Source organism: Bradyrhizobium sp. P3_C3, from assembly GCF_056402655.1.
Genome location: NZ_JBFUGY010000001.1, coordinates 380988 through 434961, shown reverse-complemented (window position 1 = coordinate 434961; position 53974 = coordinate 380988). Strand labels below are relative to the sequence as shown.

57 protein-coding genes, 2 tRNA genes and 1 pseudogene (2 of these 60 only partly in view) are annotated in these 53974 nt (G+C 65.0%); 39 read left to right on the top strand and 21 right to left on the bottom strand.

Going from position 1 to position 53974, the window contains the following annotated elements:
• The 3 genes from AC1DW2_RS02385 to AC1DW2_RS02375 all read right to left on the bottom strand — a co-directional run.
• Positions 1-267 carry the 5' portion of a carboxymuconolactone decarboxylase family protein gene (locus tag AC1DW2_RS02385; RefSeq protein WP_477005142.1) on the bottom strand. Its footprint begins 126 nt before the window's first position, so 267 of the gene's 393 nt are visible here — the first part of the coding sequence; the start codon lies at positions 265-267; the stop codon falls past the left edge of the window.
• Positions 268-280: 13 nt separating this feature from the next.
• Positions 281-1063, bottom strand: a complete 783-nt coding sequence (pcaD, locus tag AC1DW2_RS02380; protein ID WP_354175027.1) for a 3-oxoadipate enol-lactonase — start codon at positions 1061-1063, stop codon at positions 281-283.
• 75 nt (positions 1064-1138) lie between these two features.
• Positions 1139-2494 (bottom strand): 3-carboxy-cis,cis-muconate cycloisomerase, encoded by a 1356-nt coding sequence (locus AC1DW2_RS02375; protein WP_477005141.1) that lies wholly within the window; start codon positions 2492-2494, stop codon positions 1139-1141.
• A 169-nt stretch (positions 2495-2663) separates the two neighbouring features.
• On the opposite strand from AC1DW2_RS02375, the gene AC1DW2_RS02370 reads away from it, so the two are divergent.
• The 9 genes from AC1DW2_RS02370 (at position 2664) to AC1DW2_RS02330 (ending at position 10157) form a co-directional block, all read left to right on the top strand.
• A complete protein-coding gene (locus AC1DW2_RS02370; protein ID WP_247309395.1) occupies positions 2664-3110 on the top strand; it encodes an SRPBCC family protein in 447 nt (148 codons plus the stop codon).
• Positions 3111-3259: 149 nt separating this feature from the next.
• Positions 3260-3745, top strand: coding sequence for a (2Fe-2S)-binding protein (locus AC1DW2_RS02365; RefSeq protein ID WP_014494194.1), 486 nt, complete (start codon positions 3260-3262; stop codon positions 3743-3745).
• A gap of 32 nt (positions 3746-3777) precedes the next feature.
• Positions 3778-4584 (top strand): FAD binding domain-containing protein, encoded by an 807-nt coding sequence (locus AC1DW2_RS02360; RefSeq protein ID WP_014494195.1) that lies wholly within the window; start codon positions 3778-3780, stop codon positions 4582-4584.
• Between the two features lie 62 nt (positions 4585-4646).
• A complete protein-coding gene (locus tag AC1DW2_RS02355; protein WP_028147443.1) occupies positions 4647-5555 on the top strand; it encodes an AAA family ATPase in 909 nt (302 codons plus the stop codon).
• 140 nt (positions 5556-5695) lie between these two features.
• On the top strand, positions 5696-6898 hold the full coding sequence (locus AC1DW2_RS02350) for a vWA domain-containing protein (protein WP_071912469.1): 1203 nt from the start codon (positions 5696-5698) through the stop codon (positions 6896-6898).
• An 11-nt stretch (positions 6899-6909) separates the two neighbouring features.
• A complete protein-coding gene (locus AC1DW2_RS02345; protein WP_007602422.1) occupies positions 6910-7233 on the top strand; it encodes an XdhC family protein in 324 nt (107 codons plus the stop codon).
• Positions 7234-7235: 2 nt separating this feature from the next.
• Positions 7236-7937 carry an XdhC family protein gene (locus AC1DW2_RS02340; RefSeq protein WP_354076312.1) on the top strand — a complete coding sequence of 234 codons (702 nt, stop codon included), beginning with the start codon at positions 7236-7238 and terminating at the stop codon, positions 7935-7937.
• Positions 7934-9538 (top strand): NTP transferase domain-containing protein, encoded by a 1605-nt coding sequence (locus tag AC1DW2_RS02335; RefSeq protein WP_231142270.1) that lies wholly within the window; start codon positions 7934-7936, stop codon positions 9536-9538. Before AC1DW2_RS02340 ends, AC1DW2_RS02335 begins: the two co-directional genes overlap by 4 nt.
• 229 nt (positions 9539-9767) lie before the next feature.
• Positions 9768-10157 (top strand): DUF4189 domain-containing protein, encoded by a 390-nt coding sequence (locus tag AC1DW2_RS02330; RefSeq protein WP_028158473.1) that lies wholly within the window; start codon positions 9768-9770, stop codon positions 10155-10157.
• 130 nt (positions 10158-10287) lie between these two features.
• On the opposite strand, the gene AC1DW2_RS02325 is transcribed toward AC1DW2_RS02330, so the two are convergent.
• From AC1DW2_RS02325 to AC1DW2_RS02315, 3 genes are read right to left on the bottom strand one after another with little or no spacing between them, the layout of a single operon-like run.
• Positions 10288-10701 (bottom strand): GFA family protein, encoded by a 414-nt coding sequence (locus AC1DW2_RS02325; RefSeq protein WP_135215453.1) that lies wholly within the window; start codon positions 10699-10701, stop codon positions 10288-10290.
• A gap of 15 nt (positions 10702-10716) precedes the next feature.
• On the bottom strand, positions 10717-11190 hold the full coding sequence (locus AC1DW2_RS02320; RefSeq protein ID WP_135215454.1) for an SRPBCC family protein: 474 nt from the start codon (positions 11188-11190) through the stop codon (positions 10717-10719).
• Complete coding sequence (locus AC1DW2_RS02315) at positions 11187-11522, bottom strand: ArsR/SmtB family transcription factor (RefSeq protein ID WP_011088398.1); 336 nt, start codon at positions 11520-11522, stop codon at positions 11187-11189. Before AC1DW2_RS02315 ends, AC1DW2_RS02320 begins: the two co-directional genes overlap by 4 nt.
• A gap of 109 nt (positions 11523-11631) precedes the next feature.
• On the opposite strand from AC1DW2_RS02315, the gene AC1DW2_RS02310 reads away from it, so the two are divergent.
• From AC1DW2_RS02310 to AC1DW2_RS02265, 10 genes are all read left to right on the top strand, one after another.
• On the top strand, positions 11632-12321 hold the full coding sequence (locus AC1DW2_RS02310) for a TetR/AcrR family transcriptional regulator (RefSeq protein WP_094184412.1): 690 nt from the start codon (positions 11632-11634) through the stop codon (positions 12319-12321).
• On the top strand, positions 12318-13106 hold the full coding sequence (locus tag AC1DW2_RS02305) for an HlyD family secretion protein (protein WP_135215455.1): 789 nt from the start codon (positions 12318-12320) through the stop codon (positions 13104-13106). The genes AC1DW2_RS02310 and AC1DW2_RS02305 overlap by 4 nt, the downstream gene beginning before the upstream one ends.
• Positions 13103-14041 (top strand): ABC transporter ATP-binding protein, encoded by a 939-nt coding sequence (locus tag AC1DW2_RS02300; RefSeq protein WP_231142268.1) that lies wholly within the window; start codon positions 13103-13105, stop codon positions 14039-14041. Before AC1DW2_RS02305 ends, AC1DW2_RS02300 begins: the two co-directional genes overlap by 4 nt.
• The gene (locus AC1DW2_RS02295; RefSeq protein WP_231142267.1) at positions 14038-15201 is read left to right on the top strand and encodes an ABC transporter permease; all 1164 of its coding nucleotides are present in this window, start codon (positions 14038-14040) and stop codon (positions 15199-15201) included. The genes AC1DW2_RS02300 and AC1DW2_RS02295 overlap by 4 nt, the downstream gene beginning before the upstream one ends.
• Before the next feature lie 29 nt (positions 15202-15230).
• Complete coding sequence (locus tag AC1DW2_RS02290) at positions 15231-16538, top strand: adenylate/guanylate cyclase domain-containing protein (protein ID WP_135215458.1); 1308 nt, start codon at positions 15231-15233, stop codon at positions 16536-16538.
• A gap of 112 nt (positions 16539-16650) precedes the next feature.
• Complete coding sequence (locus AC1DW2_RS02285; RefSeq protein WP_477005140.1) at positions 16651-16848, top strand: hypothetical protein; 198 nt, start codon at positions 16651-16653, stop codon at positions 16846-16848.
• A 119-nt stretch (positions 16849-16967) separates the two neighbouring features.
• Positions 16968-17699, top strand: coding sequence for a GntR family transcriptional regulator (locus AC1DW2_RS02280; RefSeq protein WP_231142265.1), 732 nt, complete (start codon positions 16968-16970; stop codon positions 17697-17699).
• A gap of 49 nt (positions 17700-17748) precedes the next feature.
• The gene (locus AC1DW2_RS02275) at positions 17749-18990 is read left to right on the top strand and encodes an MFS transporter (protein WP_085404342.1); all 1242 of its coding nucleotides are present in this window, start codon (positions 17749-17751) and stop codon (positions 18988-18990) included.
• 22 nt (positions 18991-19012) lie between these two features.
• Positions 19013-19912, top strand: coding sequence for an amidohydrolase family protein (locus AC1DW2_RS02270; RefSeq protein ID WP_477005139.1), 900 nt, complete (start codon positions 19013-19015; stop codon positions 19910-19912).
• A 132-nt stretch (positions 19913-20044) separates the two neighbouring features.
• Positions 20045-20959: a PhzF family phenazine biosynthesis protein gene (locus AC1DW2_RS02265; protein WP_477005138.1), complete on the top strand. Its 915-nt coding sequence runs from the start codon at positions 20045-20047 to the stop codon at positions 20957-20959.
• A gap of 15 nt (positions 20960-20974) precedes the next feature.
• Here the strand turns inward: AC1DW2_RS02265 and AC1DW2_RS02260 are convergent, their stop codons facing one another.
• Positions 20975-21436 (bottom strand): DUF488 domain-containing protein, encoded by a 462-nt coding sequence (locus AC1DW2_RS02260; protein WP_354266163.1) that lies wholly within the window; start codon positions 21434-21436, stop codon positions 20975-20977.
• Between the two features lie 9 nt (positions 21437-21445).
• Positions 21446-22282 carry a DUF72 domain-containing protein gene (locus tag AC1DW2_RS02255; RefSeq protein ID WP_014494217.1) on the bottom strand — a complete coding sequence of 279 codons (837 nt, stop codon included), beginning with the start codon at positions 22280-22282 and terminating at the stop codon, positions 21446-21448.
• Positions 22283-22383: 101 nt separating this feature from the next.
• Between AC1DW2_RS02255 and AC1DW2_RS02250 the strand changes: the two genes are divergently transcribed.
• The 4 genes from AC1DW2_RS02250 (at position 22384) to AC1DW2_RS02235 (ending at position 26037) form a co-directional block, all read left to right on the top strand.
• Positions 22384-22767, top strand: coding sequence for a hypothetical protein (locus AC1DW2_RS02250; protein WP_063982423.1), 384 nt, complete (start codon positions 22384-22386; stop codon positions 22765-22767).
• Between the two features lie 155 nt (positions 22768-22922).
• Positions 22923-23123, top strand: a complete 201-nt coding sequence (locus AC1DW2_RS02245; protein ID WP_063982424.1) for a hypothetical protein — start codon at positions 22923-22925, stop codon at positions 23121-23123.
• 271 nt (positions 23124-23394) lie between these two features.
• A complete protein-coding gene (locus AC1DW2_RS02240) occupies positions 23395-24528 on the top strand; it encodes a glycosyltransferase family 2 protein (protein ID WP_283016969.1) in 1134 nt (377 codons plus the stop codon).
• Positions 24529-24534: 6 nt separating this feature from the next.
• Entirely contained in the window at positions 24535-26037 is a 1503-nt protein-coding gene (locus tag AC1DW2_RS02235) for a glycosyltransferase family 39 protein (protein WP_477005137.1), read from the top strand.
• Between the two features lie 13 nt (positions 26038-26050).
• Here the strand turns inward: AC1DW2_RS02235 and AC1DW2_RS02230 are convergent, their stop codons facing one another.
• Together AC1DW2_RS02230 and AC1DW2_RS02225 are read right to left on the bottom strand one after the other, a co-directional pair.
• Positions 26051-27937: a CHASE2 domain-containing protein gene (locus tag AC1DW2_RS02230; protein ID WP_477005136.1), complete on the bottom strand. Its 1887-nt coding sequence runs from the start codon at positions 27935-27937 to the stop codon at positions 26051-26053.
• A 61-nt stretch (positions 27938-27998) separates the two neighbouring features.
• A complete protein-coding gene (locus AC1DW2_RS02225; protein WP_477005135.1) occupies positions 27999-28523 on the bottom strand; it encodes a FecR domain-containing protein in 525 nt (174 codons plus the stop codon).
• A 657-nt stretch (positions 28524-29180) separates the two neighbouring features.
• Here AC1DW2_RS02225 and AC1DW2_RS02220 point away from each other — a divergent pair.
• Entirely contained in the window at positions 29181-30272 is a 1092-nt protein-coding gene (locus tag AC1DW2_RS02220) for a DUF2778 domain-containing protein (RefSeq protein ID WP_166342460.1), read from the top strand.
• A 60-nt stretch (positions 30273-30332) separates the two neighbouring features.
• Here the strand turns inward: AC1DW2_RS02220 and AC1DW2_RS02215 are convergent, their stop codons facing one another.
• Positions 30333-31154, bottom strand: a complete 822-nt coding sequence (locus tag AC1DW2_RS02215; RefSeq protein ID WP_439035176.1) for an SDR family NAD(P)-dependent oxidoreductase — start codon at positions 31152-31154, stop codon at positions 30333-30335.
• A 22-nt stretch (positions 31155-31176) separates the two neighbouring features.
• Positions 31177-32010, bottom strand: a complete 834-nt coding sequence (locus AC1DW2_RS02210; protein ID WP_071912511.1) for a MurR/RpiR family transcriptional regulator — start codon at positions 32008-32010, stop codon at positions 31177-31179.
• A gap of 136 nt (positions 32011-32146) precedes the next feature.
• Here AC1DW2_RS02210 and AC1DW2_RS02205 point away from each other — a divergent pair, with 136 nt between their 5' ends.
• The 7 genes from AC1DW2_RS02205 to AC1DW2_RS02175 all read left to right on the top strand — a co-directional run bounded on the left by AC1DW2_RS02205 (position 32147) and on the right by AC1DW2_RS02175 (position 39045).
• Positions 32147-33439, top strand: a complete 1293-nt coding sequence (locus tag AC1DW2_RS02205) for an ABC transporter substrate-binding protein (RefSeq protein ID WP_439035174.1) — start codon at positions 32147-32149, stop codon at positions 33437-33439.
• A gap of 103 nt (positions 33440-33542) precedes the next feature.
• Entirely contained in the window at positions 33543-34463 is a 921-nt protein-coding gene (locus AC1DW2_RS02200; RefSeq protein WP_014494228.1) for a branched-chain amino acid ABC transporter permease, read from the top strand.
• Between the two features lie 3 nt (positions 34464-34466).
• Complete coding sequence (locus tag AC1DW2_RS02195) at positions 34467-35510, top strand: branched-chain amino acid ABC transporter permease (RefSeq protein ID WP_439035173.1); 1044 nt, start codon at positions 34467-34469, stop codon at positions 35508-35510.
• The gene (locus AC1DW2_RS02190; protein WP_028158494.1) at positions 35507-36250 is read left to right on the top strand and encodes an ABC transporter ATP-binding protein; all 744 of its coding nucleotides are present in this window, start codon (positions 35507-35509) and stop codon (positions 36248-36250) included. The genes AC1DW2_RS02195 and AC1DW2_RS02190 overlap by 4 nt, the downstream gene beginning before the upstream one ends.
• Positions 36247-36948 (top strand): ABC transporter ATP-binding protein, encoded by a 702-nt coding sequence (locus AC1DW2_RS02185; protein ID WP_283016965.1) that lies wholly within the window; start codon positions 36247-36249, stop codon positions 36946-36948. Before AC1DW2_RS02190 ends, AC1DW2_RS02185 begins: the two co-directional genes overlap by 4 nt.
• Positions 36949-37596: an ATP-binding cassette domain-containing protein gene (locus AC1DW2_RS02180; protein WP_354096197.1), complete on the top strand. Its 648-nt coding sequence runs from the start codon at positions 36949-36951 to the stop codon at positions 37594-37596.
• A gap of 12 nt (positions 37597-37608) precedes the next feature.
• Positions 37609-39045 (top strand): NAD-dependent succinate-semialdehyde dehydrogenase, encoded by a 1437-nt coding sequence (locus AC1DW2_RS02175; protein ID WP_439035171.1) that lies wholly within the window; start codon positions 37609-37611, stop codon positions 39043-39045.
• A gap of 39 nt (positions 39046-39084) precedes the next feature.
• Here the strand turns inward: AC1DW2_RS02175 and AC1DW2_RS02170 are convergent, their stop codons facing one another.
• From AC1DW2_RS02170 to AC1DW2_RS02160, 3 genes are all read right to left on the bottom strand, one after another.
• Positions 39085-40449 carry a caspase family protein gene (locus AC1DW2_RS02170; protein ID WP_439035170.1) on the bottom strand — a complete coding sequence of 455 codons (1365 nt, stop codon included), beginning with the start codon at positions 40447-40449 and terminating at the stop codon, positions 39085-39087.
• Positions 40450-40558: 109 nt separating this feature from the next.
• Positions 40559-41197, bottom strand: coding sequence for a glutathione binding-like protein (locus AC1DW2_RS02165; protein WP_439035169.1), 639 nt, complete (start codon positions 41195-41197; stop codon positions 40559-40561).
• A gap of 12 nt (positions 41198-41209) precedes the next feature.
• A complete protein-coding gene (locus AC1DW2_RS02160; RefSeq protein ID WP_439035168.1) occupies positions 41210-41803 on the bottom strand; it encodes a cysteine hydrolase family protein in 594 nt (197 codons plus the stop codon).
• Positions 41804-41930: 127 nt separating this feature from the next.
• On the opposite strand from AC1DW2_RS02160, the pseudogene AC1DW2_RS02155 reads away from it, so the two are divergent.
• From AC1DW2_RS02155 to lepB, 5 genes and pseudogenes are all read left to right on the top strand, one after another.
• Positions 41931-42763 (top strand): annotated as a pseudogene (locus tag AC1DW2_RS02155) (LysR family transcriptional regulator).
• A 193-nt stretch (positions 42764-42956) separates the two neighbouring features.
• A tRNA-Phe gene (locus tag AC1DW2_RS02150) sits at positions 42957-43026 on the top strand.
• A 4-nt stretch (positions 43027-43030) separates the two neighbouring features.
• Positions 43031-43096, top strand: a tRNA-Asn gene (locus tag AC1DW2_RS02145).
• Between the two features lie 339 nt (positions 43097-43435).
• Positions 43436-44587 carry a slipin family protein gene (locus AC1DW2_RS02140; protein ID WP_477005134.1) on the top strand — a complete coding sequence of 384 codons (1152 nt, stop codon included), beginning with the start codon at positions 43436-43438 and terminating at the stop codon, positions 44585-44587.
• 162 nt (positions 44588-44749) lie between these two features.
• Positions 44750-45496, top strand: coding sequence for a signal peptidase I (gene lepB, locus AC1DW2_RS02135; RefSeq protein ID WP_063982443.1), 747 nt, complete (start codon positions 44750-44752; stop codon positions 45494-45496).
• 96 nt (positions 45497-45592) lie between these two features.
• Here the strand turns inward: lepB and AC1DW2_RS02130 are convergent, their stop codons facing one another.
• From AC1DW2_RS02130 to AC1DW2_RS02120, 3 genes are all read right to left on the bottom strand, one after another.
• Entirely contained in the window at positions 45593-46210 is a 618-nt protein-coding gene (locus AC1DW2_RS02130) for an SEL1-like repeat protein (RefSeq protein WP_439035165.1), read from the bottom strand.
• 180 nt (positions 46211-46390) lie between these two features.
• On the bottom strand, positions 46391-48031 hold the full coding sequence (gene groL / locus AC1DW2_RS02125; protein WP_071912538.1) for a chaperonin GroEL: 1641 nt from the start codon (positions 48029-48031) through the stop codon (positions 46391-46393).
• Positions 48032-48075: 44 nt separating this feature from the next.
• Entirely contained in the window at positions 48076-48390 is a 315-nt protein-coding gene (locus AC1DW2_RS02120) for a co-chaperone GroES (protein WP_008139213.1), read from the bottom strand.
• Between the two features lie 378 nt (positions 48391-48768).
• On the opposite strand from AC1DW2_RS02120, the gene AC1DW2_RS02115 reads away from it, so the two are divergent.
• Positions 48769-49056, top strand: coding sequence for an usg protein (locus AC1DW2_RS02115; protein ID WP_014494242.1), 288 nt, complete (start codon positions 48769-48771; stop codon positions 49054-49056).
• Between the two features lie 160 nt (positions 49057-49216).
• Positions 49217-49756 (top strand): cupin domain-containing protein, encoded by a 540-nt coding sequence (locus AC1DW2_RS02110; protein ID WP_166091685.1) that lies wholly within the window; start codon positions 49217-49219, stop codon positions 49754-49756.
• 143 nt (positions 49757-49899) lie between these two features.
• On the opposite strand, the gene AC1DW2_RS02105 is transcribed toward AC1DW2_RS02110, so the two are convergent.
• Positions 49900-51150, bottom strand: coding sequence for a NupC/NupG family nucleoside CNT transporter (locus tag AC1DW2_RS02105; protein ID WP_477005133.1), 1251 nt, complete (start codon positions 51148-51150; stop codon positions 49900-49902).
• A gap of 159 nt (positions 51151-51309) precedes the next feature.
• On the opposite strand from AC1DW2_RS02105, the gene AC1DW2_RS02100 reads away from it, so the two are divergent.
• A complete protein-coding gene (locus tag AC1DW2_RS02100; RefSeq protein WP_439035164.1) occupies positions 51310-52548 on the top strand; it encodes an MFS transporter in 1239 nt (412 codons plus the stop codon).
• Positions 52549-52620: 72 nt separating this feature from the next.
• Here AC1DW2_RS02100 and AC1DW2_RS02095 read toward each other — a convergent pair whose 3' ends face one another.
• Both AC1DW2_RS02095 and AC1DW2_RS02090 read right to left on the bottom strand, forming a co-directional pair.
• Complete coding sequence (locus tag AC1DW2_RS02095) at positions 52621-53232, bottom strand: hypothetical protein (RefSeq protein WP_166091693.1); 612 nt, start codon at positions 53230-53232, stop codon at positions 52621-52623.
• A gap of 284 nt (positions 53233-53516) precedes the next feature.
• Positions 53517-53974: the 3' portion of an SDR family oxidoreductase gene (locus AC1DW2_RS02090; protein ID WP_028150002.1), read on the bottom strand. The gene runs 301 nt beyond the window's last position; only the last 458 of its 759 coding nucleotides appear in the window; its start codon lies beyond the right edge, outside the window; its stop codon occupies positions 53517-53519.

Genomic DNA, 53974 nt, shown 5'->3' with positions numbered 1-53974 from the left:
GCCGCCCTCGGCGAGCGCCGCGCGCACATGCAGGCGGAATTCGTCCCATTGCCCCAGCGCGACCATGGTGCCGATCACGAGCACGCGCCGCGTGCGCTCGTCGAAATGCGGCCGCGTCCAGATCTCGCCCCAGGCGTAGCGCGTGATCATGTCCTGGAAGTCGGTGTTGAAGGCGTTGCGGCCCGCGATCGACTTGTCGACCCAGGCATTGCCCAAAACCTTCCGGCGCACATTCATGCCGGCATTGCGGCGCTTCTGGTCGTCCATGTTTTTTCTCCGGCTAGCGCTGCGTCAGGAAACCCACCACCGCGTCGGTGAAGGCGTGCGGCTGCTCGACATTGGAAATGTGAGCGGCGTCGATGATGGTCATGCTGGCGCCGGGAATGTTGGAGCGGATCAATTCACCCGCCGAGATCGGCGTCGCCATGTCGTGGCGGCCGGCGATCACCAGCGTCGGGCTCTTGATCTTGGGCAGCAGCTCGCGCTGGTCGAGCGTCGACAGCGCCTCGCAGCAGGCGAGATAGCCCTCGACGGGGGAGGCGAGCAGCATCGACTTCATCTTCGCCGTGATCTGCGGCTCGCGCTCGCGGAAATCCTGGGTCAGCCAGCCCGCGATGACGGCATCGGCCACCGCGGCGATGCCGCCCTTCTTTACCGCGTCGATGCGCTCCAGCCATTTGGTCGGCTCGGCGTAGTAGCAGGAGGTGTTGGCGAGGATAAGCTTGCCGAACCGCTCCGGCGCATTGGCCCCTAGCCACTGCCCGACCATGCCGCCCATCGACAGGCCGCACCAATGCACCTTCTCGATGTTGAGATCGTCGAGGATCGCCAGCACGTCGCGGCCGAAGCGCTCCATCGTGTAGGGGGCGGGCGGAACGTTGGACTTGCCGTGGCCGCGGCGGTCGTAGCGGATGACGCGGAACACCTGCGTCAACGCCTTCATCTGCGGCTCCCACATCTGCAACGTGCAGCCCAGCGAGTTGGACAGCATCAGCGTCGGCCCGCCGTCGCGGCCCTCGACGGAGACGTTGATCAGGCAACCGTCGGCATCGATCATGGGCATGCTGGGCGTCTCCGTTCTGGAGCATGATCCGGAAAAGTGTGGAGCGGTTTTCCGAAAAAGATCATGCTCAAACAATTAATCGCGCTCGAGGCTGTCGAGCAGCCGGTCGATCAGGGCTTGGGAAGCCCCTTGATAGGCCATCGGCTCGAACAATGCCGCAATTTTTTCCGGCGGCAGATGCGCGGTGACCTGCGAATCGGCCGCGAGAACTTCGCGCAAATGCTTCTTTTCGGCGACCGCGCGCTTGCTAGCGGCCTCGATCAAATGATGCGCATCGCTTTTGCCGATCTTGTCGGCCAGCGCAAATGTAACGGCTTCCGCCATGATGAGCCCATGCGTCGCATCGAGATTGCTGCGCATGCGCGCGGCATCGACGTCGAGGCCCTCGGCGATGTCGACGATGGCGGCGAGCGCGCCCGAGGCGACCAGCATCAATTGCGGCAGCGTCGGCCATTCCGCGTGCCAGGGGCCGGCGCTGCGCTCATGGTCCTGCACCTGGGCTGCAAAGATCGTCGCGGCGAGCTGCGGCGCCATGGTCGCGCAGCCCAGCGCGCTCGCGGCCGCGACCGGGTTGCGCTTGTGCGGCATGGTCGAGGAGCCACCGCGGCCTTCGCCGGCAGGCTCGAACGCTTCGCCAACATCGGTCTGCATCATCAGCGAGACGTCGCGCGCGATCTTGCCGCAGCTTCCGGCGAGAATCGCAAAGCATGATGCGGCTTCCGCGATCCGGTCGCGATGGGTGTGCCAGGGCGCTTCCGGCAGCGGCAGGTTGAGCTCCTGCGCCAATCGCTCTGCAACGACGAGCCCCTTGTCGCCGAGGGCCGCGAGCGTGCCGGCCGCGCCGCCGAATTGCAGCGCAAGACCCTCGCGGGAGAGCCGCCGCAGGCGGCAGCGGGCGCGGGCGAGGCTTGATGCGTATTCCGCGGCCTTGAGCCCGAACGGCATCGGCAGGGCGTGCTGGAGCCAGGTCCGCGCCACCATGGCGGTGTTGCGATGGCTCCGTGCCAGGGCGGCAAAGCCCTTGATGGCGCGGCTGAGATCGGCATCGAGCGCATCGATGCCGGCGCGAAGCGTGAGCATGGTCGCGGTGTCGATGACATCCTGGCTCGTCGCACCCCAATGCACGTAGCGCGCGGCCTCCGCATCGGCCTTGCCGACATTGGCCGTGAGCGCCTTGACCAGGGGAATCGCGAGATTGCCGGATCGCGTCGCGGCCTCGCCCAGGGCGGCCATGTCAAAGCTATCAGCCTTGCACGCGGCTTCGATCGGGCCGACCGCGGATGCGGGAATCACATCCGTGGCGGCCTCGGAGCGTGCCAGGGCTGCCTCGAAATCGAGCATGTTCTGGAGGGTCGACCGGTCGTCGCAGACCGCGCGCATGGCTGCGCTCGACAGCATCGGCGCGAGCAGGGGGGAGAGGGCTGTGCTCATGTTGCGCGGGACCTAATCACCATGCCCCGGCTCTGCCAATCCCAAACCATCGGCGGAAAGCTTTTTGCAGTTGCGAATATGCATTGCACGTGGCCGGGGGCTGCCCTTTCCTTTGCGGCCTCCGTGCGTTATTTGAGCACATTATAGCGAAGCATCCGGGAGGTACCCCATGGCCATGACGATGAACGGCGAAGTCCAGCTTGCGGCGCCGCGCGAGGCCGTGTGGGAGAAGCTCAACAATCCCGAGGTGCTGAAGGCCTGCATCCCCGGCTGCGAGGAGCTGGAGAAGACCGACGACGGCGGCTTTCGCGCGACGGCGAAAATGAAGGTCGGGCCGGTGTCGGCGCGCTTCAAGGGCAAGGTGACACTGAGTGATCTCGACCCGCCGAACGGCTACAAGATCTCTGGCGAAGGCGAGGGTGGGGTGGCCGGCTTCGCCAAGGGCGGCGCCGTGGTCAAGCTCGCGGAGAAGGACGGCGGTACGCTGCTCGCCTACGAGGTCGAGGCGCAGATCGGCGGCAAGTTGGCGCAGCTCGGCCAGCGCCTCATCAACGGCGCCGCCAAGAAGCTGGCCGACGAATTTTTCGCGAACTTCGCCAAAGCGGTACAGGGCTAGCGGTACAGGGCTGAAGGCTATCGCCTTTCGGCATGGCGCCTTGCGTCCGGGGCGATGTTGCCCCGGGGCATAATGGCCCATATGATGGGTTGGAATAATTATAAGAACCGCTTCGACGGGACCCGTCGGGGCGCTGATAGAGAGTGCTTATGGCAAAAATCTCCCTCATCGTGAACGGCAATCCTGTCACGGCCAACGTCGATCCCCGCACCCTTCTGGTGCAGTTCCTGCGCGAGAATCTGCGCCTGACCGGCACCCATGTCGGCTGCGATACCTCGCAGTGCGGCGCCTGTGTCGTGCATCTCGACGGCAAGGCCGTGAAGTCCTGCACCACGCTGGCCGTGATGGCCGATGGCCACGAGGTCAAGACGATCGAGGGACTGGCCGCCGACGGCGCTCCGCTGCATCCGATGCAGGAGGCCTTCCGCGAGCACCATGGCCTGCAGTGCGGCTTCTGCACGCCGGGCATGATCATGACCGCGATCGACATCGTCCATCGCAAGGGCCACGAGCTCGACGACCACACCATCCGCGAGGAGCTGGAAGGCAATCTCTGCCGTTGCACCGGCTACCAGAACATCGTCGCTTCGATCTCCGCCGGCGCCAAGGCGATGGCGAAATCCGATCTCGCCTAACCGCGCGCGCATTCTGCGATCAGGACATTCAGATGTACGAATTCAAATACCATCGCCCTGGGACCGTTCGCCAGGCGGCCAACCTCCTGGTGAAGAACGAGGACGCCAAGGTGATCGCCGGCGGCCACACGCTGATTCCCGTCATGAAGCAGCGTCTCGCGAGCCCGCCCCATCTGGTCGACCTCTCCCATATCGAGGGGCTCAACACGATCGAGATGAAGGGCCGCGCGCTCGTGATCGGCGCCACCGCCAGGCATGCCGAGGTCGCAAGCTCCGCGATCGTCGGTGAGGCGATCCCAGCGCTGGCCAATCTTGCCAGCCAGATCGGCGACCCGGCCGTGCGCCACAAGGGCACGATCGGCGGCTCGCTCGCCAACAACGATCCGACCGCGGACTATCCGGCCGCGGTGCTCGCGCTCGGCGCCACCATCGTCACCAACAAGCGCCGCCTCAAGGCGGAAGAGTATTTCCAGGGCCTGTTCACGACGGCGCTCGAAGCCGACGAGATCATCACCAAGGTGATGTTCCCGCTGCCGAAGAAGGCGGCCTACATCAAGTTCCGCAATCAGGCTTCGCGTTATGCGCTGGTCGGCGTGTTCGTGGCGCGGCGTCCTTCGGACGTGCGCGTTGCCGTCACCGGTGCCGGCTCCGAAGGCGTGTTCCGCGTCACCGCGTTCGAGGAAGCCCTGAAGAAGCGCTTCGCCGCGAAGGCGCTCGATGGCATCGAGGTGCCGGCGGAAGGCCTCAACAGCGACATCCACGGCAGCGCCGAATACCGTGCGCATCTCATCGGGGTGCTGACGCGGCGTGCCCTCGATGCCGCCAACGCCAAGGAGTGAGTGAACCTCACGCCTCGGCCCAAACTTGTCCCCGGTGAGGGCGTAGCGAGACTGGCTTTTTCATGACTCTCACGGCCCTGCCGGCATCGGTCGATGCGATGCTCGAACTCTTGACTTCGCGCGGTTATCTCGCGGAGCGGTCGCTGGCGACGGTGACCTATCTGTCGCTGCGTATGGGCCGGCCGCTGTTCCTGGAGGGCGAAGCCGGCGTCGGCAAGACCGAGATCGCCAAGGTGCTCTCGGCGGCGCTGGGGCGGAAGCTGATCCGCCTGCAGTGCTACGAGGGCCTCGACGTCTCCTCCGCCGTCTACGAGTGGAACAGCGCCGCGCAGATGATCGCGATCCGGATGGCGGAAGCCGCCGGCGACACCGACCGCGATCAGCTCTCGTCCGACATCTTCGCCGACCGCTACATGATCAAGCGGCCGTTGCTTCAGGCGCTGGAGCCCGACGTCGCCGGGCCGCCGGTGCTGCTGATCGACGAACTCGACCGCGCCGACGAGGCGTTCGAGGCATACCTGCTCGAAATCCTCAGCGACTTCCAGGTGACCATTCCCGAATTCGGCACCGTGAAGGCGCCGCATCCGCCGATCGTCATCATCACCTCCAACCGCACCCGCGAGATCCACGATGCGCTGAAGCGGCGCTGTCTCTATCACTGGGTCGACTATCCCGAAGCCGAACGCGAACTCGCGATCGTCAAGACGCGCGTGCCCGGCATCTCGGCCAAGCTGTCGCAGCAGGTCGTGCGTTTCGTCCAGGCGCTGCGCAACCAGGATTTCTACAAGTCGCCGGGTGTCGCCGAGACCATCGACTGGGCCACCGCGCTGTCGGAGCTCGACGCCCGCTCGCTGACCCCGCAAGTGGTTGGCGACACGCTGGGCGCGCTGCTCAAGTACCAGGACGATATCACCCGGATGCAGGGCGACGCCCTGCAAAAGGTGCTGAAGGAAGCGACGAGCGAGAATTGATCTTGCGCCACTAGTACTCCGGTCATTCCGGGGCGACGCGCAGCGTCGAGCCCGGAATCCATAACCACGATCGGGAGTATGGATTCCGGGCTCGCGCCAAGTGGCGCGCCCCGGAATGACGAGGGGATGGATACGAGACCATGGCCATCAACCACCTTGCGCCCGACCAGACCGAGCAGTTCGCCGACAACATCGTCGGCTTCGCCCGCGCGTTGCGTGCAGCCAGCATGCCGGTCGGGCCGGGCGCCGTCATCGATGCCATGAGCGCGCTCCAGGTGATCGACATCGGCAACCGCGCCGACGTCTTCACCACGCTGGAGGCGATCTTCGTCAAGCGCCACGAGCATGCGCTGATCTTCAGGCAGGCCTTCAACCTGTTCTTCCGCGCCTCGGAAGAGTGGAAGCACATGCTGGATTCGGTGCCGTTGCCGGAGCAGGCCAAGAAGAAGCCGCAGGCCGGCTCCCGCCGCGTGCAGGAGGCGATGTCGCAGCCGCGGATGACGGAGACGCCGCAGCACCAGGAGCAAGATTTGCGCCTGTCGGTCTCTGACAAGGAGATCCTTCAGAAGAAGGATTTTGCGCAGATGAGCGCGGCTGAGATCACCGAAGCACTCCGCGCCGTCGAGCGGATGCGGTTGCCGCAGGCCGAGCTTCTGACGCGCCGGCACCGGCCGGATCCCCGCGGGCTTCGTCTCGATTTGCGCCGCACGCTGCGCGCGTCCTTGCGCACCGGCGGTGACATCATCGACATCCATCGCCTCGGGCGCATCGAGAAGCCGGCGCCGATCGTAGCCCTGCTCGATATCTCGGGCTCGATGAGCGAGTACACCCGCCTGTTCCTGCATTTCCTGCACGCCATCGGCGACGCCCGCAAGCGCGTCTCGGTGTTCTTGTTCGGCACCCGGCTGACCAACGTCACCCGGGCGCTGCGCCAGCGCGACCCTGATGAGGCGCTGGCGAGCTGCTCGGCCTCGGTCGAGGACTGGGCCGGCGGCACCCGGATTTCGGCCTCGCTGCACAACTTCAACAAATTGTGGGCGCGGCGGGTGCTGAGCCAGGGCGCCATCGTGCTGCTGATCTCCGACGGGCTGGAGCGGGAGGCCGATTCCAGGCTCGCCTTCGAGATGGACCGGCTGCACCGGTCCTGCCGGCGACTGATCTGGCTCAACCCGCTTCTGCGGTTCGGCGGCTTCGAGGCCAAGGCCCAGGGCATCAAAATGATGCTCCCGCACGTTGACGAATTCCGCCCGGTACATAATTTGAGTTCGATCCAGGAGCTGATCACGACGCTCTCCCGGCCGCTGCCGCCGCATCACCGCAGCCTGATCCGTTCCGCAGCTTGAGAGGTTAAGCCATGCTCGATCGCGACGAGGATATTCTGAAGGCGGCGGAGGATTGGCAGAAGGCCGGCCGGGGCGTCGCGCTGGCCACCGTTGTCGAGACCTGGGGCTCGGCGCCGCGCCCGGCGGGCTCGAGCCTCGTCATCAACGATGAGGGCACGTTTCTGGGGTCGGTCTCCGGCGGCTGCGTCGAAGGCGCCGTGGTCACCGAGGCCATGGACGTGATCCAGAGCGGCAAGCCCAGGATGCTGGAGTTCGGCGTTGCCGATGAGACGGCCTGGAATGTCGGGCTGTCCTGCGGCGGCACCATTCGCGTCTTCGTCGAGAAGGTCGGTTAGCCGTGAAGCTCGCAATCCTGCACGAACTCAATGCCGAGCGCGCCGCGCGCCGGCCGGCGATTTTGGTGACCGACACCGAGAGCGGCGAGCAGCGTCTGGTGAAATCCGCGGATTTCGCCAAGGACCCGTTGCGTGCCGAACTGGACAAGCAGCTTCGCATGGGCAAGAGCGCCAGTGTCGAGGCCGGCGGCAAAAAGCTGTTCCTCAACGTCTATGCGCCGACCGCAAAGCTCGTCATCGTCGGCGCGGTCCATATCAGCCAAGCCCTGGCGCCGCTGGCGCGCTCGCTCGGCTACGACGTCACCGTGGTCGATCCCCGCACGGCGTTTGCGAGCGCGGAGCGCTTCCCTGACATTCCCCTGGTCGCCGAATGGCCCGACACGGCGCTGCCGCCGCTCAATGTCGATGCCTACACGGCTTTCGTCGCGGTGACGCACGATCCGAAGATCGACGATCCCGCGCTGCTGCACGCCTTCGAGCGCAACTGCTTCTATATCGGCGCGCTCGGCTCGCGAAAGACGCATGCCAAGCGCGGCGACCGGCTGCGCGCGCAGGGCGCCAAGGACAGCGACATCGCGCGCATCCACGCGCCCATTGGGCTGGCGATCGGCGCTGTCTCGCCGTCCGAGATCGCGGTGTCGATCATGGCCGAGATCACGGCGGTGCTGCGCCTGCCTCCAAAAGAAAAAGAAGAAGCGGCATGAAATTCGGACCGGCGAGCCCCAAGGATGCGATCGGCGGGGTGACCGTCCACACCCTGCGCCAGGGTCCGCTGGTGCTCAAGAAAGGCACGACGATCGGCCCGGCCGAGGTCGAGGCGCTGGAGCGCGCCGGCATCAAGGACGTCGTGGTGGTGCGCATGGAGGAGGGCGACGTCTCCGAGGATGTCGCCGCCGCCAGCATCGCGCTGGCCGTCGGCGGCGAGGGCATTCATGTCGAGCGCGCCTTCACCGGCCGCGCCAATCTGTTCGCCGCGCGCCCGGGCGTGCTGGTGATCGACCGCGCCGCGGTCGACCGCATCAACAATATCGACGAGGCCATCACCTTTGCGACGCTCACCGCCTACAAGCCGGTGGTCGAGGGCGAGATGGTCGGCACCGTCAAGATCATCCCGTTCGGCGTCGAAGGCAATTTGCGCGATGCCGCGGTGAAGGCGGCGGGCAGGGACGTGCTGAAGATCGCGCCCTACGTCATCAAGCGCGTCGGCGTGGTCTCGACGCTGCTGCCGGGCCTCTCGTCGAAGGTGATCGACAAGACGCTGCGCGTCACCGCCGAGCGGCTCGCTCCGGCCGGCGCCAGCATCATTGCCGAGCGGCGCGTGCAGCATGAGGAACGGGCGCTGTCGGCCGCGATCAAGGAATTGCTCGGGCTTGGTGCGGAGCTCGTCATCGTGTTCGGGGCGTCCGCGATCGCCGACCGCCGCGACGTGATTCCGGCGGCCGTCACCGGGATCGGCGGCGAGATCGAGCATTTCGGTATGCCGGTCGATCCCGGCAATTTGCTGCTGATCGCGCGGGCCGGCGGGGTGCCGGTGCTGGGCGCACCTGGCTGCGCACGCTCGCCGGTCGAGAACGGTTTCGACTGGGTGCTGATGCGGCTGCTCGCCGGCATCAAGGTGACGCGGTCCGAGTTGATGGGCATGGGCGTCGGCGGCCTCCTGATGGAGATCGTCACGCGGCCGCAGCCGCGCGCAGAACCCGCGATCGAGGGCAACAGCCAGATCGCGGCCATCGTGCTCGCGGCGGGCCGCTCGACCCGGATGGGCGGACCGAACAAGCTGCTCGCCGAGCTCGACGGCAAGAAGCTGGTGCGGATCGCGACCGAGCAGGCGCTGGCCTCCAAGGCCTCCGAGGTGATCGTCGTCACCGGGCATCAGACAGAGCTGGTCGAGCAGGCGCTGCAAGGCTTGAAGGTGAAGTTCGTCCGCAACCCGGATTTCGCCGGCGGCATCGCGAGCTCGGTCAAGGCCGGCATCGCGGCCGTGCCGGAAAGTTGCGACGGCGCCGTGGTCTGTTTGGGCGACATGCCGCTGATCGATGCCGGCCTGATCGACCGTCTCATCGACGGCTTTGCGCCGGACCGCGGCAACCTCATCGTCGTGCCCGTCAGTGACGGGCGCCGCGGCAATCCCGTGCTGTGGTCGCGCCGCTTCTTTAAGGAGCTGATGACGCTCGACGGCGACGTCGGCGCGCGCCATCTGATCGCCAAGCACACCGAAGCGGTGGCCGAAGTCCCCGTGGATGGCGAGAGCGCCTTCCTCGACATCGACACGCCGCAGGCGCTGGAAGCGGCACGACGCGGATGACGGTGCCGTAGGGTGGGCAAAGCGACTTGTCCGCCGTAGCTCGTAGAGCGAAGGCGGAAGCGTGCCCACCAATTTTGAATGATGGTGTGGATGGATGGTGGGCACGGCGCTTTGCCCCTTTGCCCACCCTACGGCACTCTCATTCGTTCGATTTCACCCCTCGTTCACCATCTGGAAACGTCCACCGCCTAGAGTCCTCTCCACCTGCCTTGGGGGGAGGGGTTTTTCCATGGCTTCGAATGTCGTCGCGCGCCGTTGCGCGATGTTTTTCTTTGCGCTGTCGGTTTGTGTCGCCGGCGCTCGCTACATCACGGATGCGCACGCTGCCGGTGCGTTTGCGGTCGGCAAGTGCGGGGCCTATGGCCAGGCTTTTGATTACGGCGCCGAGCGCGAGGCGCGTGCCGCGGCACAGAAGCAGTGCAAGGGCGACTGCACGACCGTGACCATGAAGCGTGCCTGCGCGGCGATGTCGGTCGATATGGCCAACCCGTGCGGCGCGTATGGCTATGCCGTCAAGCCGAAGATCTCGGCCTCGCTCAATGCCGCCACGCGCGAATGCTACAAATACGGCGGCAAGGAATGCGTGATCCGCGCCTGGGCCTGCGACGCCAAGGGATAATCCTCCTGCTGCCATTGACGATGCAACGGGTACCGCGCGATGCGCGGACCGGAGCATTGCGTCAGGAATGACATTCGGGACAGTCCGGCCATGACGATGCCGAGACTTCGACACTCCAAATACGGCCGCCTCACCCCGGCGGCATGCCTGCAAACTTCGGCAGGTCGGGATCGAGACGATCCCAATCATGTCCACGTGCTGCGTAGGTCACCACCTGCGGCTTGTAGCGGGCGGGCTCGTCGAGGCTTGCGGCGCGGATGGTGAAGATGTCGGGCATTGCGGCGAAGGTCATGTAGACCGGCAAGCCGCACTGCGTGCAGAAACCGCGCGTCTTCACGTTGCCGCTGTCGCCGACCATGTCCCAGTGCTTCGCCTCGCCCGTCACCGTGACGCCGGCACGCGCGAAGGTCATGTACGAGCCGTGACCGCCGCCGCTTTCGCGCTGGCAATCCCGGCACTGGCAGTGATTGCTGAACAGCGGCTCACCGAGAATCGAATAGCGGATCGCGCCGCAGGCGCAGCCGCCGGTAAAAGGCCTGGTCATCGAAATATCTCCCACTCACTTCTCGCCACTGATCTCGTCGAGCTGGCGGACAACCTTCTTCCAGCCGCCGCTCATGACCGTGTAGGCCGACTCGTTCCTGGGCATGACGAAGCCCGCATGCACCAGGCGGATCCGCGTGCCGGCTTCGACCGGGGTGAGGGACCACGTCACGACGGTATCGAGCGGCGCGCCGTAGCCGGTGTTGCGTTCGTCGCCGCCCTTCCAGGCATAGACGAGGCGCCGGTTGGGTATCACTTCGAGAACCCGGCAATGGATGACGCCATCCCAGTTGCCGCCCGGCGTGGTCTGGAAGGTGAAGGCCTTGCCTTCGACGGCTTCGAAGCCGGTCGGCTGCATCAGCCAGCGCGCGATCAACTGGGCGCTGGTCAGCGTCTTCCAGATCGTCTCGGGCGCGTGAGGGAAGACCTCCTCCAAAACAATGTCTTGGACGATGTCTTTTGTTTCGGCTCTGAACTCGGCTGCACTCACGGATCGATCTCCTTCAAGAGGTCACGCAGATTCTGGAAGCGCTCGCGCCAGAACACGCCGTAATGGTCCATCCAGGTGACCAGCGGCTCGAGTCCTTGCGGCGCGGCGCGGTAATAGACGTTGCGGCCCTCGGCGCGCTCGGCGACGAGGCCGGCCTGCTTCAGCGACTTCAGATGCTGTGAGATCGCGCCCTGCGTCACGCCGCTGCCGCGGGTGAGCTCGGCGACGCTGATCTCCTTGCTCTCGAACACGCGCTCGAACACGGCACGGCGGGTCGGATCGGCGAGGGCGCGCATCACGGTCGTGACGGGATTTGGGGCGGCTTCGATCATGGATATTCGATTAGCATGTGCTAATGCATTAGTCAATGCTAATTTGTTGGCTTGCATAGGGTCGGATCGCTGTCTTGACTATGACTGACCGGTCAGTCATAAATAGGGAATGACAAAGAAGCCAACCAAAGCAGCCACGCCAACCGCAGCTCGCGCCGATGCGAAGGGCCGTGCGCCCGCCGACGCTGCGCCCGCTTCGAATCGTGCCACGCGTGCGGCCGAGCGTCGGTCGGCCATCGTGGAAGCGGCGATGGAGGAGTTCATCGCGCGTGGCTTTGCGGCGACGCGGCTCGACGACATCGCCAAGCGGGCGGGTGTCGCAAAGGGCACGATCTACCTGCACTTCAAGGACAAGGAATCGATGTTCGAGGAGCTGGTGCGCACTGTGATCGTGCCGGTGGTAGCGAAGCTGAATGCGCTGCCGCCGCCGACGGGCTCGGTGCGCGATCTCGTCGAGGCCTTTGCCGGTAACTTCCTCAAGGAGGTCATCGGCACGAGGCGCGGCGATCTCGTGCGATTGATCGTGGCGGAAGGGCCGCGCTTTCCGTCCGTCGCCGATTTCTACTATCGCGAGGTCGTCTCGCGCGGGATCGCCGGCATGCGCGCGCTGATCGAGCTCGGCATTGCCCGCGGCGAGATCCGCGAGAAGAACCTCGCGCGCTATCCGCAGATCCTGGTCGCCCCCGCGATGATCGCGGTGATCTGGCAGAGCCTGTTTGCGCGGCACGCGCCGCTCGACGCCCAGGACATGCTGCGCGTCCATCTCGATTTGATTTTTGGCGAACGGAGGACGACATGAAGTCGTCACGAGCAATTTCTGTGCTTGCATTGGCCGCCGTGCTGGCAACCGTCCTTGCCGGTTGCAAGGACAAGCGCGATCCTGGATTTCAGGGTTGGGTCGAGGCCGACATGATCTTCGTCAGCCCGGACGAAGCGGGCCGGGTGACGAAGCTCAATGTGCGCGAGGGCGACGAGGTGAAGGTCGGCGATGCCCTCTATTCCGTCGACGACGATCTTCAGCTTGCCGACCTCAACCAGAACAAGGCGACACTGGCCAATGCGCAGCAGACCTATGATCGCGCGGCCTCGCTGAACAAGACCGGCTCCGGTACGCAGGCCAATCTCGATTCCGCCGTGTCGTCCTTGCGTGTCGCCGAAGCGCGGGTCGTGACGTCGGAGACGCGAATGGCGCGGCGCAGGGGCTTTGCGCCCGTTGCCGGCACCATCCAGCAGATCTACTTCCGCGAGGGCGAAATGGTGGCGGCGCAGCGGCCGGTGCTCTCGATCATGCCGCCCGGCAACATGAAGCTGCGCTTCTTCGTGCCCGAGACCGAGTTGCCGAAGCTTGCGATCGGCGACACGGTGCGCATCTCTTGCGACAATTGCGCGGCGGATCTCACCGCAAAGATCTATTTCATCGCGACCTCGGCCGAATACACCCCGCCTGTCATCTACAGCCTCGATGAGCGCAACAAGCTGGTCTATTTGATCCAGGCGCGGCCCTCGCGGCCCGATGCCCTGCGGGTCGGACAGCCGATCGACGTCTATCTCCATCCAAAAACGCCGGTGGCGGACAAGCGATGAGCGGCGGCAACGGCAACGGCATCGCGATCGACGTCAAGGGCCTGACCAAGTCGTTTGGCGGCCGCGAGGTCGTGCACGATCTGTCGATGCAGGTGAAGCGCGGCTCGATCTATGGCTTCCTCGGGCCGAACGGCTCGGGCAAGACCACCACCATCCGCATCCTCTGCGGCCTGCTCACGCCCGACAGCGGCGAGGGTACCTGTCTCGGCTACGACATCCGGCGCGATGCCGAAAAGATCAAGCGCCAGGTCGGCTACATGACCCAGCGCTTCAGCCTGTACCAGGACCTCTCGGTGCGCGAGAATCTCGAATTCGTCGCGCGGCTCTATGGGCTCGCCGATGCACGCGGCGCCGCGCGCGACATGATCAAGCGGCTCGGACTGTCGGGGCGCGAGGAGCAGCTCGCGGGCGAGCTCTCCGGCGGCTGGAAGCAGCGGCTCGCGCTCGGGGCCTGCACGCTGCCCAGTCCGAAACTGCTGCTGCTGGACGAGCCGACCGCCGGCGTCGATCCCAAGGCGCGGCGCGATTTCTGGAACGAGATCCATGCGCTCGCGGCCGACGGCCTCACCGTCCTGGTCTCGACCCACTACATGGACGAGGCCGAGCGCTGCCACGAGATCGCCTACATCGCCTACGGCCATCTGCTGGCGCACGGCACGGTGGAGGAGGTGATCGCGAAGTCCGCCCTGACGACCTACACCGTGACGGGCGAGGAGCTCAACGGGCTCACGGCCGCGCTCACCGGCAAGCCCGGCGTGGACATGGTGGCGCCGTTCGGCACTTCGCTGCACGTTTCCGGGCGCGACGTGGCCGCGCTCGAGGCCAGCATCGCGCCGTGGCGCGAGAAGGGCGGCCTGCACTGGCACAAATCATCGCCCTCGCTCGAAGACGTGTTCATCGAATTGATGAGCCGTTCCAAGGACAATTTCCAATGAGCGCCGCCGATCACCCCGCACCCGCGCACGAGATCCGCGAGCGCTTCGGCTTCTGGAAGCGCTCCTATGCGATGCTGGTCAAGGAGTTCATCCAGCTCAAGCGCGACCGCGTCTCGTTCGCGATGATCGTGATGCTGCCGGTGATGCAGCTTCTGCTGTTCGGTTATGCCATCAACACCACGCCGCACCATCTGCCGAGCGCGGTGCTGCTCCAGGAGGATTCGGATCTTGCCCGCTCGGTGTTGAAGGCGCTGGAGAACACCGCCTATTTCCGCTTCATCTACGAGGTGCACGACGTCGACGATTTCGACAACCTGCTGAAATCGGGCAAGGTGCTGTTCGGCGTCGAGATTCCGCGCGGCTTCGAGCGGGCGGTGCGGCGCGGCGACAGGCCGGCGCTGCTGGTTGCGGCCGACGCCACCGATCCCGTTGCGGCCAGCGCCGCGCTCGGCTCGCTCGGCATGGTCGTGCAGACCGCGCTTGCGCACGATCTCTATATCGGCAATCCGCCCGAGATGCCGTTCGAGATCCGCGCGCATGCGCGCTACAATCCGGCCGCGTCGTCCAGCCTCAATATCGTGCCGGGCCTCGTCGGCACCATCCTCACCATGACCATGCTGATCTTCACCGCGCTCTCGGTCACCCGTGAGGTGGAGCGGGGCACCATGGAGAGCCTGCTGTCGATGCCGATCAAGCCGGTCGAGGTGATGTTCGGCAAGATCGTTCCTTATGTGCTGGTTGGCTTCCTTCAGGCCTTCCTCATCATCGGCATCGGCGTCGGCTTGTTCGGCGTGCCCTTGCTCGGCAATCTGTTCCTGCTTGCGCTGCTGTCGACCTTGTTCATCGCTACAAATCTGTCGATTGGCTACACCATCTCGACCGTGGTGCAGAACCAGCTCCAGGCCATGCAGATGGCCATGATGTTCTTCCTGCCGAGCATTCTGCTCTCCGGATTCATGTTCCCGTTCGCCGGCATGCCGGTCTGGGCGCAATATCTCGGTGAATGCCTGCCGCTGACCCACTACTTGCGGATCGTCCGCGCCATCATGCTGAAGGGCGCGACCATGCAGAATTTGCGCTTCGATGCGCTGGCGCTGGCGATCCTGATGCTGGTCGCCATGACCATCGCGGTGACGCGCTTCCGCCGCACGCTGGATTGAGGCACAATGCCCCTGAATCGAGGGGAGAAATGGTCAGGTTTGCCAGCAGGAAGACCCGGCAGCATGCCGTGATGTCGGAGGAGTTCGAGCGCGAGCTGACGCGAGAAGTGCTGCGCACCGAGCTGTTGCGGGTGAGGGCGCTGATCACGACGGGCTGCGTCATGATCCTGTTCCTCACCGCAACCTACCTGATCGACCCTGCCATCGTGAACCGGGTCTGGCGCGGGACGGAGGGCTTGGTCCGCGAATACATGCTCTTGGGGGGCTTCATCCTCTTCGAGGTCTGGGTCCACAGCCAGATCAGGCGTAACCTCAAGCTCGATCGCGACCTGCCGGTGATCAGGCGCTATATCGGCGCTCTCATCGAAACGTCGCTGCCGACGATCATCCTGATTCTCCAGATTCGCAGCATGGGCGCTGGGCCCGCGCTCGGTTTCGTGCTGCCACTGGCCTATTTCATCTTCATCATTCTTTCGACGCTGCGGCTCGATTTCTGGCTGTCCACCTTCACGGGATTTGTGGCCGCAGCCGAACTCCTGGCCGTCGCGCTGTACTACAATTCGGCCAGCGAGGCTGGCGAACCGCTGATCTACTTTCACGCCGTGCGCAGCACCATCATCCTGATCTGCGGCGTGCTCGCCGGCTCCGTCGGCGCGCGGCTGCGGCGGCAATTTGCCGCGAGCATCGCGGCCGCCACCGCGCGTGATCGCGTCACCAACCTGTTCGGCCAGCACGTCTCGCCGCAGGTGGTGGAACGGCTGATGGCGGCGGGGCCCAGCGCGGGCGGCGACCTTCGCCGCGTCGCGGTGATGTTCGTCGATTTCCGCGGCTTCACCGCCAGCGCGCGGTTGCGCACCCCGCAGGAGGTGGTTGACCGGCTCGACGGTGCGTTCGCCGTGCTGGTCGACATCCTCGATCGTCAGGGCGGCATCGTGAACAAGTTTTTGGGCGATGGCTTCCTCGCCCTGTTCGGGGCGCCGCTGGAGGCCTCCGACGCCGCGCACCGCGCGGTTGCCGCAGGCCGCGAGATGCTGGCCGCGATGGACCGCATCAACGCGCAAACGAGCTGGCCGCTGCGGATCGGCATCGGCATCCATTTCGGCGAGGTCGTTGCCGGCAATATCGGCTCGCCCCGGCGCAAGGAGTACACGGTCATCGGCGACACCGTGAACTTCGCCTCGCGGCTGGAGGCACTCAACAAGGAGTTCGGCTCGCACCTCCTGATCTCCGCGTCCGTCCGCGAGGCGCTCGGCGACGACGGTGAGGACGCCGTCGCGCTCGGCGAGGTCGCGGTTCGCGGCTACGAGCACAAAGTGGCGGTGTTTCAACTGGGGTGAGGGTGCTCGCGTTTCGTTGAAGGCGCGTGATGAAATATCTCACGGCGATTTCCGCTCATGTTGTCAGGACGCCGAAACCTCTCGGCTTCCGTTTGCCACGCGGAGAGAACCCATGACCCGATTGACCCTTGTCTCGGCCGCCCTGATCGCCGCCGCCGTCTATCAAACCCAGGCCGCAGCCGCTCGCGACGTCGCCCCGCGGCGCGCCTCGCCTCTGGCGCCTGCGGATTGCGTGAGGGCTCCGGCACAGGGCGCGTTTGCCTCAGCGCCCTACAAGCAGCCGCCCTGCACGCCGAGGGCAGCGAATTAACGCGCAAGGCGAGGTCGGGTTGGCAACGTCCGCCGGCCCGACCTCGCGTCGCCGGCCTCGCAATTGCGGTACCTTGGTAGTTCTTGACTCCTATCTCATCTAGTCATCTATATGACTATATGAATGCAGCTCCGCACGACGACCGCCTGCCACGCTACCAGCGCCTGCGCGACGACCTCGCCGCGCGGATCAACCGCAATGAATGGCGGCCGGGCGAGCCGATCCCGTCGGAGGCCGAGCTCGCGGCGCATTACGGCGTCGCCATCGGCACCGTGCGCAAAGCGATCGATCAGCTCGTTGCCGATACCGTGCTGGAGCGCCAGCAGGGCCGCGGCACCTTCGTGCGCCGGGCGCGCTTCAACTCCTCGCTATTCCGCTTCTTCCGATTCCAGTCCGAGAGCGGCGAGCGGCGCGTGCCGAAGAGCCGCATCATCCGGCGCAAGAGCGTTTTGGCGAATTCGGCGGTTGCGTCGGCGCTGCGCATCCCTGTCGGCGAGCCCGTGATCAGCCTGTCGCGTCTGCGCCTGATCGACGATGTACCGCTGCTCGCCGAGGAGATCTGGCTCCAGCAATCGCGCTTCGCGCCGATCCTGGAGATCGACACCGCCGAATTCGGCGACCTGCTTTATCCGCTCTACGAGGAGCGTTGCGGGGAGGTGGTGGTGTCGGCCGAGGAAATTCTGACGGTCGAAATGGCCAACGAGATGCAGGCGCGGCTGCTGCGCCTCGAAGCGCACGCACCATTGATCGTGATCGAGCGCCTCGCGCTCGATCTGGAGCGGCGGCCGATCGAATGGCGCAGGTCGCGGGGGCCGGCCGACCGGTTCCGCTACCACGCCGAGATCAGGTGAGAGCGACCTTTCAACGACATCAAGCAATAACGAATTCAAGGGAGAAACAATGTCAAACTGGTACAGCGAAAGCTCGCCGCTGGAGCGGCGCACGTTCTGGGCAAGCTTTGGCGGCTGGGCGCTGGATGCGCTCGACGTCCAGATGTTCGGCCTTGCCATTCCCGCGCTGATCGCCGCCTTCGGCATCAGCAAGGCCGATGCGGGCCTGCTCGGCTCGGTCACGCTGTTCTTCGGCGCGTTCGGCGGCTGGCTCGGCGGCGCGCTCGGCGACCGTTTTGGCCGCGTCAAGGCGCTTCAGATTACCGTTGCGACCTTTGCGCTCGCGACCTTCGCCTGCGCGTTCGCGATGACTTACAACCAGCTCCTGATCCTGAAGGCGATTCAGGGCCTCGGCTTCGGCGCCGAATGGGCTTGCGGCGCGGTGCTGATGGCCGAGATCATTCGCCCCGAGCATCGCGGCAAGGCGCTGGGCTCGGTGCAGAGCGCCTGGGCCGTGGGGTGGGGCGCAGCTGTGCTGCTCTCGGCCCTCGTGTTCACTTATGCACCCGCCGACATCGCCTGGCGGCTGCTGTTTGCGCTGGGGCTGTTGCCCGCGCTCCTCATCATCTTCATCCGCCGCGGCTTGAAGGAGCCGCCGCGCGCGGTCGCAGCCGACAAGACGCCATTCTTCGCCACGCTCTCGGGCATCTTCCATCGCGACGTGTTGCGCTCGACGCTGATCGGAGGCCTGTTTGGCATCGGCGCCCACGGCGGTTACGCGGCCCTGACCACGTTCCTGCCGACATATTTGCGCGAAGTGCGGCATCTGTCGGTGCTGGGCTCCAGCGGCTATCTCGCAGTCATCATCGTTGCCTTCTTCTGCGGCTGCATCGCGAGCGGCATCATCAGCGACCGCATCGGCCGCAGGGCCAATGTCACCTTCTTCGCCAGCGCCTGCATCGTCACCGTGCTGATCTACATCTTCGCGCCGCTGACCAACGGCGAGATGCTGGTGCTCGGCTTTCCGCTCGGCTTCTTCTCGGCCGGCATTCCCGCCAGCATGGCGGCGCTGTTCAGCGAGCTCTATCCGGCCGGCGTGCGCGGCACCGGTGTCGGCTTCTGCTACAATTTCGGCCGCATCGTCTCCGCCGCGTTCCCCTTCCTCGTGGGCTATCTCAGCGACCATATCGGGCTCGGACCGGCGATCGGCATCGATGCGGCCTTCGCCTATTCGCTGGTGCTGATCGCGGTGGTGCTGCTGCCCGAAACCCGCGGCAAGGTTTTCGAACAAGCCGCGGCGACGCGCGCCTGACGCCGGATGGGGAGCAGTCACCATGATATCCCGCGAGCGTGGCCTGACGCGCCGCCAATTCGGCACAGGCCTTATATCCCTCGTGTCGGCCACGGCCGTCGCGAGCCGAGCGAAGAGTGAGACGAGCTTGCCGACGATCGATACCCATGCCCATGTCTTCCACCGCGGCCTCAAGCTCGCGCCCGGCCGGCGCTATGCCCCCGATTACGATGCGCCGCTGGCGCTCTATCTGGAGCAGCTCGACCGCAATGGCATGAGCAATGGCGTGCTGGTGCAGCCGAGCTTTCTCGGCACCGACAATTCCTATCTGGTCGAGAGCCTGAAAACTTCCGGCGGATGCCTGCGTGGTATCGCGGTGGTCGATCCTTCCGTGACCGCGGACGAACTGCGCGCGCTTGATCGCGCCGGCGTCGTCGGCATCCGCCTCAATCTGGTCGGTCAGCCCTTGCCCGATCTCGCTGCCGGCGAATGGAAGGCGCTGCTCGGAAACGTGAAATCGATGGGCTGGCAAGTCGAGCTCCAGCGCAACGCGTCCGACCTCGCACTGCTGGCGCCGCAGCTGCTCGATCATGGCGTCACCGTCGTGCTCGATCACTATGCGTTGCCGGATCCGAAACTCGGCGTCGCCGATCCCGGCTTCCAGTCGGTGCTGAAGCTCGGCGCGACGCGAAATGTCTGGGTCAAGATCTCGGCGCCGTATCGCAACGGCGCGAGCGGGGAGAGTTTTGCGAAGGAGGCCTATCCGCTGCTGCGCAAGGCTTACGGCCTCGACCGCCTGCTGTGGGGCAGCGACTGGCCGCATACGCAGTTCGAGGCGTCACAGGCTTACGCGAAAAACCGGCAGTTTCTCGATGCGTTGATCGTCGATGACAGCGAGCGCGTACAGGTCCTCGCATCGCCGTATCAGCTGTTCCGGTTCTGATTCTCCCTTCTGATCTCCTCGCGCGATTGCTCCGAATGCTCCGAATTTTGGGGCATGACGAGCGATATCGCCGGCTTGTAGACTGCCGGCGATGCGGCCGGTTGAGGCCGCGATTTTCATGAGGAAGTGAAGATGCAGCGCCGCTACATCACCGTCGACGTGTTCACCGACCGCGCCTTCGGCGGCAACCAGCTCGCCGTGGTTCTCGATGCCGGCGGGCTCACGACGCAGCAGATGCAGGCGATCGCGACCGAGTTCAACTATTCCGAGACGGCCTTCGTGCTGCCGCCGCGCGACAAGGCCAATGACGCCGAGGTGCGCATCTTCACGCCGGTGCTGGAGATTGCCTTTGCCGGCCATCCCAATGTCGGCACCGCCTTCGTGCTGGCTTCGATGGCAAAAGAGCTGAAGCCGCGCCTGCTGTTTGAGGAGAAGGCCGGGCTCGTGCCGGTCGAGATCGTGAGAGAGCAGGGCCGGGTGGTCAGGACCGAGCTCACCGCGCCCCAGCCTTTGGCGCGGCTGTCGCAATTGTCTGCCGCTGAAGCTGCAAGCTGCGTCTCGCTCGGTGCGGATGACATCAGGGTCGACAGCCACGCGCCGCAGATCGTCAGCGTCGGAAACGCGTTTCTGGTGATGGAGCTGCATTCGCGCGAGGCGCTCGAGCGCGCCCGGCCCGATGCGGCGGCCTACGGCAAGGTCTTGCCGCGGGACGGCGCCCGCTCGGTATGGTTCTACACGCGCGACGTGCCGCCGGCGGAGGCGCCTTGCGATCGGCAGGCGCGGATGTTCATGCGCGGCGCCAGCGGCCTCGTCGAGGATCCCGCCACCGGCAGCGCGACGGTCGCCGCGGCCGCGCTGTTTGCCGATCTCGATCCCACGCGTGATGGCGAGTTGAAGCTCACCGTCGGTCAGGGCTTTGACATGGGCCGGCCAAGCATCCTCCGGACGCGCGTGCGCAAGCAGGATGGTAAGATCACGTCCGCTCATGTCGGCGGCAGCTGCGTGCAAATGATGGAAGGGACGTTTCGGCTGGCGGGAGATCTGTAGCCCGGATGGAGCCGGCTACACCTGCCGTCCCGCCAAATTCCTCACCGCCACGCCATCACGCTCCTCGATGATCTCCGCGATCATCTGGCGGTGGCAATGGGTGTGATCGCGTTCGTAGCAGAGCAGGCAGACCGGACCGGCCTTCATCACCAGCGCCGAGAGCTCGTCCATCTCTTCCCGGGCCTGCGGCGTCTTCAGGTGCTTTGAATAGATCTTCTCCAGCACATCGTATTGGCCGCTGCGCGCGGCGAGCCGGCCTTCCTTCGGCGTGCCGAGCGCGGCGAGATGAACATAGGCGATGCCGCGTTCATCGAGGCCCGCGGAAAGCTGCTTCTTCGAAAAGCCGGGCCGGCGCGATGAGGTCACCGCGCGCACGTCGACCACGAGCTTGACGCCGGCCTGTTCCAGCTCGTCGAGCACCGCCTTGGGCGGCGTCTGTTCATAACCGATGGTGAAGAGCTTTTTCGCCTTTGCCATGAACCATCCTCAGCTCACCCGCGCGATCAGTTCCATGGCGCCGGCCGGTGCGCGCACCTTGCCCTCGTGGATGACATAGGCGAACACGTCGCGCGGCTCCTTCTTCGGCTTGGCCTTGTCGACCTTCGGCAGATCGTCGGGTTCACTTCCCTCGGCCCAGTCCTGAAAGCGCTTGGCCCAGGCATCGAGCTGCTTCGGCGGATAGCAGGTCTTGATCTCGTCATTGCCCTTCTGGAGCCGTGCATAGACGAAATCGCCGGCGACGTCGGCGATCGCCGGATATTTGCCGTGCTCGGCGAACACGACAGGCGTCTCGAACTCCCGGATCAGCGCGACGAAGTCCGGTGCGCAAAAGCTGTCGTGACGGACCTCGACGACATGGCGCAGCGCGCGCCCCTCGAGCTTGCGCGGCAGCAGCTCCAGGAACTTGCCGAAATCGGCGCCGTCGAACTTTTTCGTCGGCGCGAACTGCCACAGCACCGGTCCGAGATGGTCGCCGAGTTCCAGCACGCCGGAATCATAGAACCGCTTGATGGAATCGCCCGCCTCGGCGAGCACGCGGCGGTTGGTCGCGAAGCGCGGTCCCTTCACCGAGAACACGAAGCCATCGGGCACTTCGCTGGCCCATTTGCGAAAGCTCTCCGGCTTCTGCGAGCCGTAATAGGTGCCGTTGATCTCGATCGAGGTCAGCTTCGAGGCGGCATAGGACAGCTCCTTGGCCTGCGTGAGCTTCTCCGGGTAGAACACGCCGCGCCAGGGCTCGAAGGTCCAGCCGCCGACGCCGATGAAGATGTTGCCGGATTTTTTGGACGCGGTTTTTGCTTTGGCCACGGGAGGGTCTCGCATCGACGGGGAGGGACTTCATCCTAATCAAACCAGATGTGATTGGCCAGTTGCGCCGTCCCGTCTAACGTCGCAACGGGACCCGCGCAAAAAGGAGAACAAGAATGCGGATGCTGATGGTGGGAGCGGCGCTCGTCATGATGACATCTGCTGCCATGACGTTTGGTGCCATGGCCGACGATGACGACGATGCCAAGGGCGCGCAGAAGCTCGCCATGCAGGGCCGCGACGATTACTGGCATTGCCTGGCGCGGGAATATTCGCGCGACTCCAATCAGGGAATGTCGGAACAGGATTTCGGCCGTTCGGTCGCGGGCGCCTGTCCGTCGGAGCGGCAATATTACCGGGTAGCGTTGCTCGACTATCTCACCACGCAATATCCGAACATCGATGCCGGCGCCCATCTCGCCACCGCGAACAGGGCGGTCGAGTCGGCGCAGAAGGACATTGTGACGGCCTTCGTCAAGCACAGGCCGCCCGCAAAGTAGGGCAGTGGCGAATGGCCCATCGCGAAGAGGGCGTGTAAGCCGGCGCTCCTCATTCGCGACGAGCCATTCGCTACTCGCCCCTCCGCGGGGGGCTCTTCCAGCTCCGCGCGCATCCATGGTATCACTGGAGGCATCTGGAACAGGGATGGGCTTCCATGTCGTCTGAGTCGATGGGTGGCATTCTGGGCGCGATCGTCGCGGCGGTCGTGCTTGCGGTCGCCGTCGTATTGGGGCCGATCGGCCAGTACGGCAAGCCGCCCAGGCCGGCAAAGGCCGAGCCGGCTCCGGCCGCAGCGCCCGCTGTCCCGGCCGCCCCCGTGCCGCGTGGGCCGGTGATCAAGGAAGTCCCGAACTAGCAAGGGTCTGAAAAAGAGCCGCTATGCCCCCTTGCGAAGCGGTTTTGCCGTACCTATCTAGCCTCTAACGGCGACGTTGAGCGAAACCTCCGGCGCTGGAACGACCTTGGAATAGCTTGGGCTTGCGCCGGATGTACGCGCGGTCCGCCGTTCCGGGGTCGTTGGCATTTTTGGGCCCTTTTTGGGCCTTTCCCCACAGACCCCCGGCTCGGTAGATCTTGGCAGCGCAACGTCTTGGCAGCGCAGGACGCGGCGGATATACGCTGCCGTCATGAATGAAGCGATCAGACCGGGCTCCGGCACTCCCCCGCAGGCTCAAGAGGCGCCGGAACTGTCGGTCATCGTCCCGACGTTCAACGAGCGCGACAACGTCACGGTGCTGTACCGGCGGCTGGAGGCGACGCTCGCCAACGTCGCCTGGGAAGTCGTGTTCGTCGACGATAATTCGCCCGACGGCACCTGGGACGTCGTGCGCGCGCTGGCGCAGCGCGACAACCGCGTGCGCTGCGTTCGCCGCATCGGCCGCCGTGGCCTGTCGGGCGCTTGCATCGAGGGCATCCTGGCCTCCAGCGCGCCCTATGTGGCCGTGATCGATGCCGACCTCCAGCACGACGAGACGCAACTGCCGAAGATGCTGTTGCTGCTCGCAAGCGACCAGGCCGATCTCGTCGTCGGCAGCCGCTACATCGAGGGCTACAAGAGCGAAGGCTTCAACAAGCAGCGCGCCGGCGCCAGCGCGCTTGCGACCGAACTCGCCAGGAAGGCGTTGCGGGTCGAGATCGCCGATCCCATGAGTGGCTTCTTCATGGTTCGGCGCGACCGTTTCGAGGAGCTCGCGCCGAAGCTGTCGGTGCACGGCTTCAAGATCCTGCTCGACCTCGTCGCGAGCGCGAACGGTAGCTTGCGAGCCGTTGAAATTCCCTACACGTTCGGCGAGCGCCAGCACGGCGAGAGCAAGCTCGATTCCATGGTCGCGCTGGATTTTCTCGGCCTGGTGCTGGCCAAGTTCACCAACGATGCGGTCTCGCTGCGCTTCATCCTGTTCGCGATGGTCGGCGGCATCGGCCTCGTGGTGCATCTGACGACGCTGTTCATCGCCCTTCAGCTGTTCAAGGCGCCGTTCGCGGAGGCGCAGGCCGCAGGCGCCATCGTCGCCATGACCAGCAACTTCGCCCTCAACAACTTCCTCACCTATCGCGACCAGCGGCTGAAGGGCTTTGCGCTGCTGCGCGGCCTGATCGCCTTCTACATCGTGTGCAGCGTCGGCCTGCTCGCCAATGTCGGCGTCGCCTTCTCGGTCTACGACCAGGAGCCGATCTGGTGGCTGGCCGGCATGGCCGGCGCGCTGATGGGCGTGGTGTGGAACTACGCGATGTCCGGACTGTTCGTCTGGCGCAAGAAATAGCTCGATATGGGCGGGGCTGACGCGCGGATTGTCCGCAATACCGCGCTGGTGATCGTCGCGCTGGTCGGCTTGCGGCTGGTCGCGGCCGCGGTCACGCCGATCACCTTCGACGAAGCCTATTACTGGATGTGGTCGAAGAACCTCGCCGGAGGATATTACGACCACCCGCCGATGGTCGCCTATGTGATCCGCGCCGGCACCATGATCGCCGGCGACACCGAGCTCGGCGTCCGCGTGTTCTCGATCCTGCTCGCGCTGCCGATGAGCTACGCGATCTACCGCTCCGCCGCCATCCTGTTCGGCGGCGCGCGGGTGGCTGCGACCAGCGCCATCCTGCTCAACGTGACCATGATGGCCTCGGTGGGCACGCTGATCGTCACGCCGGATGCGCCGCTGCTGGTTGCCTCCAGCTTCGTGCTGTTCTTCCTCGCCAAGGTGCTGGAGACCGGCCGCGGCGTCTGGTGGCTCGCCGTCGGCGCGGCGGTCGGCGCGGCGCTGCTGTCGAAATACACCGCGATGTTCTTTGGCGCCGCGATCCTGATCTGGCTTGCGGCCGTGCCGAAACTGCGGCGCTGGTTCCTCTCGCCCTGGCCCTATCTCGGCGGTCTCGTTGCGTTCGCGCTGTTCTCACCGGTGATCCTGTGGAATGCGGATCATCAATGGGTCTCGTTCGTAAAGCAGCTCGGCCGCGCGAAGATCGAGGACTTCCGTCCTGTCTTCATCGCCGAGCTGATCCCGACCCAGATCGCCTTCGCGACGCCGCTGGTCTTCATCCTCGGCGCGATGGGCCTGCACGCGCTGACCTGGCGCCGGGCCGGCGCGCTGGCCTCGCGTTTGCTGACCGAGACGCTGTTCTGGACCATCGTCGTCTATTTCGTCTGGCATTCGCTGCATGCCCGCGTCGAGGCCAACTGGTTCGCGCCGGTCTATCCGCCCTTCATCGTTGCCGCGGCCGCCGCCGCCAATCTCGTGCCGTGGCAACCACGCGCGCGCCGCGTCGCGGATTTCTGCCTGCGCTGGGCCGCGCCCGTGGGCATCGTGATGTTTGCCGCGCTGATCGTGCAGGCCAACACCGGCTGGCTGTCGGGCTATCGCCGCGACGCGACGGTGCGCAGCGTCGGCGTCGGCTGGCGCGAGCTCGCCGCCGAGATCGAGGCGGTGCGCGCGCGCAGTGGCGCGACCTGCGTGCTCGCGCAGGACTACGGCACCACGGGCTGGCTCGCCTTTTACCTGCCGCGCGGCACCTGCGTGCTGCAGCAGAACCAGCGCATCCGCTGGGTCAACATGCCCGAGCCCGATCCAAAGCTGCTTGCCGGCAAGCTGATCTCTGTCGACGAGCTGCGCCCGGACGGCCATCCCGCCCTCGACGAGCTCTTCGCGAAGGTGACGCAAATTGCGCAATTGCAGCGCAAGCGCGGGCCGCTCGTGATCGAGACCTACGGCATTGATCTGCTCGAAGGCGCCAAGGGCGACGTGCTCGACCGCTCGCCGCCGCCGGAAGCGCGGTAGGCGGCCCCAAAAATCAGTCGATCATCTCGGCCCTGGCGGTGGCCTGGCTCGGCCCGTTCTGGTCGCGCCAGAACCAGACGGTCACGACGCCGGAGCGGCCGCGGACCTGGGTGAGCAGGGGACCTGACAGAATGCCGTCGGGAGCGCCGTGGAAGTCGGCCGCATCCAGCAGCGTATCGCTGAGCGCGAGCCGCGCACAGTTCTGGGCGGCAACCTCCATCAAGCGGTTCGCGACGTTGACCGTGTCGCCCGTCGCCGTGATGTGCTGGTGGCTTTCGCCGAGGCGGGAGGCGATGATCGGGCCGAAATGCGCGCCGATCTTGAAACCGAGCTGGCCGCGGAGGGCAGGCGGCAGCGAAGCGATCCAGCGATCGACGCTGCGATACAGGTCGATCGAGCATTGCAGCGCGCGCGCGGCGTCGTCGGGCATCGCGTGTGGCAGTCCGAACAGGATCATGGCGCCGTCGCCGAGAAAGCCGGTGATCAGGCCGCCGCAATCGACCGCGGCCTTGTCGATCAGCGCGTGAAATGCCCTCAGCAGATGCTGCAGCTCGTCCGGATCGATCCGTTCGCTGAGCGTCGTGAAACCGGAGAGATCGATGAAGACGACGGCCGCACGCTGCCGGACCGGCCTGGACAGGAAATTCGGATCGCGCGTCAGCCATTCCTGCACGGCGGGCGCCTGGAATTGCGCCAGCGACCTGCTCTTGGCGGCAAAATATTGCGTGCGGCGGCCGCCGGCCCACAGCTGCACGCCGGCAAAGACCGCGACCGGCGGCACCGCGGCGGCAAGTGTCGTCGCGGCGTTCAGCCAAACGCCGTGCGTGAAGGCGAACAGATTGAGCCCGGCCCAGGCGATCATCACCGCGGCGGCCGCGACGATGCCGGGCGCGCTGCGCCGCCAGGCGAGCAGGCCGACCAGCAGCATCGGCAAAAGGATCGCGAAAAGCGCGTCGGCGATGTGGACCTTGCGGTCGCGCACGATGCCGTCACCGGCGACGAGATGGGTGATCGCGGTCGAGATCACCTCGACGCCGGGCATCAGGGAATCGAACGGCGTCGGATAGAAGTCGCCGCCGCCGGCGACCGCGGCGCCGATCACGACGATGCGGTTCTCGATCGCCGCGCGATTGAGCGTGCCGTCGAAGATGCTCTGCGCGCTGACGGTGCGGATGGTGCGGCGCGGGCCGTAATAGGTGATCGGCAGCGCGAAATCGCTGTCGGTCGAGACCGCGCGATCGCCGAGCATGAGATGATCCGGCGCGATCGTCAGCGGCTTGTCGAGCGCGCGCGCCGCGACCCGCAAGGGAAACGACAGCTCGACCTTGTCGCGGGTCCGGAACAGCATCGGCACCGAAAGCGGCGAGCCCGACTGCCCCGTCGCGACGTTGACGACGCCGACCTCGGCGTGATCGGCGAAGGCGGGCAGCGGCAGCAGGAAGCGCTCGGCCTGCGGCAGCGCGGCGAGGGGGCCTTCGCTGTCCGGCGCCACAGTCTCGCTGGCGGTCGGGAAGATCGCCGCGGCGGCGAGCACCATGGGACCGGTGGCGAGCGTGTTGGCCAGCGTCGCGTCGCCGATCGCAGCGCTGCGGTCGACCAGGAGCAGGTCGATCGCGACGACCTTCGGCTTGAACTGCACGATGGTGTCGACGACGCGCGCGAGATCGGCGCGCGGCAGCGGATAGCTGCCGCCGCGCTTCACGACGGTGTCGTCGATCGCAACGATAGTGACGAGATCGGGCGGAGCCTGCACGCCGCGGACCTGGGTCCGCCAATCCGTCAGCGTCGCCTCGAGCCGATCGAGAAAGCGCAGATGACCGTTGGCGTGGCCGGCATAGATGCCGGCACCCCACAGCGCGGTGAGGACGAGTGCCACCAGAATCTGAACGCGTCTAGTCATTACGTAATGCAATCTTCTTTGTCGCCCGGGCGTTGCTGCGCGGGCCTTAATTGTCCAGGCCTTATTGACCCAGTCTTGCCATCAGCGCGTCGACGCGCGGCTGGCCCCAGGTCTTGACGGTCAACGGGCCCGTTGCCTCGACATCGACGCCTTGGCCCGGTCCGAGCACGACGCCGCGTCCACGAGCCCTGCGGCTCACACCGACACGGCCATCAGCAACGAAGACCGCGGTCTTGGCCTCAGCGACATCGACGGCCCATTTGGTCCCGCGCACTGCGGCGATCGCCTGCGGCGTCAGCACCTTGAAGGGATTGCCGCCGGGCTTCTTGGGCGCCTCGATCAGCAGCGCCTTGCTGCTCAACTCCACGGAGTCAATATGTCCGTCGCGGTTGGCGTCCTTAAGTTCAAATCTGGCGCCGTTTTCCGCAACGATGGTGATGCCGTTGTCGCAGCGCCACACTTGCGTGCCCGCAGCCGATGGCGATGCCGTGCAGCCGACATTGGCAACCGGCTGTGCGTTCGCAGACCCGATCAACTGAAACAACCACGCCAGAGCGAAAATACCGGCGCCCGCGATCCCTCTCATGCCAGCCTCCGTTTGCGTGCTTGGCACAGTTCAAAGCGATGTTGATACGGTACCGTATCACACGCAGAGGCTGCTGAAAAGTGCCGCTCTCGGAGCTATTTCCTCGGTGCGGTCTTTTCCAGTCCGGCGCGATCAACTTTCAGTCAGGGCGCCGTGCCGCGTGAGCACTCTGTGCGCGATGTGTGATGTGGGACGGGCTCTGCCGCCACCCTGCTGACACCCGCTGGAGAGGGAAGCGCGCACCAGCCTCGCGCAACGCTTCCCCGCTATTGTCCAGGTATTGAAGACCACGAAAACGACTTGGTTGGATGGCCTTAGAGGGGCGGCCTGTGACGTCCGTCGAACGCGCCGAACCGGCCGAGAATTATGGTTAACAGATGCTGCTAAGTCCGTAGTTCTGCGGACTTTTTTCTCGAAATGGGACAGCGTTAACGCGGTGCCTCACATCTGCCCGAACTTAATCTGCATTTAACTAAAAGTCGCCTTAATGACGCTCCGCCCTCCTGCGAGATGCTGTTCCCGGATCGTGACCAGCGGCACTTCGAAGGGGGACTGAGTGACACCGTCCTGGACGCAAGGCGAATGAGTACGAGTATCGCTGCGCAGAGTAACGCGGCACGGAAGTCCAAGAATTCTCTTCGGAAGCCTTCCCGGAAAATGACCACCACCAATTGGCTGGGCGCCGCGGCGATCGGCTGCGTCGTGATGGGCGCCGGCTGGACCATCTACAGCAACGTCCTCGGCGCCAGCGTCTATCCGACCGTCGGCAGCATTGGCTACGACGAGCCCGTGATCAAGCGCGCGCCCAGGGTGGCGCTGCGTGAGGCCGGCGAGGCCATCAGGGACACCTTTGCGCTGCTGCCCGACCGGCTCCAGGTCGCAGCCCCGATCTCGCGCGAGATGTTCAACGAGCGCTTTGCCGCGGCCGCGACCCAGGGCGTGGCGTCGAATGCGAGCGCCGCGCCCGCAACCCAGGTCGCCGTCGCCAAGGAAGCGTCGAAGGACGCCCCCAAGCAGAGCGTGATCGCGAAGGTCGCGGACGCGCTGAAACCGGCAGCACCGGCCAAGATTGCCGACAAAACTGCGGACAAGGCCAAGCGCGCGCCGGATGCGCAGATGCAACTGGCTTCGGCCGATCCGGCCGAGATCGTGCCGGCGCCCGAGGCGAAGCCGAAATCGTTTGCCGATCGCGCCAAGGCCGCGGTGATGTCGATCACCGGTCCGCGCCAGTCGATGGTCGAGAAGCTATGGGGCAAGCGCGAGCCGTCCGGCGGGCTGCTGGCCTATGCCTCGGCCGACGCCAGCGTGACCGCGTCCATCGCGCCGAGGGAGCAGAACCCCATGCTCGGCGGTTCGGCGCCCTATGAGCGCGACACGGCGGTCTACGACATCACCGCCAAGATGGTTTACCTGCCCGACGGCACCAAGCTCGAGGCGCATTCCGGCCTCGGCTCCAATCTCGACGATCCGCGCTCCTCGCGCGTCCGCATGCGCGGCGTGACGCCGCCGCACATCTACACGCTGAAGCCGCGCGAAGCGTTGTTCCATGGCGTGCCGGCGCTGCGCCTGACCCCGATCGGCGGCGAGAGCGCGATCTACGGCCGCGACGGCCTGCTCGCCCACACCTTCATGCTCGGGCCGAACGGCGATTCCAACGGCTGTGTGTCGTTCAAGGACTATTACGCGTTCCTCGACGCCTACCGCAACAAGGGCATCCGCAAGCTCGCGGTGCTGGCGCGGGTCGAGTAATCTCAGTCAATTCGCGATGATCTCAAAGGGCCGCTTGCAGCGGCCCTTTTCTTTTCTGATTTAGCCTGGCCAGCATTGTCCGCCGCCGTCGATCCTGAGCACCTGGCCCGAGACGAAGGCGCCCATGGGGCCTGCAAAGAACTCGACGACGCGGGCGACCTCGTCGACGGTCGCGATGCGGTCGAGCGTGCCGGTCTCGACCATCCTGTCGGGGTCCACCGCGCGCGTGCCGAGGAAACGGCCGGTGCGGGTATCGCCGGGCGCGATGCAGTTGACGGCGATGTCGTAGGCGCGGAGCTGGTCGGCCAGGCATCGCGTGTAGTGGGTCACGCCAGCCTTCGACACCGCATAGATCGAGCCCTGGGTGCGCCCCTTGAACGCGGCGACCGAGCCGAGCGTGACGATGCGGCCGCGGCGCCGCTCCATCATGCCCTTCGCGACCGCCTGGCAGGTCAGGATGGTCGAGAGCAGATTGCGCTCCAGCACCGCGCGCACATCGGCCTCCTTGATGTTCACCGCGTCGTTCGGGTCGGGCTTGCCACCGGCGGCTGCGATGTCGCCGCCGGCATTGTGCACGAGGATGTCGATCGGGCCGAGCGCGGCCTCCGTCTCGGCGATCACGCGCGCGATGTCCTCGCCCCTTGTGAGGTCGCCGAGCACGCGCTGGCTGCGGACGCCGAATTGCTGGCCGATCTCTGCGGCCACCGCGGTGAGGGTGGTGCCCTCGCCATATTCCGCCGGTCCGTTCTCGCGCATGCCGTGGATGGCGACGTCGGCGCCGAGCGCGGCGAGCTTCTCTGCAAAGGCACGGCCGAGCCCGCGTCCCGCGCCGGTCACCAGCGCCACGTGTCCTGACAATACTTTCCCGTCATGTGCAGCCATGATCTTCTCCTGTTATGAAACGTCAGTCCGCCGCGAGATCGAGCCCGATCGCCATCGCCTGCACGAGGCACATCGGTGCGACCAGCGTGCGCAGCGCCGGCTCGGGCATGTCCTGGATCTCGAACACGACGCTCGCGCCTTCGACGATCGGGCTCAAGAGGCTGTCGGTGATGGAAATCGTGGGCACGCCTCGCGCAACGAGTTCGGGAAATAGCCGCGCCGTATCCGGATAGTAGTTCCGGAAGCTGATCGCGACCAGCGCGTCCTCCGTGGTTGCGGCATGCGACTGCTCGTGGATGCTGCCGCCCGTGCCGTCGAGCAGGACGACGCGGCGTCCGAGCTTGCGCAGCACGTAGGCGAGGTGGGTCGCAACCGGAAACGAGCCGCCGAGGCCGAGCAGATAGATGTCGCGCGCTTTCGCAAGGATCGCAGTTGCCGCGTCGAGCTCGCGCGCATGCACGGACTGGCTCAGCGTCACCAGCGACGATTGCGCCTCCGAGACGAAGCGGGACAGCACCGCGGCCGGCTGGCGGCCGAGCACCGATTTTTCCTCGCTCTTCATGCGGGCGAGCCGCGCCTTGTAGCTTGGCGCGACGCCGGCAACGAGGCGTGAGCGGAATACCTGCTGCATCTCGGTGAAGCCGCCGAAGCCGAGCGCATGGGCGAAGCGAACGATCGCCGAGGGCGGCACGCCCGAGCGCTGCGCCACCTCGGCCACGGTGCCGAGCGCGACATCGGTCGGGTGATCGAGCACAAACTCCGCGATCTGTTGCAGCCGGCCGGACAGCGCCCGGTGCCGCTGCGCAATGGCGCCGCGCAGCTCGTCGTAGCTCATCGCGCCTTGTGCCTTGTTCATCGTCTCGGGTCTCCAGATCGGTCGCCTGTTTAACGGCATTTCACCGTTTGGATCAAATATTCCACTTTACATAATAAATGGAATGAATATTCTAATTGCACAAAAAAGCAAAAGACTTCGAAAACGGGAGGAAACGATGAGAGGGCGTCAGATCTCACGGCGAAGCGTTCTGAAGGGCAGCTTGATGGCCAGCGTCATCGGCGGCACCGGCAGCTTCTTCGGGCCGTGGAAAGAGAATCACGCGTGGGCGCAAGGCGCGAAGCCGATCAAGCTCGGCCTGACCTGCGACGCCAGCGGCCAATACGGCAACAGCGGCCAGGATGATTTCCGCGGCATCAAGATGGCGATCGACGAGGTCAACGCCAAAGGCGGCGTGCTCGGCCGCCAGGTCTCGTTCATCACCGCGGACACCGAGACGACGCCGGCGACAGGCAGCCGCGTCGCCGAGCGGTTCATCACCCGCGAGGACTGCACCATCCTGATCGGCGCGCTGCATTCCGGCGTCGCCAACGCGATCACCCAGGTCGCCAGCAAATACGGTGTGATCTACATGAACACCAATTCCTCCGCGCCGAGCGAGGCCGGGGAGAATTGCTCGCGCGTGAAATTCGTCTGGGACGGCAACGGCACCAATTTCTCCAAGGCGTCGGTCAAGAACGCGGTCGATTCCATCGGCAAGAACTGGATGCTGCTGACCAATGACTACGTCTGGGGTCACACGACGTCCGCCGCGACCAAGGCGCAGGTCGAGGCTGCCGGCGGCAAGATCATCGACAATTTGCTGGTGCCTCAGAACACCCGCGACTTCACCGCCTACCTCCTGAAGATCCAACAAGCAAAGCCCGACGTGGTCGCGACTGCGATCGGCGGTGACGACATCAAGGCGCTACGCGAGCAGGTGGCGCAACTCAAGCTCGACGGCAAGCCCGCCTGGATCAACAACCAGCAGGACTGGCCCGATGTCTGGGGCGCGCCCGACAGCCTGTTCGGCGTGTTCGGCACGACCTGGTATCACAAGCTGCAGCTGCCCGGCGTCGCCGACTTCGTCAGGAAATGGCAGGCCGCCAACAAGGACGGCCCGATCCCGGTGCCGGGCAACGTCTCCTACAACGGCTATATGAGCACGCGCGAATTGCTGCGTGCGATCGAGCGGGCAGGGTCGACCAACAACGTCAAGATCATCAAGGAGCTCGAGAACCTGAAAGTCTCGGCGACCGACCGCATGCAGCATTTCGACGCCTACATGGATCCCATGACGCATCAGATGCAGCAGACGATCTATCTGGCGCGGCGCAACGCCAAGCCGGCCGACAACACCGATCTGTTCGAGATCATCAGTTGGACGGAGCCCAAATCGGCCGCCGATGACGCTGCTCCCGGCAAGTGCAAGCTCACGCCCTACGAACAGGTGCCGACCGTCGACTCCTAGAGACGGTGCGTCGCGTCGTGGAATGAGCGGCGCGCATGTCGCGCGCCGCAGCCCGGGCCTTCGAGGGCTTGGGGGAGCAATGCCAGTTGCGAGAGTCAAAACCTTGTTCGACCTTCTTCCGCATCTCCTGAACGGCCTGACGCTCGGCCTGTTGTTCGCGCTGATCGCGCTCGGCTTCATGCTCATTGTCGGGCTGATGGAGCAGATCAACCTTGCGCATGGGTCCCTGTTCGCGCTCGGGGCCTATGTCGCCATGCAGCTCACCGGACCGCGCCCGCCATTGCCGGCCGATCTTGCGAAAGCGTGGCTCGCGCTGCCGCTGGGCTGGCGCTATGCCGCGACGCTCGTGATCGCGCCCGTGATCGTGAGCCTCGTCGGCATGCTGATCGAGCTCTGCATGCGGCGGACCTACGGCAAGGATCCGCTGTACGGACTGCTCCTGACCTTCGGCGCCGCGATGGTGATCGAGGAGCTGATCCGCCTGGTCTGGGGCACGCGCGACTATGTGCTGCAAGTGCCGTCCGCCATCAATGGCGGCTTCCTGTTCGGCGACCTGATCTGGTCAACCTATCGCTTCTACGCGGCGGGGATCGCGGCCGGGATCATCGGCCTGGTCTGGCTGTTGATCGAAAAGACCTCGTTCGGCGCAACCGTCAAGGCCGGCGCCCATGACAGCGAGATCGTCCGCGCGCTTGGCATCAACCTGTCGCGCTTGCGGCTGCTGGTCTTCGTGTTCGGCACGATGCTGGCCGCGATCGCGGGCATTATCGTTGCGCCGATCTGGGGCATCCGTCCGCATATGGGCGTCGATGCCGTCATCCCCGCGTTCCTGGTGATCGTGCTCGGCGGCGTCGGCAGCTTTTGGGGCGCGGTCGTGGCGGGGCTGCTGGTCGGACTCTGTGTCGGCCTTGCCGGCGCTTACGCGTCCGAATGGTCGCTGTTGTCGATGTACATCCTGCTGGTCGCCGTCGTGACGTTCCGTGCGCGCGGTTTGTGGGGCAAGAAAAGCGTGCTCGAGGCCTAGGGAATGATTGTGGGATCAAAATCGTCATCCGACGCTGCGCGCCTCGTCACGCCGACGATGCTGGTGCTCTGGCTCGTGCTCGCAACCGTGCCGCTCTGGATCACGCGGATCGGGCTCTATCCCTATCTCGGGATCGAGATCCTGATCTGGTCGCTCTATGCGCTTGCGTTCAACCTGGTGCTGGGCACGGCCGGACTTCCCTCGTTCGGACATGGCGCCTATTTCGGCATCGGCGCCTATGCGTTCGGGCTCTGCCAGTTCGACATTGTCGCCAATCTCTGGATCTGTCTCGCGGCCGCGGCCGCGGTCGCGGGGCTTGCCGGCGTGCTGGTGGCGCTGTTCATCTCGCACCGGCGCGGCATCTATTATGCCTTCATGACCATCGCCTTCGGCCAGATCTTCTGGACGCTGGCGATCAAGTCGCACCGGATCACCGGCGGTGAGGATGGGCTTCTCAAGATTAAACGGCTGCCGGCCGATTTCGGGCTGGTGTCGTTCGATCTCACCGACAATGTCGCGTTCTACTATTTCGTGCTCGCGGTCTTCGCGGTCGGTACTGCCGTATTGTGGCGGCTGGTGCACTCGCCCTATGGCCGCGTGGTCGCTGCGATCAGGCAGAGCGAGGTTCGCGCCGCCCATCTCGGCTATAACGTGTGGCTCTACAAGGCGTCGGTGTTTGCGCTGTCGGCGGCCGTGTCCGGCTTTGCCGGCGGACTGTTCGCGATGGCGCAGCTCGCCGCATTCCCTGACGTCATGAGCCTGCATCAATCCGGCTACGTCGTGATGATGACGCTGGTCGGTGGCGGGCTCGTCAGTTTCTGGGGGCCGGTGATCGGCGTGTTTCTCTTCCTCACCGCGCGCGACGTGATCGGCGCGCTGACCAATGCCTGGATGCTCTATTTCGGTCTGCTGTTCATTGCGATCGTGCTGTTCCGCCCCGAGGGCATCGCCGGCGCGCTCTCGGCCGCCGCGCAGCGGTACTCACTCAACGCGCTGCGGCGGCGCGGCACCTCCGCGATGCGACTGCTGGTCGGGGGCGGGCGATGAGCATGATCGAGGCCGCAGGTGTGCACGTTCGCTTCGGCGATCGCGTCGTGCTGGAAAGCGTCGATCTCGCGGTTGCCGAGGGCGAGTTTCACGGCGTGATGGGTCCCAACGGCGCGGGCAAGACCACCTTCTTCAACGTCCTCACCGGCAGGGTGAAACCGAGCCGCGGCCGAGTCCTGCTCGGCGGCGAGGACGTCACGGGATTGAGCCCGCACCGCATCGCCGCCAAGGGCATCGCCCGCTCGTTTCAGATCATGACCCTGTTCGACGAATTCTCCGCCCGCGACAACGTCATGATGGGCTTGCCCGCGTTTCGCGCCCGTGGCCTCGATATCGCGCGGGCGGCGGCTGGAGATCGCAGGTTTGCCGAGCAGGCATCCGAAGCGCTCGCCGCGGTCGGGCTTGCCGACAAGGGCGATGTCCGTGCCAAGGACCTGTCCTATGGCGACCGCCGCGCACTCGAGATCGCGGTCGCGCTGGCGCAGGCCCCGCGCGTGCTGTGCCTGGACGAGCCGACCTCCGGCCTCGGCTCCGACGGCGTGCAGCGGCTGGCCGCTCTGGTGGCGCGCCTGAAGGGCCGGCTGACCATCGTCGCCATCGAGCACGACATGGAGTTCCTGTTCTCGCTCGCCGATCGCATCTCGGTCATCCATTGGGGCCAGGTGGTGGCGCGCGGCACGCCGCACGAGCTGCAGCAGAACGAATGGGTGCGTCGCTCCAATCTCGGGAAATTCGCATGATCCTCGAAGTGGATGGGGTCGATACCTTCTACGGCGAGACCCAGGCGCTGTTCGGCGCCTCGCTCGCTATCGAGCACGCCAAGGTGTTTGCACTGCTCGGGCCGAACGGCGCCGGCAAGACCACCATGCTCCGTTCGATTCTCGGGCTGACCCGCCCGCGCCGCGGCGCGGTTCGCTTCGACGGGCATGACGTGACGCGCGATCCGACCCACGAGATCGCGCGCGCCGGCATCGGCTGGGTGCCCGACGACCGGCGGCTGTGCCCGACCTTGTCGGTGGCGCGCAACCTCACCATCGCGCAGAAGCGCACGCGCTTTCGCAATTGGAGCGTCAAGGAGGCCGCCGCGATCTTCTCGCCGCTCGAATATCTCATGGAGCGCGACTGCGAGAACCTGTCGGGTGGCGAGATGCAGATGGTTGCCATTGCGCGCGCGCTGGTCGGCTCGCCGGGACTGGTCCTGTTCGACGAGCCGAGCCAGGGTCTTGCGCCAAAGATCGTCGGCGACGTGCTCGCGACCATTTTGCGCATGAAAGAGGAGGGGATCGCCTCGCTGGTCGTGGAACAGAATGCGGAGATCGCGCTCTCGGTCGCAGACCACGCCGCGGTGATCGACCGTGGCAGGATCGTCTGGACCGGTGAGGCCGCGACCTTGCGTGATGATCGCGCCCTTCGTCAGCGCTTGCTGGGAGTACAATAGGTGGCCGCACCGCTGCTCGTTCTCGATGACGTTCGCAAGGTCTACACAAGGGGCCGCGTCATCCGCCGTCCGACGTTCACGCTTCAGGCAAACCTGTCGCTGGAGGAGCCGGGTATCGTCGGCGTGGTCGGGCCGAACGGCGCCGGCAAGACGACCTTGTTCGAGATGATGACCGGTTCCAACGTGCCGACCTCGGGCCGCGTGCTGGTCGCGGGCACCGATATCCACGGTGTCAAATACCGCGAGCGCGACCGGCTCGCGATCCACTATCACCAGTCCTATCAGGTCAGGCGGTTTCGCAAGCGCGTTCCGTCCGCCTTGCTGGCGCCGTCGCCGACAAAAACGCCGCTGGTTCACTTGTTCGACGAACCGCAGTTCAACCTGCAGGACGGCTATATCGGCTTCATGCTCGATTTCTTCCGCAAGCTGCGCGACGAGGGCAGGCTGGTCGTGCTCTGCATGCATCCGACAGCTAGCTGGCACCTCGACATCCTCGCCGAGATCGCCGGGCAATTCCTGTTCGTCGCCGGCGGCGGGGTGACGCGGATGGCGGACTTCCGCACGCTCGCCGCCGAGCCGCGCTTCCGCGTCTATCTCGGACCGGAGATGACGCGCGCCGCGGACGCGATCTGTCACAGCTCGACCTAAAAGGAGATTCCGTTGGCCTATTCGAACACGCAGCTTTTCATTGCCGGCAAATGGCGCCCGGCCCATTCGGGCAAAGCGATCGAGGTGCGCAATCCCGCGACCGAGGAGGTGATCGGCACCGTCGCGCATGCTGGCCAATCCGATCTCGACGAGGCGCTCGTCGCCGCTTCCGCCGGCTTCAAGGTCTGGCGTAACGTTGCCCCCTTCGAGCGCTGCCGGATCATGCGCAAGGCCGCCGCGATCATGCGCGAGCGCAATGACGAAATCGCGCCGCTGCTGACGATGGAGCAGGGCAAGACGCTGGGCGAGGCCAGGATGGAGGCGATGGCCGCCGCTGACGTGATCGAGTGGTTCGCGGAGGAGGCCAAGCGCGCCTATGGCCGATTGATCCCCGCGCGCGGCCCCGGCATCTACCAGATCGCGATGAAGGAGCCGGTCGGCCCGGTCGCCGCGTTCACGCCGTGGAATTTCCCGATCAACCAGGTCGTGCGCAAGCTTTCCGCGGCGCTCGCTGCCGGTTGCTCGATCATCGTCAAGGCGCCGGAGGAGACACCAGCTTCGCCCGCGCAGTTGATCCGCGCGTTTGCGGACGCGGGCGTGCCCGACGGCGTCATCAACCTCGTCTACGGCGTGCCGTCGGAGATCTCCGAATATCTGATCCCGCATCCGGTGATCCGGAAAATCTCCTTCACGGGCTCGACCCATGTTGGCAAGCAGCTCAATGCGCTTGCGGGCCTGCACATGAAGCGCGCCACCATGGAGCTCGGCGGCCATGCGCCGGCGATCGTCTTTGGGGATGCCGACGTCGCGTCGGCCGCGAAGATCCTGGCGGCGGCGAAATATCGCAACGCCGGCCAGGTCTGCATCTCGCCGACGCGGATGCTGGTGCAGGACGATGTGTTCCGCGAATTCGTCGACAAATTCGTCGACAGCGCCAAGGCGTTCAAGGTCGGCAATGGCCTCGATCCCGAGTCCAAAATGGGCTCGCTCGCCAATCCGCGCCGCGTCACCGCCATCGAAGGCATGGTGCAGGATGCCGTCGGCAAGGGCGCCAGGCTCGAGACCGGCGGCAAGCGTGTCGGCAACAAGGGCCATTTCTTCGAGCCGACCGTGGTGAGCGATGTGCCGAAGGATGCGCGCGCGATGAACGAGGAGCCGTTCGGCCCGCTCGCCCTGATCTCCCGCTTCTCGTCATTCGACGACGTGGTCGAGGAGGCCAATCGGCTGCCCTTTGGCCTTGCCTCTTACGCCTTCACCAGCTCGGCCAAGACGGCGGCTGCGATCGGCGCGGCGGTCGAGGCCGGCATGATGTCGATCAACAGCTTTGGTCTGGCACTGCCCGAAGTGCCGTTCGGCGGCATCAAGGATTCCGGCTACGGCTCGGAAGGCGGCACCGAGGCGATGGATGGCTACTTCAACACCAAGTTCATCAGCCAGACGGGCGTGTGAGCGGGCGTTGCACGCGAGGCCGCGCGATCATCGCGCGGCTTAGCGCTTGACGAAAACCAGGTTGCAGGCACGCGCCTCGTTGCGCTTGCCGCTGCCGCGGGTGCGATCGAACTGCGCGTCGACCGTGAAGGCATAAGGAGAGCCGGGTGCGAGGTTATTGAGTGTGTAGGTGCTCGCCCCGGTCGTGCCACGTGCGCTCAAGGTCGTCTTGCCGTCCGCGGGGATCTGGCCGTCGATCTCCAGCCGATTGACACCGCCCGGACCCTGCACCTCGGCGTGAAACACGCCATTGGTCACGGTGGCGACCAGGGGCCTGGTGAAGCCCTGCGCCTTGCCGGAAGCCGGGCAGTTCAACGTCACGTCCCAGCTGCCGTCGAAATCCTTGCTTCCCGTGGTTCTGGCGTTGCCGGAAGGCGCCAGCGCCACTTTCTGCTTCAGGCCCTCAATGCGTCCCTTGGCGAGGGTGGCGAAGATGCAGTTCGGGAATCTCGCGAGATGATCCTCAAAGGCACCCAGCGTGCCGATGCCCTCAGCAGCCTTCCAGTGCGCCTCGGCGGCCGCGCAGGGATCGGCCTTCGGTGCAGCTTGGGGGGCCGCCGGCGCGACCGTGACCGACACAGGCCCGTTCAGATAGAACTTGCCGATGATCGACAGCGAGAGCTCCGGCAGCTGGGTCTTGCCGCTGGAGTCATAGACGTCGCTGCTGATGTCGCGAAAGACGTCGCCGATTTCCTGCGGCTCCTCGATGTGCTTCAGGAACGCAGTCGTGTAGGGGCTGTTGCGGCCGACGCCATCGGCGGCGACCTGCCCTGATTGTGTCGAGAACGACACGATCGTGCCGCGCGGTGCCTCGACCTTCGACAGGCCTCGTCCGATCGAGGCGGCGCGCGTCGAGCCTGCAGAGCGCTTCAAGGTTTCGGCCAGCGGATTGTCGCGGCAGGAATCAAGCACGAGGATGCGCAAATTCTTGGCCTGCTGCAAATCGTTCACGATGTCGTCGACACGTACGAAGCGTTTCAGGTCCGCCTCATCCGTCAGCACGGCGTCGACGGGCATCAGATAGTTCACGCCGTTGTACTGCATCGCATGGCCGCTGTAGTAGAACATCGCGACGTCGGCACGGCTCGCGGCGCGCGCGAACCGGATGGTCAGGTCCTGCATGTCGGCCTGGCGCAGGTCGATACCCTGGAACACCTCGAAACCGCTGCGCTTGAGCGAGGCTGCGACGTCTTCGGCATCGTGCGACGGGTTGGGTAGCTGCGCCGTAGAGAGGTAAGCGCCGTTGCCAATCACCAGCGCGACCCGCGTGTCCGCCGATGCGGGGCCAAGGCTCAGCCCAAGGCTCAGCCAGAGGGCGAGGAGGGTCAGGAAAAACGGACGCAAAATTCCAGAAGGAGCACGCATGAATGCCTTCCAGGGAAATATCGAAAAATATCCCCCAGATTAGCGCATGTCGTGTCGGTATCAATGCCCTCGCTGTGGACCGGTCAGATTTGGCGACCGTGACATCCTGTCACGCCGGGTTTGCCGCCACCGTCTTGCGTAGCTCCATCTCGGTCGCAATCGCGTCCCGCACGCTGGGCCGCGCCTGCATGCGCGCGAGATAGGCCGACAGGCTTGGCCATTGCGCGATGTCGACGCCCGCGGGACGGAGCAGCAGCAAGGCCCAGGTGAGGTGGGCATCCGCGACGGTGAAGCCGTTGCCGACGAGGAATTCGCGGTCCGCGAGATGCGCCGATGGCACCGCCAATGTCTGCGTGATCCTTGCACGCGGCTTGGCGAGCGAGCTGTCGTCCTTGTACCAGAAGGTCGGAAACAGGAATGCCTTGTGGATCTCGGTGCCGATGAAGCTCAGCCATTCCTGCAGGCGGTAGCGGTCGGGATCGCCGAGCCGGGGCGCAAGGCCCGCCTCCGGCTTCGCATCGGCGATGTATTGCAGCACCGCCGCGCTTTCGGTCAGCCGTTCGCCGTTCTCCAGCACCAGGACCGGCACCGCGCCCTTTGGCGACACGCCGCGGAAATCGCCGTCGTCGTCCGCGACCGTCTTGGTCCGGAGATGCACCAGATGATAGCGCGCGTCGAGGCCGGCTTCCATCAGCGCGATGCGGCTCGCAAGCGAGCAGGCCATCGGCGAGAAATAGAGCTGCAGCATCGGGTTGCTCCGTTATTTCAGCGCATCGCCGCGCGCGATGATCGCGAAGCGGTCGGACAGCTCGGCGAGCGCAACCTCGTGGATGGTTCGGGCGTCCAGCGTGCCGCCGCGGCCGTCGGGCAGGTCGCGCGTGGCGCAGGCATCGGCGTCAACAGTCGTGCGAAAGCCGAGGTCGAGCGCGGCACGGGCGGTGGAGCTGACGCACATATGCGTCATGAAGCCGGCCAGTACGATGTTCTTCCTGTCGGTTGCGGCAAGGCGCGCCTGCAGATCAGTGCCGGCAAATGCATTGGGCAACTCCTTCTCGATCACCAGCTCGCCGGCACGGGGGCTCAGCTCGGCGACGATGGCACCGCGGTCGGCGCCGCGATCGAACAGGCTGCCGGCCTTGCCGCGATGGGCGATATGGATGATCGCGGCTCCGCTCTCGCGTGCCCGTGCCAGGAGCGTAGCCGCCCGCGCGATCGCGGGCCGGGCGTCGGGCAGAGCGAGGGGACCTGCGAGATATTCGTTCTGGATATCGATCAGCACCAGCGCGGCGTCGCCAAGACGCGGCGGGTTCAGATCGGCACCGGCGAGCTGCAGCAGGGTCTTTGCGGTCGTCATGGTCTGGAAATCTCCGGGGCAAAAGGCTGCACAAACATAGCCCCGGGAATGCCTGCCGATATGCAGGGATATTGCAGCGGGTGGCTGCGATATTGCAGGCTGCTCCCGGCCGGTATAGCCTGACGCAATGAACTGGGACGATCTGCGTATCATCGCCGCCGTCAGGGACGAGGGCACCTACGCGGGCGCCAGCGCGCGGCTGCGCATCGACGAGACGACGGTCGGGCGCAGGCTCTCGCGCATCGAGCGTGCGCTCGGTTTGCGTCTGTTCGAGGCCGCGGACGGCGTCCGCCGGCCGACGCGGAGTTGCGAGGCGGTGCTGGCGCATGTCGAGGCGATGGCCGCACATGCCGCCGAGATCGGTCGCGTTGGCGCGAGCCTGGCAGGTCCGGTGGGCCGCCTGCGCATCGCCTCCACCAACACGTTCGCCGAGGAGGTGCTGTCGCCGCGCGCGAGCGACTTCCTGCGCGCCAATCCCGGCCTGACGCTGCAATTCCTCACCTCGAGCGAGAACGTCAAGTTCTCGCGCTGGGAGGCCGATCTCGCCATCCGACTGCGCAAACCCGACAAGGGTGATTTCGCGATCTCCAGGCTCGGCGAGATCCGCATTTATTATTTCGAGCCTGTTGCGACCGAGGGCGAACCGGTGCTGTGCGCCTATCCGGATGAACTCGGTGCCATTCCCGAGATGCAATTCCTGCGCATGAAGCAAGCCCATGCGCGCTGCGTCACCGACAACGTTCGCGTCATCCGTAACTGATCCGCGCGCATCGGGCCGCCGGCGTGTTGCCGGAGTATGTTTGCGCGGACTTGCTCGGCGATCGCCGCCTGCGCGCCACGCTGCTGCCGAAGCGGCGCGACGCCTGGCTGCTGGTGCAAAACCATCTCAAGCGCGATCCCGCGACGCGTGTCACGATCGACTGGGTGAGGGCGAGTTTTCAGGAAACGTCGCGCGGTTGACGTCACATCGCATTGTGATCATCGCGTCACAGTGCGGAGTGCGTGACGAAAAATCTTGGCTTTCCCCCTTGCAACCCGAACGTGCTTCGTCTATTAGCGCCCTCCTTCGCTAGGCCATGGGTTCGGGCTCTCTGAGATCCCGACTGGCGCGGGCCGCTCTGCGGTTTCGTGTTCCGCCGAATGAAGGGCAAACGCAGGACGTAGCTCATGGAGAGCGTCGGGCTGAACACCCGAAGGCATCGGTTCGATTCCGGTCTCTTGCACAAAGGATAGCTCAGTTTGGTAGAGCAGATGACTGTTACTCATCCTGTCGCGGGTTCGAATCCCGCTCCAGCGCTCCGTTTCAGCCTGAAAAGCTGATACCTCTGACGAGGACCGGACGCGCGCTTCAGTCGCAGTCCGGCCGTTTTGCCGAAAGGCATTCCGTCCGAACCTAGACACTGTGAGACCGGCTTTGCGCCGCGGGTCGATACCGCTTGCGCTGATGCCGGGTGGCTCCGCATGACCGCTCGACACGCGTCGAGCGATCGCGCGCGCGCGCCCGTCATCGTGCAAGCTCAAGCCCCGGCCCGCCGATCTCTAGGGAAGCGTCGTCCGCGTCCTCACGTCCTTTGCAAACGAAACCTGCTATCCGGCCGCGTGCGGCCGGAGGCAACATGATGGAGGCGTGCCATGACCTGGCATTTGCTGATGCTGAACGTGACGGTGAAGGATGGCGAGTGTGCGTTGCTCACGCGCAACGGACAGCTCGTGCGCGTGCTCGCGCCCGGCAAGCACCGGCTGTTCGATCCCCTGCACGAGCTGAAGGCCGAGGTGCTCGACGTGGTGCGCAGCGAATTCCCCGCGGATCGCTACGCGGTGCTGAAGGCCGCGCGGCCTGATCTGGCCGCTGAGCTGTTCGAGGCGATCGAGACCAAGGCGGACGAGATCGCCATCGTCAGCCTCGACGGCCGGCCCGTGCATCTGATGACGCCCTGGCAGGTGCGCGTCTACTGGAAGGTCGCGACCCGCATCGATGTCGAGCGCATCGATGTGTCCGCCGATCCCCGGGTTGGCGCGCGGCACCTGACCATGATCGAGCGCAACCGCTCGACCGTCGTGATGGAAGCGGTGGTCGAGAACCACGAGGCGGGCCTGCTCTATGTCGAGGGCCGGCTCGTGGAGCGGCTTGCGCCCGGCCGGCACGCCTTCTGGACCGTCGGCCGCAAGATCGAGGTGAAGCGCCTCGACCTGCGGCCCCAGGCGGTCGAGATCACTGCGCAGGAGATGCTGACCAAGGATCGCATCGCGCTGCGGGTGACGCTGACGGCGTTCCGCAGGATCGTCGATCCCGAGCGCACGGTTGCGACCGTGGCCGACGTGGATGCGTGGCTGTACCGGCTGGTGCAGTTCGCGATCCGCGAGGCGGTGGCGGGCCGGACGCTGGACGAGGTGCTGTCTGCGAAGGCGGCGCTGGATGCAGAGCTGCGCGACTATGTGCGGGCACGCGTCGCAGAGTCCGGCGTGGAGGTAACCGAGCTCGGCGTCAAGGACGTGATCCTGCCCGGCGAGATCCGGGAGCTGGTGAACAAGGTGGTGGAGGCGGAGCGGGTCGCGAAGGCGAACCTGATCCGCCGGCAGGAGGAGACCGCGGCGACGCGTTCGCTCCTGAACACCGCCCGCCTGATGGAGGAGAACCCCCTGCTGCTGCGGCTCAAGGAGCTGGAGTCGCTGGAGCGGCTGGTCGAGAAGGTCGGCCGCATCGACCTCCACGCCGGCAACGGCGAGGGCCTCGATGCCCTCCTGACCCGGCTCGTGCGCCTGAAGGCGCCCGAGAGCGCATGAAGCAGAAGGGCCGCCCACGGGCGGCCCTTCACATGTTCATTGTCGACGCTTGCGATGAACGCGTGCGCGCGCCTGTGCGACCAAACCATGAGTGGGTATTGCACGCGCGCGAAGGTTGCGTAATCTCACGGTGACGACCACAATCTCGATCATGGCAAGCGAATGACCACTCTTCAGCAAACGATCGGCCCTACGGCCCGGCCGCGGGAATGGAAAGCGATCGTCGTCCTGATCCTGTTGATCCCGGTGCTGTGGTCGCCGCCGTTCCTGTTTCGCTTCTTCCTGTATCAGCCGTTCAACATTCCTTCCGGCTCGATGACCCCGACGCTGGTCGTCGGCGACTACGTCTTCGCCGCAAAATATGCCTATGGCTACGGCCGCTATTCCTTTCCGTTCGCGCCGTCATGGATCTCGGGCCGCTTCCGGGCCGCCGATCCGGAACACGGCGACGTCGTCGTATTCCGCTCGTCGAAGGGGACTTCGGCCGACTATGTCAAGCGCGTGGTCGGGTTGCCAGGCGACCGCATCCAGATGCGGAAGGGGCAACTCATCCTGAACGATCGCCCCGTGACGCGCGTCCCTCTGAAGGAGGTGCCCGCGGGTTCTGCCTGCGGCACCGATGATGGCGCGAAGGTCAAGCGCTGGCGCGAGACGCTGCCGAGCGGCGCGTCCTACATAACCTACGACTGCGTCGACAACGGTTATCTCGACAACACGGACGTCTTCACAGTGCCCCCCGGCCATTTCTTCGCGCTCGGCGACAACCGCGACAACTCGTCCGACAGCCGGCTGATGTCAGTGATGGGTTTCATCCCGATGGACAATCTCATCGGCAAGGTGACGCGGATCATCTGGTCGCTCGACGAAGACGGCGAGCCGCACATGGAGCGGCTGGGGAAGGTGTGGTGAGGGGCGCCGCCGTCATTCCGGGGCGGCGCGTAGCGCCGAGCCCGGAATTCATTCGTCCGCAAGGTTCGTTTCCCGAAGGTCGTCGGGCCGAGCCCTTCAGTCGCCAATCTCTTTCAGAAAGGCCTTCGCGTTTGCGCAGGCTTCGTCCGTGTCGCCAAAGCGGCAGGATTTCGCCAAGAAACGCCGCGCCCGGTCGTTGTTCTTTTCGACGCCGATACCTTTGATCAAGTGAAATCCCATCATCGTGCATGCCCAGGGATCGTCTCGGCCGCATGCCAGTTCATACGTCCGATTGGGACAGGCATAGTCGCCGCTGTCTTCCATGCTGGCGGCAACGTTCGTACAGCCTGAAGCAACGCCGAGCTTGCAGGCCCTCAGAAACAGCGCATCGGAGAGCGGCCCGGTCTTGATCATCCGCTGGACGACGAGTGCGGCTGCGTAGCAGTCGCTCGCGTTGCCCGCCCGACAGCGATCAAGGCACTGCTCCGCCGCAGCCGAGCATCCTTCGATCGAAAAAGCAGGTGCGCCCGCGTTCGCCGGCATGGAGTCAGCGGGGCATTGCTCGGCTCGCGGAAGCCAATCCGGCCATGTCCCTTCCATCTTCCCAATCGCGTCATTGTTGTCCGCCGCGTCTAGGGGCGTCGGCGCGGAAAGGCCCGCAGCGGAGATGATGACAAGGGCTGCCAGCAGCGGACGTATCTTGCGGTGCGGCATTGCAATTCTCGTCAGGGCTCCACGGGATCCTGCAGCATTAGTGATCCGAAGGATACACCTTTGAATTGTAGGTGCGCTCGCAGGTCGCCACAAGGCGTTGCATCGGGGCGCCGCCCCAAAACAAAAACCCCGGCATCGCTGCCGGGGTTTCGCATTCCGTATCGTATCTGAACGGCTGGATCAGAAGTCCATGCCGCCCATGCCGCCGCCCGGGGGCATCGCCGGACCGGCGCCGCCCTTCTTGGGCAGCTCGGCAACCATGGCTTCCGTGGTGATCAGGAGCGCGGCAACCGAGGCTGCGTTCTGGATCGCGGTACGGACCACCTTGGTCGGGTCGATGATGCCCTTGGTGACCAGGTTGACGTACTCGCCGGTCTGGGAGTCGAAGCCGTAAGCGTAGGTCTTGTTCTCCAGGATCTTGCCGACGATCACCGAACCGTCTTCACCGGCGTTGATCGCGATCTGGCGAGCGGGAGCCGACAGCGCCTTGCGCACGATCTCGACGCCGGTCTTCTGGTCGTCGTTCTTGGTGCGCAGACCCTTGAGCTGCTCGGAGGCACGGAGCAGGGCGACGCCGCCGCCCGGGACGATGCCTTCCTCGACCGCCGCGCGGGTCGCATGCATCGCGTCATCAACGCGATCCTTGCGCTCCTTCACCTCGACCTCGGTCGCGCCGCCGACGCGGATCACCGCGACGCCGCCTGCGAGCTTGGCGAGACGCTCCTGGAGCTTCTCACGGTCGTAGTCCGAGGTGGTCTCCTCGATCTGCGCCTTGATCTGGGCCACGCGCGCCTCGATGTCGGCCTTCTTGCCGGCGCCGTTGACGATCGTGGTGTTCTCCTTGTCGATCATCACCTTCTTGGCGCGACCGAGCATGTTGAGCGTGACGTTCTCGAGCTTGATGCCGAGATCTTCCGAGATCGCCTGGCCGCCGGTCAGGATCGCGATGTCCTGCAGCATGGCCTTACGGCGATCGCCGAAGCCCGGAGCCTTGACGGCCGCGACCTTCAGACCACCGCGCAGACGGTTCACGACGAGGGTCGCAAGCGCTTCGCCTTCGACGTCCTCGGCGACGATGACCAGCGGCTTGCCGGTCTGCACCACGGCCTCGAGCAGCGGCAGCAGCTCGTTCAGCGAGGAGAGCTTCTTCTCGTTGATGAGGATGTAGGCGTCGTCCATCTCAACGCGCATCTTGTCGGCGTTGGTGACGAAGTAGGGCGAGATGTAGCCGCGGTCGAACTGCATGCCCTCGACGACGTCGAGCTCGGTCTCGAGCGACTTGGCTTCCTCGACGGTGATGACACCCTCGTTGCCGACCTTCTTCATGGCGTCGGAGAGGAACTTGCCGATTTCGGCATCGCCGTTGGCGGAGATGGTGCCGACCTGGGCGATCTCGTCGTTCGAGGTGACCTTCTTGGAGTTCTTGACGAGGTCGGCGACCACGGCTTCCACGGCCAGGTCGATACCACGCTTCAGGTCCATCGGGTTCATGCCGGCGGCAACCGACTTTGCGCCTTCACGAACGATCGCAGCCGCGAGCACGGTTGCGGTGGTGGTGCCATCGCCGGCCGCGTCAGCCGACTTGGAGGCGACTTCGCGCACCATCTGCGCGCCCATGTTCTCGAACTTGTCGTCGAGCTCGATCTCCTTGGCGACGGTGACGCCGTCCTTGGTGATGCGGGGAGCGCCGAACGACTTGTCGAGGACGACGTTGCGGCCCTTGGGGCCGAGCGTCACCTTGACGGCGTTGGCGAGGATGTCGACGCCACGCAGCATCTTGTCGCGTGCATCGACGCCGAATTTGACTTCTTTAGCTGACATCTGGATTTTTCCTTAGGTGTTTAGCTGGTGGGGAGAGGGGGCTCTTAGGCCGCCTTCTTCTTGGAAGCGGGGACGTCGAGGACGCCCATGATGTCGCTTTCCTTCATGATCAGCAGGTCGACGTTGTCGATCTTGACTTCAGTGCCGGACCACTTGCCGAACAGCACGCGGTCGCCGACCTTCAGGTCGATCGGGATCAGCTTGCCAGCTTCGTCGCGGCCACCGGGGCCGACGGCGACGACTTCGCCCTGCGAGGGCTTTTCCTTGGCAGTGTCGGGAATGATGATGCCGCCGGCGGTCTTCTCTTCTGCGTCGATACGCTTGACCACGACGCGGTCGTGAAGCGGACGGAATTTCATGCAGTCCTCCTAAGTAGTTGCACGGTATGGGAATTTTTTGGCGTTAGCAGTCTGTGCCCGCGAGTGCTAGCACAGGCGAGGCTGAAATAGGACAGGAATTTTGCGGGGGCAAGGGCTTCTAGCAGAAAAATCGGCACTCTGAAGGCCCGGGTGCCAGAATCTCTTTACCATCGTTAACCCGCCCGGTGACCGTATTAGCACGGAGCCGCCTCTGCTGCTAAAGCATTGAATTTCAACAGCTTGTTAAACTTTTAGGCTTGAGATGGATTGTCAGTTTGCGTCACATTTCTCTCATGTGAGCGCATCAGTACCGGGTGGCTCGTAAGGCGCACACCGACCAAGCCGCCCCTTGAATGCGCTCCTGCAAAGGAGGTTGGCATGGGCTTGCGGAGTGGGGGCGTTTCCGAAGATTTCCGGAAACAGCTTTTGGGTTACGGGCTGACGACGGCGCAAATTCTCTATCGGATGCCCGATCATCCCTCGCTTCTCCAGACCTACGTCTGGCAGAACTACGACATGTTTCCGAAATTTCCGGCGCTGAAGGATTTCCTGGCGTTCTGGCAGGAGAAGCTCGACGGTCCGCTCCATTCGGTGACCGTCGCGCATTCCAAGCTGATCAAGCCGGCCGAGCTGCGCGCCGTGGATGGCGTGTTCCGGCTGCATTGAACAGCGCGCCGGCATCGTAGAGTGGGCAAAGGCGCGCTCGCGCCGTGCCTACCATCTCTCCACGATTGCATCTGGCAATGGTGGGCACGCTTTCGCTTTGCCCACCCTACGATATCTCGTTCTGTGCTAGCCTCCGCCTATAACAACAGGGAGGCGGCCCATGGCCAAGAAAACAAAATCGCGCAGTGCAGCCCAGGCCGCGGTGAAGAAGCGGAGCGGAGCCAAGGCCGTGGCACGATCCTCGGCGCGCAAGGCGGTGAAGGCAAAGGCGCGCACGACACCGGCGAAGGCCGCTCCGAAAAAGCCCGCTCGTCCCAAGCAGCGCATCGCCATCAGCCATCACCGCGAGGAAGACTTCAAGGCCGACGGCCTGCGCGTCTACGCCAAGTATCGCGACCTCGGCATCGCCGAAGCCAGCCACGGCCTCGCGCAAGCCCACGTGATCCGCCTGCAAGGCCCCTGCGATCCGAACGAGGTGTCGAAGCTGCACTTCCACGACGTCGAATTCCAGATGGTCTACGTGCTCAAGGGCTGGGTGAAGACCTACATGGACGGCCAGGGCGAGACCTTGATGAAGGAAGGCAGCGCCTGGACCCAGCCGCCGAAGATCAAGCACATGATCCTGGATTATTCGGATGACGTGGAGCTGCTGGAGGTGATCCTGCCGGCGGAGTTCAGGACGGTGGAGTTGAAGGCGTAGGCGCGGTCTTTCCGCCGTCATTGCGAGGAGCCCGCGACAAAATTGCGAAGCAATTTTGCGCTGGCGACGAAGCAATCCAGAAATCTTTCCGCGGAGACGGTCTGGATTGCTTCGCTTCGCTCGCAATGACGGGTGGAGAGAGCCTAACTCAACACCCCCACGACCGCGCCCATCAGGCACGTCGTCAGCGTTCCCGAGACGATCGATTTCAGCCCGAGCGCGTTGATCTCCTCGCGCCGCTCCGGCGCCATCACCCCTAAGCCGCCGATCATGATGCCGAGGCTGGCGAAATTGGCGAAGCCGCACATTGCGTAGAGCATGATCAGGCGCGAGCGCGGATCGAGCGTATCGGGCGGCAGTTTCGAGAAGTCGACATAGGCGATCAGCTCGTTGAGCACGGTCTTGGTGCCCATCAGGCTGCCGGCGGTCACCGCCTGGTCCCAGGGCAATCCCATCAGCCAGCACACCGGCGCCATCACGACGCCGAGCAGGCGTTGCAGCGAGATCGCGGCGCCGCCGATATTGGGCAGCAGTCCGAGGACGGCATTGACGAGATAGACCAGTGCCACCAGCACCAGCAGCATGGCGACGATGTTGATCAGCAGTTCGATCCCCGCGCTCGTCCCCTTGACGATCGCATCCATCGGGCCGGAGACGTCCATCTCAGGATCCTCCAGCGCGCCGCCGGTGCGCTTGTCTGACGTCTCCGGCACCATGATCAGGCTGACGAGGATCGCGGCCGGCGCGCCCAGCACGGAGGCGATGACGAAATGCGCGGCGGCATCGGGAATGAGCGGCGCCAGCAGCGTCGCATAGAGCACCAGCACCGTGCCGGCGATGCCGGCCATGCCGCCGGTCATTACCAGGAACAATTCGCTGCGGGTCATCTGCGCCAGATAGGGCCGCACGAACAGCGGCGCCTCGACCATGCCGAGGAAGATGTTGGCCGCGGTCGAGAGCCCGACCGCGCCGCCGACGCCCAGCGTCCGCTCCAGCAGCCAGGCCATGCCGCGCACGACCGGCGGCAGCACGCGCCAGTAGAACAAGAGCGTCGTCAGCACGCTCATGACCAGCACGATCGGCAGCGCCTGGAACGCCAGGATGAAATCGGCGCCCGGCACCTTCAGATCGAAGGGCAGGGGACCGCCTCCGACATAGCCGAACACGAAGGAGGAGCCGGCGCGCGAGGCCGCCGAGATCGCGCCGACCGCGTCGTTGATGGCGCCGAAGGCGCGCGCGACGACGGGCACCTTCAGGAGCACGACCGCGGTGACGAAGGTTGCGACAAGCCCGATCGCTGCTTGGCGAGCCGAGGCCGCGCGGCGATTCTCGCTCAGCACCCAGGCGATCAATAGCAATGCGAAAACGCCGAGTGCCGATTGCAGCCGAAGCATGATGTCCCCAAACCCTCAATGATTATGGCCGCGCGTGCGTTGCAAACGCAATGCCGGAAGGCCGCCGGAGCCGCCCGCTGTTGACAAGCAGGCCTGCGTCAGCCACGCGGGGCGGGTCGAAATCAGGGGGCGGACGGTCCAAGCGTGACCCAAGAGGCGATGACAGAGCAGCCGATATCCTCGAATCCGCCGGTCACCGCCCGCGCACTTCTCTCCCACCGCGCATTCCTGTTCTTCCTGCTTTCGCGCAGCCTGTCGCGCTTTTCCAGCCAGATCGCGGCGGTCGCGATCGGCTGGCAGATCTATGATCTCACCGGCTCGGCCTTCGATCTCGGCATGGTCGGCCTCGTGCAGTTCCTGCCCACCGCGCTTCTGGTGTTCGTCGCCGGCCACGCCGCCGACCGTTTCGAGCGCAAGCGCGTGGTCCAGCTCTGCCAGCTCGTGGAAGCCGCCACCGCGCTCTATCTCGCAATCATCACCTATCTCGGCCTGGTCAGCGAGGTGCAGATCTTCATCGCGACCTTCGTGCTCGGCATTGCCGGCGCCTTCGAGAGCCCGACCACTGCGGCTCTCTTGCCGCTGATCGCGCCGCAGGGATCGCTCCAGCGCGCAACCGCAGTCGCGAGCGGCGCGGGGCAGGTCGCGACCATCACGGGTCCGGCGCTCGGCGGCTTTGCCTATGCGGTCGCGCCGCATCTTGCCTATGCCGTGATGCTGCTGTTCTGGATTCTCGGGATGATTTTGACTGGCTTCATCCGGCCGCGCCCGCAGGCGGTCTCCAAGGAGGGGACGGACGCCGACAACATCTTCGCCGGCGTCCGCTTCATCCGCAGCAATCCGGCGATCCTCGGCACCATCTCGCTCGATCTGTTTGCCGTGCTGTTCGGCGGCGTCACCGCGCTGTTGCCGATCTATGCCCGCGACATCCTCCAGACCGGCCCGATGGGGCTCGGGATCTTGCGCGCCGCGCCCGCGGTCGGTGCGCTGCTGATGACCATGGTGCTCGCGCGTCACGCCATCTCGCGGCATGTGGGCCTGCGCATGTTCCAGGCTGTGATCGTGTTCGGCGTCGCCACGGTCGTGTTCGCGCTGTCGTCGTGGATGTGGCTGTCGGTGTTGTCGCTCGCGGTTCTGGGCGCCGCCGACACGATCAGCGTCGTGATCCGCTTCTCGCTGGTGCAGCTCTCAACCCCCGACGAGATGCGCGGCCGGGTCGGCGCGGTGAACTTCCTCTTCATCAACGCCTCCAACCAGCTCGGCCAGTTCGAGAGCGGCGTCGCAGCCGCGCTGCTCGGCGCGATGCCTGCGGCCGTGCTCGGCGGCGTCTGCACCGTCGCGGTCGCGCTGCTGTGGATGAAGCTGTTTCCGGCGCTGCGGCAGGTGGAGAGCTTGGAGTAGGGCTCCGCTCTATCATCCGTCATTGCGAGCGCAGCGAAGCAATCCAGACTGCTACCGTGGAGGCGTGGTCTCTCACCAGGAGACCACGACGAGACTGCGTTGGTCGTCCCAGTTGTCGAGAAAGCTGGTTCGGAAATCCTGCTGTGCCTCAGCAATCGTTAGTTCGAATATTCTCTGCGCGTACGACTTTTCAACGAACATCCCGTCCGGGAGAAATTCGTTGAAAAAGGCGTCAGCGACGGCGTTTCTTTGATACCCGATCTGTTTGGTGTAGACGACATCCTCCAATCTATCGATCATCGGATACTGCTTGATCTTGAAGGTCTTCAATCTCTTCAAGACATTTGGCGGCAGTTGCGGCTTCGGCGCGAAAAAGCTTCTCTTGTCGGTAAAGTATAGACCCGTCTGGGTCGGGTTCATCGGATCCGATTCGCCTGTGGGGCAGAAATAAAAGCTGTCGGAGAATTTTCCGATCCCTGACAGCTCCCGTTGATGAAGGGCTTGATAGTAGTCTCGCGCGGAGAATCCGTGATCGGAAAGAAGCCGCTCAAAGTCGATATACTGATTTGTTTTCTTGCGGCTGAATTGAACGATCTTCTGAAGTTGAGCCTGCTCGACGTCGATGATGACAGGAAAATCAGTGACGTCATCGTCGATGTGAAGATGATATATGTCCAAACCCATTTGTACCGTTCCGAACGATTTGCGGAGCCGCCGGGTAATGGCCGGGATTATGGCTCTACCCTAGGTGGCTCATACCTTAGTTCGGGATTGTGACATGCTTTCTCGCTGTTTCCCGGCTCTGCGCGCGTGTAAGGACGATTGTCGAGGCGGGGCCAGGACTTATTCCGTCTCACCCGCTTGCGGGGAGACTTCGCGGCGCCTTGACGCCTACTGTGCATGGGGTTGTTTTTCAGTTTTTTGAGTCAGGCCCTCTCCCCGCAAGCGAGGAGAGGGAAGAGAGGTCTTCAGCCCCGTCCGACAAACGGCATCTTGGTGGCCATGACGGTCATCGTCAGCACGTTGGCATCGAGCGGCAGGCCGGCCATGTAGGCGACGGCGTCGCCGACCGCCTTGGCGTCCATGCGCGGCTCGTGCTTGGTGGTGCCGTCGGGCTGCAGCACGCCGGGGCCGTTGACCATGCGATCGGTCATGGGCGTGGCGGCATTGCCGATGTCGACCTGGCCGACCGCGATGTCGTACATGCGGCCGTCGAGGTTGGAGGCCTTGGTGAGGCCCGTGATGGCATGCTTGGTCGAGGTGTAGGCCGCCGAGAACGGACGCGGCGCGTGCGCCGAGATCGAGCCGTTGTTGATGATGCGGCCGCCGCGCGGGCTCTGGTCCTTCATGATGCGGAAGGCGTGCTGGGTGCACAGGAACGGGCCGGTGAGGTTGGTGTTCACCACCGCCTGCCACTGCTCGAGGC

Bases quoted from the DNA above. Each gene is read 5' to 3' on its own strand.
- pcaD (WP_354175027.1), bottom strand. From the start codon at position 1,063: ATGCCCATGATCGATGCCGACGGTTGCCTGATCAACGTCTCCGTCGAG.
- AC1DW2_RS02375 (WP_477005141.1), bottom strand. From the start codon at position 2,494: ATGAGCACAGCCCTCTCCCCCCTGCTCGCGCCGATGCTGTCGAGCGCA.
- AC1DW2_RS02370 (WP_247309395.1), top strand. From the start codon at position 2,664: ATGGCCATGACGATGAACGGCGAAGTCCAGCTTGCGGCGCCGCGCGAG.
- AC1DW2_RS02365 (WP_014494194.1), top strand. From the start codon at position 3,260: ATGGCAAAAATCTCCCTCATCGTGAACGGCAATCCTGTCACGGCCAAC.
- AC1DW2_RS02360 (WP_014494195.1), top strand. From the start codon at position 3,778: ATGTACGAATTCAAATACCATCGCCCTGGGACCGTTCGCCAGGCGGCC.
- AC1DW2_RS02355 (WP_028147443.1), top strand. From the start codon at position 4,647: ATGACTCTCACGGCCCTGCCGGCATCGGTCGATGCGATGCTCGAACTC.
- AC1DW2_RS02350 (WP_071912469.1), top strand. From the start codon at position 5,696: ATGGCCATCAACCACCTTGCGCCCGACCAGACCGAGCAGTTCGCCGAC.
- AC1DW2_RS02345 (WP_007602422.1), top strand. From the start codon at position 6,910: ATGCTCGATCGCGACGAGGATATTCTGAAGGCGGCGGAGGATTGGCAG.
- AC1DW2_RS02335 (WP_231142270.1), top strand. From the start codon at position 7,934: ATGAAATTCGGACCGGCGAGCCCCAAGGATGCGATCGGCGGGGTGACC.
- AC1DW2_RS02330 (WP_028158473.1), top strand. From the start codon at position 9,768: ATGGCTTCGAATGTCGTCGCGCGCCGTTGCGCGATGTTTTTCTTTGCG.
- AC1DW2_RS02325 (WP_135215453.1), bottom strand. From the start codon at position 10,701: ATGACCAGGCCTTTTACCGGCGGCTGCGCCTGCGGCGCGATCCGCTAT.
- AC1DW2_RS02315 (WP_011088398.1), bottom strand. From the start codon at position 11,522: ATGATCGAAGCCGCCCCAAATCCCGTCACGACCGTGATGCGCGCCCTC.
- AC1DW2_RS02310 (WP_094184412.1), top strand. From the start codon at position 11,632: ATGACAAAGAAGCCAACCAAAGCAGCCACGCCAACCGCAGCTCGCGCC.
- AC1DW2_RS02305 (WP_135215455.1), top strand. From the start codon at position 12,318: ATGAAGTCGTCACGAGCAATTTCTGTGCTTGCATTGGCCGCCGTGCTG.
- AC1DW2_RS02300 (WP_231142268.1), top strand. From the start codon at position 13,103: ATGAGCGGCGGCAACGGCAACGGCATCGCGATCGACGTCAAGGGCCTG.
- AC1DW2_RS02295 (WP_231142267.1), top strand. From the start codon at position 14,038: ATGAGCGCCGCCGATCACCCCGCACCCGCGCACGAGATCCGCGAGCGC.
- AC1DW2_RS02290 (WP_135215458.1), top strand. From the start codon at position 15,231: ATGGTCAGGTTTGCCAGCAGGAAGACCCGGCAGCATGCCGTGATGTCG.
- AC1DW2_RS02285 (WP_477005140.1), top strand. From the start codon at position 16,651: ATGACCCGATTGACCCTTGTCTCGGCCGCCCTGATCGCCGCCGCCGTC.
- AC1DW2_RS02280 (WP_231142265.1), top strand. From the start codon at position 16,968: ATGAATGCAGCTCCGCACGACGACCGCCTGCCACGCTACCAGCGCCTG.
- AC1DW2_RS02275 (WP_085404342.1), top strand. From the start codon at position 17,749: ATGTCAAACTGGTACAGCGAAAGCTCGCCGCTGGAGCGGCGCACGTTC.
- AC1DW2_RS02270 (WP_477005139.1), top strand. From the start codon at position 19,013: ATGATATCCCGCGAGCGTGGCCTGACGCGCCGCCAATTCGGCACAGGC.
- AC1DW2_RS02265 (WP_477005138.1), top strand. From the start codon at position 20,045: ATGCAGCGCCGCTACATCACCGTCGACGTGTTCACCGACCGCGCCTTC.
- AC1DW2_RS02260 (WP_354266163.1), bottom strand. From the start codon at position 21,436: ATGGCAAAGGCGAAAAAGCTCTTCACCATCGGTTATGAACAGACGCCG.
- AC1DW2_RS02255 (WP_014494217.1), bottom strand. From the start codon at position 22,282: ATGCGAGACCCTCCCGTGGCCAAAGCAAAAACCGCGTCCAAAAAATCC.
- AC1DW2_RS02250 (WP_063982423.1), top strand. From the start codon at position 22,384: ATGCGGATGCTGATGGTGGGAGCGGCGCTCGTCATGATGACATCTGCT.
- AC1DW2_RS02245 (WP_063982424.1), top strand. From the start codon at position 22,923: ATGTCGTCTGAGTCGATGGGTGGCATTCTGGGCGCGATCGTCGCGGCG.
- AC1DW2_RS02240 (WP_283016969.1), top strand. From the start codon at position 23,395: ATGAATGAAGCGATCAGACCGGGCTCCGGCACTCCCCCGCAGGCTCAA.
- AC1DW2_RS02235 (WP_477005137.1), top strand. From the start codon at position 24,535: ATGGGCGGGGCTGACGCGCGGATTGTCCGCAATACCGCGCTGGTGATC.
- AC1DW2_RS02230 (WP_477005136.1), bottom strand. From the start codon at position 27,937: ATGACTAGACGCGTTCAGATTCTGGTGGCACTCGTCCTCACCGCGCTG.
- AC1DW2_RS02225 (WP_477005135.1), bottom strand. From the start codon at position 28,523: ATGAGAGGGATCGCGGGCGCCGGTATTTTCGCTCTGGCGTGGTTGTTT.
- AC1DW2_RS02220 (WP_166342460.1), top strand. From the start codon at position 29,181: ATGACCACCACCAATTGGCTGGGCGCCGCGGCGATCGGCTGCGTCGTG.
- AC1DW2_RS02215 (WP_439035176.1), bottom strand. From the start codon at position 31,154: ATGGCTGCACATGACGGGAAAGTATTGTCAGGACACGTGGCGCTGGTG.
- AC1DW2_RS02210 (WP_071912511.1), bottom strand. From the start codon at position 32,010: ATGAACAAGGCACAAGGCGCGATGAGCTACGACGAGCTGCGCGGCGCC.
- AC1DW2_RS02205 (WP_439035174.1), top strand. From the start codon at position 32,147: ATGAGAGGGCGTCAGATCTCACGGCGAAGCGTTCTGAAGGGCAGCTTG.
- AC1DW2_RS02195 (WP_439035173.1), top strand. From the start codon at position 34,467: ATGATTGTGGGATCAAAATCGTCATCCGACGCTGCGCGCCTCGTCACG.
- AC1DW2_RS02190 (WP_028158494.1), top strand. From the start codon at position 35,507: ATGAGCATGATCGAGGCCGCAGGTGTGCACGTTCGCTTCGGCGATCGC.
- AC1DW2_RS02185 (WP_283016965.1), top strand. From the start codon at position 36,247: ATGATCCTCGAAGTGGATGGGGTCGATACCTTCTACGGCGAGACCCAG.
- AC1DW2_RS02170 (WP_439035170.1), bottom strand. From the start codon at position 40,449: ATGCGTGCTCCTTCTGGAATTTTGCGTCCGTTTTTCCTGACCCTCCTC.
- AC1DW2_RS02165 (WP_439035169.1), bottom strand. From the start codon at position 41,197: ATGCTGCAGCTCTATTTCTCGCCGATGGCCTGCTCGCTTGCGAGCCGC.
- AC1DW2_RS02160 (WP_439035168.1), bottom strand. From the start codon at position 41,803: ATGACGACCGCAAAGACCCTGCTGCAGCTCGCCGGTGCCGATCTGAAC.
- AC1DW2_RS02140 (WP_477005134.1), top strand. From the start codon at position 43,436: ATGACCTGGCATTTGCTGATGCTGAACGTGACGGTGAAGGATGGCGAG.
- lepB (WP_063982443.1), top strand. From the start codon at position 44,750: ATGACCACTCTTCAGCAAACGATCGGCCCTACGGCCCGGCCGCGGGAA.
- AC1DW2_RS02130 (WP_439035165.1), bottom strand. From the start codon at position 46,210: ATGCCGCACCGCAAGATACGTCCGCTGCTGGCAGCCCTTGTCATCATC.
- groL (WP_071912538.1), bottom strand. From the start codon at position 48,031: ATGTCAGCTAAAGAAGTCAAATTCGGCGTCGATGCACGCGACAAGATG.
- AC1DW2_RS02120 (WP_008139213.1), bottom strand. From the start codon at position 48,390: ATGAAATTCCGTCCGCTTCACGACCGCGTCGTGGTCAAGCGTATCGAC.
- AC1DW2_RS02115 (WP_014494242.1), top strand. From the start codon at position 48,769: ATGGGCTTGCGGAGTGGGGGCGTTTCCGAAGATTTCCGGAAACAGCTT.
- AC1DW2_RS02110 (WP_166091685.1), top strand. From the start codon at position 49,217: ATGGCCAAGAAAACAAAATCGCGCAGTGCAGCCCAGGCCGCGGTGAAG.
- AC1DW2_RS02105 (WP_477005133.1), bottom strand. From the start codon at position 51,150: ATGCTTCGGCTGCAATCGGCACTCGGCGTTTTCGCATTGCTATTGATC.
- AC1DW2_RS02100 (WP_439035164.1), top strand. From the start codon at position 51,310: ATGACAGAGCAGCCGATATCCTCGAATCCGCCGGTCACCGCCCGCGCA.
- AC1DW2_RS02095 (WP_166091693.1), bottom strand. From the start codon at position 53,232: ATGGGTTTGGACATATATCATCTTCACATCGACGATGACGTCACTGAT.